The organism is Micromonospora sp. BQ32 (genome assembly GCF_059358895.1).
In genome coordinates, this window is the sequence record NZ_JCADBI010000003.1 from 453,590 (window position 1) to 511,260 (window position 57,671).

The following is a 57,671-nucleotide window of genomic DNA, read 5'->3' on the forward strand; positions in this document are numbered from 1 at the left end:
CTCGCGGGAGGTGCCGACCGCCGTGCTCGTCGCGGTGACCAGCGAGGAGCAGCGGACGGCCAGCAACCGGGTGGCCGAGGCGCTGCGGCGGCGCGGGGTGCCGACCGAGGTGTCGCCGAGCGCGGCGAAGTTCGGCAAGCAGATCCGCTACGCGGAGCGGCGCGGTATCCCGTACGTCTGGTTCCCCGGTGCCGAGGGAGCGCCGGACGAGGTGAAGGACATCCGCTCCGGCGAACAGGTCACGGCCGCTGCCCAGGAGTGGATGCCGCCCCTGGCGGACCTGAAGCCCACGGTCGGTTGAGTGTCTCCACTGGCGCTGACGGCCGCGGGGACCTACGGTAGCGTAAGTTACGCCACCGTAGGGAGTTTCTCGTGACCGTCAGCACCACACTGAGTCAGACCGCGCTGCTCGTCGAGTTGGAGCCGGTTGTCGCACGCAACCTGGACCGCCACCTCTCGCTCGCCAAGGAGTGGTTCCCGCACGAGTACGTGCCGTGGAGCGAGGGGCGGACCTTCGACGGGCCGCTCGGCGGCGAGGCGTGGTCACCGACCGACTCCACGATCCCGGACGTGGCCCGCACCGCGCTGATCGTGAACCTGCTGACCGAGGACAACCTGCCCTCGTACCACCACGAGATCGCCACCCTGTTCGGCCGCGACGGCGCGTGGGGCACCTGGGTGCACCGGTGGACCGCCGAGGAGGGTCGGCACGGCGTCGCGATCCGCGACTACCTGACCGTCAGCCGGGCGGTGGACCCGGTGGCGTTGGAGCGGGCCCGGATGACGCACATGTCGGAGGGCTACACCAACGCCCACGGCGACGAGGTGCTGCACTCACTGGCGTACGTCTCGTTCCAGGAGCTGGCCACCCGGATCTCGCACCGCAACACCGGCAAGGCCACCGGCGACCCCACCTGCGAGGCGCTGCTGGCCCGGGTGGCCGCCGACGAGAACCTGCACATGGTCTTCTACCGCAACCTGCTCGCGGCCGCGTTCGAGCTGGCGCCGAGCCAGGCCATGCGGGCCGTCGCCGACGTGGTGGCCGACTTCCAGATGCCGGGCAGCGGCATCGACGGCTTCGCCCGCAAGTCGGTGGCGATCGCCCTGGCCGGCATCTACGACCTGCGCCAGCACCGCGACGAGGTGTTGCAGCCGGTGCTGCGCCAGTGGGACGTCTTCAACGTGACCGGCCTCAACGCCGACGGCGAAGCCGCCCGCGAGCAGCTCGCCGCCCAGCTGGAGGACCTGGACCGCGCCGCGAGCCGCTTCGAGGAGAAGCGCGACGCCCGAGCCGCCCGCCTAGCCCTCCGCTAACCCCCCACCCCACCCCCGCACCCCCACCCACCTACCCCGCACCCCCACCCACCTTGCTCGCGTTGATCAAGAGCTTTCGGTCATCGGACGCCGGTTTCCTGACGCAAATCTCTTGATCAACGCAGCGAGGGGTCGGGGTGTGGGGGTGGGGTTAGGGGAGGGGAAGGGGGAGGAGGAGGCAGGTGCTGGTGGCGTGGGCTATCAGGCGGTCGGAGGCGTCGGTGATGCGGGCCTCGGCCAGGGCCGTACGGCGGCCGCGTTGCAGCACCGTGCCCTCGCAGCGCAGGGTGCCGCTGTCGACGGTGACCGGGCGGAGGAACTTCACGTTGAGGTCCAGCGAGGTGTAGCCGACGCCGGCGGGCAGGGTGGTGTGCACGGCGCACCCCGCGGCGGTGTCCAGCAGGGTCGAGAGCACGCCACCGTGGACGCTGCCGAGCGGGTTGTAGTGGAACTCCTGCGGGGTCAGCTCGACAACGACCCGACCCTCGTCGGCCTCCATCCGGGACATGTCGAGAAGGTGCATCACCGGCGGCGCGGCCAGTTCGCCGGCGATCATCGCCCGGAGCATGTCGAGGCCGCTGCGTCGACCGACCTGGGCGGCGTTGACCGACGGGTCCGCCCAGGTGAAGGTACGGCTGCGCACTGGTTCCTGCGTCTGCGTCATGGACGCAGCCTGGCAGCCGGTTGCTGAGTCTGTCAACGAGATCTAGCCTGGTCGGATGCGACCCGCGGCTGTGGACTGGTCAGTGGAGAACTGCACCATCGCCCGCGCGATGGAGGTCCTCGGTGAGCGGTGGACGCTGGTGGTCCTCCGCGAGGTGTTCACCGGCGTACGCCGCTTCGACGACATGCGGGTACGCACCGGCATTCCGCGCCAGGTGCTGACCAACCGGCTCGCCAGCCTGGTGGAGCAGGGCGTGCTCAGCCGCGAGCCGTACCGGGAGCCCGGCAGTCGGCTGCGCCACGAGTACCGACTGACCGAGAAGGGCCTGGATCTGTGGCCAGTGCTGGTCGCCGTCCTCGGCTGGGGTGACCGGTACCTCGCCGACGCGCAGGGCCCGCCGCTCAGTGTCACCCACCGCGACTGCGGCGCCGAGGTCCGCGCCGAACTGCGCTGCGCCGACGGGCACGACGTCGGTCGGCCCCGCGACGTGGTGCCCAGTCCGGGCCCTGGCGCCCGTCGTCGTACCCCCTGAATCCGGCGCCCGTCGCGCCCTGTGACGCACGGCGCCCGTCGTGCCCTGTGCCGCACGGCGCCCGTCGCGCCCTGTGCCGCACGGCGCCCGTCGCGCCCTGTGCCGCACGGCGCCCGTCGTGCCCTGTGCCGCACGGCGCCCGTCGCGCCCTGTGCCGCACGGCGCCCGTCGTGCCCTGTGACGCACGGCGTCCGTCGCGCCCTGTGACGCACGGCGCCCGTCGTGCCCTGTGACGCACGGCGTCCGTCGCCGTGCCCTCCGGCACCCGCCGCGACCGCCGTTCAGTGCGGGGGAGACATCGATGATCGTGCGCGCCGAAACTGGTGGGGCGTCGGTTGGGTGTGACGGTGGCTGTTCACCAGCGTGTCAGGGGTGTTGCGGCCGTGTGGCCGACCAAGATCGGTGAATCCGGGCGAATCCAAGCCTTGTCAATGATCTTAAGTATGTGAATACTTCAGTCTCAGCCGGCCGGTTTCCCCAGATCGGCCGGTTGCCCTCGGGTCAGCCGGCCCCGGTTAGACCCGCTCCCCCGCCCAGGAGGTTTGTTACATGCGACCCACGAGGTCCTCATTCCGCGTTGCGGCTACAGTCGCCGTTTCCGGAAGCCTGGTCGTCGGCTCGCTCATCGGCGCGCCCGCTCAGGCCGCTCCCGCCGCGTCGCCCGATGCCGCCGCCGCGATCTCCGCGGAACTCGGCGACCGCTCCGCCGGCTCGTACATCGACGCCAGCGGCAAATCCGTCGTCACGGTGACCGACGCGACCGCCGCCAGCAAGGCGAGCAAGGCCGGCGCTGTCGTCCGCTACGTCACCCGCGGCGCCGCCGAGCTCAACCGGGCCACGGCCGAGCTGGAGCGCTCCGCCAAGATTCCGGGCACCGCCTGGTGGAGCGACCCGGTCACCAACCAGGTCGTCGTCTCCGTCGACAGCACCGTCACCGGGGCCAAACTGGAGCGGGTCAAGGCCGCCGCCGCGCGGGCCAACGGCGCGGTCCGGATCGAGGCCGAGGCCGGCGTGCTGAGCACCCGGATCTCCGGTGGTCAGGCCATCTACGCCGGCGGGGGCGGGCGTTGCTCGCTCGGCTTCAACGTGCGCAGTGGCAGCACCTACTCCTTCCTGACGGCTGGGCACTGCACCAACATCTCGGCCAGCTGGTACTCGAACTCCGCCCAGACCGCGCTGCTCGGCAGCCGTACCGGCAGCAGCTTCCCGGGCAACGACTACGGCATCGTGCGGCACAACAACTCGGCCAACGCCGCCGGCAACGTCTACCTCTACAACGGCAGCTACCGCGACATCACCGGCGCCGGCAACGCCTCCGTCGGCCAGGCGGTGCAGCGCTCCGGCAGCACCACCGGTCTGCGCAGCGGCTCGGTGACCGCGACCAACGCCACGGTGAACTACGCCGAGGGCTCGGTCTCCGGTCTGATCCGTACCAACGTCTGCGCCGAGCCGGGCGACAGTGGCGGCTCGCTCTTCGCTGGCGGCACCGCCCTGGGTCTGACCTCCGGTGGTAGCGGCAACTGCCGCACCGGTGGCACGACCTTCTTCCAGCCGGTCACCGAGGCGCTCAGCCGCTACGGCGTCAGCGTCTTCTGATCCCCGCACCGCTCGCGGGCCGCCGGAACACTCCGGCGGCCCGCGTCGCGTTGGCGGCGGCACCAGGTCAGGCGGGGCGACGACTCACGGCAGCCGGTCGGGTCGCCCGGGAGCGGGCCCGCTCGGTGGTCCGAGCGGATCCGGGGGTACGACGCCGATGGTGGGCAGGTCCGGGCCGACGCGTACGGTGCCGCCGGCCGACCAGGCGAGGTGCGCCCGTCGGGCGGAGAGGACCGCCAGCAGCGGCCAGAGGGAGACCGCCACCGCCGTCACCCGCTCGGCCAGCCCCGTTCGGGACCCGCTGGTCACCTCGAACGCGCACCAGCCGAAGAGCGCGAGCAGCACGAGCGTGGCGCTCAACCCCACCGCCCGGCGGAACGCCCAGGGCGGCTCCGGTCGGGCGGGGTGCTCGGTGTCGTGCCCGCGCGGCAGCCGCAGTGCCGAGCCGGCCGGCCAGAGCACCAGGGCGAGGACGGCCACCGTCGCCGCGATGCCGTGGCTGAGCGAGCCGCCGACCGGCGGTCGGGGAAAGGCGACCAGCGCGATGGTGGCCACGCCACCGATCGCGAGCAGGAAGCGGCTGGGCAGCCCGGCCGCGTGCAGGACGGCGGCGACCGACAGGTAACAGCAGCCGAGCAACACCAGGGCCACCACCATGATCCAGGCGTCGGTGGCGTCCTGACCCGCCAGCTCGCTGATGGTGTCCCGGACCGGGTCGTACCCGACGGGCTGTCGCGCCTCCGCCACCGTCCAACCGGCCACCAGCAGCACGGGTGCCGCCGCCGCCGTGGCGACGGCCCAGTTCGGTACGGCGCGCATTTCGTCACGTTAACCGGCATGGCCGCCGGGGGAGCCGGGTTCGCCGGTCCACCCCACCAGCGAATCGTGCCGGCCTGCCGGGTGCCCGGAGGCGGGGCGGCCACCCCTGACAGAATGCCGGTGAGGACTGTTCCACGATGAGGAGTTGCCAGCCGTGATCCGTACCCACAATGCCGGAAGCCTGCGCGCCGCGGACGCCGGCTCGACGGTGACGCTCGCCGGCTGGGTGGCCCGCCGCCGCGACCACGGCGGGGTCATCTTCGTCGACCTGCGCGACGGTTCCGGTGTTGTCCAGGTGGTGTTCCGCGAGGAGGACGCGCACGCGCTGCGCAACGAGTTCTGCGTGAAGGTCGTCGGCGAGGTGACCCGCCGGCCGGCCGGCAACGAGAACCCGGAACTGCCCACCGGTGAGGTCGAGGTGACCGCCGTCGAGCTGGAGGTGCTCTCCGAGGCGGCGCCGCTGCCGCTGCCGGTGGACGACCAGATCGAGGCCGGCGACGACATCCGACTCCGGTACCGCTACCTGGACCTGCGCCGCAGGGGCCCGGCGAACGCGCTGCGGCTGCGCTCGCGCGCCAGCCAGCTCGCCCGGGGTGTGCTGCACGAGCGGGACTTCCTGGAGATCGAGACGCCGACGCTGACCCGCTCGACGCCGGAGGGCGCCCGCGACTTCCTGGTGCCGGTGCGCTTGCAGCCCGGCAGCTGGTACGCGCTGCCGCAGTCGCCGCAGCTGTTCAAGCAGCTGCTGATGGTCGGCGGCATGGAGCGGTATTACCAGATCGCCCGTTGCTACCGCGACGAGGACTTCCGCGCCGACCGGCAGCCGGAGTTCACCCAGCTCGACATCGAGATGTCGTTCGTCACCGAGGACGACGTGATCGACCTCGGCGAGGCGATCGTCTCGGCGCTGTGGAAGGACCTGGCCGGGCACGAGATCACCCGACCGATCCCGCGGATCACCTGGCACGACGCGATGGCCCGGTACGGCTCGGACAAGCCGGACCTGCGCTACGGCGTCGAGCTGACCGAGCTGACCGAGTACCTACGCGGCACCGAGTTCCGGGTCTTCGCCGGGGCGATCGACGCGGGCGGCTACGTCGGCGCGGTGGTGATGCCGGGCGGCGCGGCGCAGAGCCGCAAGGAGCTGGACGGCTGGCAGGACTGGGCGAAGGCGCGTGGCGCCCGTGGCCTGGCGTACGTGGTGCTGGACGCCGAGACCGGCGAGGCGCGCGGCCCGGTGGCGAAGAACCTCTCCGCCGAGCACCTCGGTGGGCTCGCCGACGCGGTCGGCGCCAAGCCGGGCGACGCGGTCTTCTTCGCCGCTAGCGCCCACGCCCGGGAGGCACAGGAGCTGCTCGGGGCGGCCCGGGTCGAGATCGCCAAGCGGTCCGGCCTGATCGACGAGAGCGCCTGGGCGTTCTGCTGGGTGGTCGACGCGCCGATGTTCGAGCCGGCCTCCGACCAGGAGAACGGCAGGGCAGGCGGTTGGACGGCCGTGCACCACCCGTTCACCTCGCCGAACGCGGAGTGGGTCGACCGGTTCGAGGAGGCTCCGGACCGCGCCCTGGCGTACGCGTACGACATCGTCTGCAACGGCAACGAGATCGGCGGCGGGTCGATCCGTATCCACCGGGGTGACGTGCAGAAGCGGGTCTTCGACCTGCTCGGCATCACCCCCGAGGAGGCGCAGGACAAATTCGGCTTCCTGCTGGAGGCGTTCAAGTACGGCGCCCCGCCGCACGGCGGCATCGCCTTCGGCTGGGACCGGGTCTGCATGCTGCTCGCCGGCGCCGACTCCATCCGTGAGGTCATTGCCTTCCCGAAGACCCGGGGTGGCTTCGACCCGCTGACCAGCGCCCCCACCCCGATCACCGCCCAGCAGCGCACCGAGGCCGGCATCGACGCCAAGCCCAAGCCCGCCGCAACGGCCCACACCGGAACGGCCGGCCCGGCAGCCCCGGTAGCAGACCCGGTCTGACCCCCACCCCACCCCGCTCCTGCTTGGTTGATCAAGAGGTTTGCGTCATCATCGCCCGGCGAGATGACGCAAACCTCTTGATCGTCAGTGGGGGAGTGGGCTGGGATGCGGGTGCTTGTTGTCGGGGGTAGCGGGTTTCTGGGGCGGGAGGTCTCTCGGCGGGGCGTCAGTGCCGGGTGGTCGATGGTTGAAAGGCGGCGGCCGAGACCGCCGTGCGGGCGATCGACCCGGGCGCGGCCCTGGTCCGGACCTCCCTGATCGTGGGGGAGGGCAGTAAGCAGTTCCAGCTCTGCCGGGACGCGCTCGCCGGCCGGGCCGCCCTGTTCAGCGACGAGCTGCGCTGCCCGATCAACGTCACCGACCTGGCCGACGCCGTGCTGGAGCTGGTCGCCTCGGCGTACGCCGGTCTGCTGAACGTGGCCGGCCCGGACGCGGTCAGCCGGGCGGAGCTGGGCCTGCTGGTCGCCGAGCGGTACGGCCTGGACGCGGCGGGGCTGAAGACCAGCACCAGCGCGGCCACCGGCCTGGTCCGCCCCCTGGACGTCCGCCTCGACTCCGCGCGCGCCGTGGGCCTGCTGCGCACCCGGCTGCGCGGAGTACGCGAAGTCCTCGCGTCCTGAACGGCGCGTCCACACTTCCTATGCAGAACTCTTGTGCAGAGGAAGTGTGCAGAGATAGTGTGCAGCCATGGAGAACCCCCCACCCGACGGCCGCACCGAGCCACGGCGCGTCGATCTGGACGGCCGGCAGGTTCGCGTGCTGGCCCACCCACTGCGGATGCGGCTGCTCGGCTCGTTGCGCATCGACGGCCCGGCGACCGCGACGGCTCTCGCCGAGAAGTTGGGCACCAACACCGGCGCGACCAGCTACCACCTGCGGCAACTCGCCGAGGTGGGGCTCGTGGCCGAGGATCCCGACCGGGGCACCGGTCGGCAGCGTTGGTGGCAGGCCGCGCACGACATGAGTCACTTCGACCCCACCGACTTCGACGAAGACCCGGATACCCGCGCCGCCGTCCAGTGGATCCAGGCGGACCAGGTGCGGCTGATGGGTGAGCTGGCCGAGCGTTGGATGGCCGTCGAACATCACCAGTCTCCGGCCTGGCGCGACGCCGCCGGGATGAGTGACCTGGTGCTACCGCTCGACCCGGACCGACTGCGTGCTCTCAGCGACGACCTCTGGACGGTGCTGATGCGCTACCGCGACGAAGCCGCGGCCGATGCTCCGGACGTCAAACCCGTGCACGTGTTCCTGGCCGGCTTCCCGCGTCTGGACGAGCGCTGGTGAGCGCGAGGAGTGAGCCGGGTTTGCGAGCCCCGCAGTCGCGAACGGCAGGTGGCCCAGTGAGCGCGAGGAGTGAGCCGGGTCTGCGAGCCCCGCAGTCGCGAACGGAGGTGTCGTCGTGAGCGCGCTGACCGTACGCCAGGTCCGGGGTCGTTACCTCACGCTGTACGGCCTGCGCTGGCTGCCCACCGGTCTGATGATCCCGGTGATGATCCTGCTGATGCAGGAGCGCGGCCTGTCGTTGCCGCAGATCGGCCTGGTCGGCACCGCGCAGGGGCTGCTGGTGCTGGCGTTGGAGCTGCCCACCGGTGGGCTCGCTGACGCCCTCGGCCGCCGACCCGTGCTGCTCGCCGCCGGAGTGCTCAACCTTGCCTCGCTGGCGCTGTTCGCGGTGGCCGACTCGTTCGCGCTGTTCTTCGTGGTCTGGGCCCTGCAGGGCATCTACCGGGCGTTGGACAGCGGCCCGTTGGAGTCCTGGTACGTCGACGCCACCCTGGCCGCCGACCCGGAGGCCGAGTACGAGCGTGGCCTCGGCTACGCCGGCACCGTCGTCGGTGCGGCCATCGGCGCTGGCGCGCTGCTCAGCGGCGGTCTCATCGCGCTCGGCCCGATCGGGCCGGTCACCGCGCTCACGGTGCCCGTGCTGGCCGCCATCGTCGCGCAGGCGGCGGCGCTCGTCGCGCTGGTCGTGCTGCTGGTCGAAGAGCGGCCGGCCACCGGTGTCGCGGCGCTGCGGGCCTCGGTGGTCCAGGCCCCCCGGATGATCGGCCAGGCCGTCGGGTTGCTGCGTCGCTCCCGGGTGCTGCTGGCCCTGGTCGCGGTGGAGCTGTTCTGGGGCTTCGGCATGGTCACCTTCGAGTCGCTGCTACCGGTCCGGCTCGCCGAGGTGATCGGCAACCCGGAACGCGCCGCGGCGCTGCTCGGGCCGGCCAACTCGGCCGCCTGGCTCGCCTCGGCCGCGGGCGCGGCACTGACCCCACTGCTGCTGCGCTGGTTCGGCGCCGCGCCCGGTGCGGCCCTGCTGCGCATCCTGCAGGGCGTGACGGTGGTCGGGATGGGATTGTTCGCCGGGCCGGTCGGGGTGCTGGTGGCCTACCTGGCCTGCTACGCGGTGCACGGCGCGTCCAACCCGTTGCACAGTGGGCTGCTGCACCGCCAGGTTGACGGCCCGTACCGGACCAGTGTGCTCTCGCTGAACTCGATGATGGGGCAGCCGGCCGGCGCGCTCGGCGGGGTGGTGCTCACCGCGCTCGCCGCCGCCACCAGCGTCAGCACCGCGATGGTGGTCGGCGCGGTGGTGTTGGCCGTCGCCGCGCCGCTCTACCTGCCCGCCTGGCTGGCCGGGCGTCGGGCCGCACCCGCCGTCGAGCCGACCGCCGTCCCGGTGCCCGCCGCCGACCGTTGAGGACGGGGCCCCTTGTCCGCAAGGGGCCCCTTCTGCCGGTCAGGCGAGGCGGATCGAGCTGAGCGGGAGAGTGGTGGTGAAGCCGAGCCGACGGTAGAGCCGCGCCGCACCGACATTGTGCGTGTAGACGCCGAGCCCCACGACGTCGTGGCGCGTCAGCAGCGCCCGGGTCATGCCCGCGGTTAGGGACGCGCCCAGCCCTCGACCCCGTTGGTCGGGGGCGACGGTCAGGCCGGCGAGGAAACCGATGTCACCCTGGCTGCGGTCCGCGCCGCACGCCACCAACCGGTCGCCGGCCCGGATGCCGTACCAGTTCACCACCCGTGGGTCGCCCGGGCGGGAGGTGCTGCTGGGGAACGACTCCTCGACCAGCGCCGCCAGCGCCGGCTGGTCGGCGGCGGCGAGGCGTACCACCGGCTGCTCGTCCGGCTGCGCCGGTGGCGACGTGTCGGTCCAGTGGAAGTCCCAGTCGTTGTGCTCGGCCACCGCCAGCCGGTCGACCAACAGACCGTGATCGTGTCGCGGCAGGTGCAGCCGCTGTCCGGGTTGGAGCATCCCGTCGGCGGCGAGCGCGACACAGATCTCCAGCGCCGCCTCGGCCGGTCCGATCGCGCAGCCGGCCGGTCCGTGCTCGGGCGGGACCAGCCACAGCACGGCGTCGTCGCGCCGGTACGCGCGCGCCGGCACAGCCCGCCCGAGCGCGTGCCGGGCGAACGGGTGATGGCCGACGGCGGCCAGGATGGCGCTGCGGTCCTGGAGCACCCGGTCGTCGATGATCATGCTTTCCAGCCTAGGAGTCGGGGGTGGAACGCCCGCGCCGGGCCGTCGCGGCGTGACCCACATCCACCGTGGAGATTGGCGAGTCGACCGATTGGGTACATCACGCGCCGACCTACTGGGAACCCCCACCGGAGGACCGACATGCTCGCCATCCTGGCCGCGATTGTCTTCGGCTTCGCCCTGCTCATCGATTTGCTCGACACCAACTTCGGCGCACCCGACCTGTTCAACTGGAACACCCTCGTGCTCATCGGGCTGCTCCTGCTCTCGCTCTACCTGGCCGGCGTGGGCAGCGGCCCGCGCGGCGGTGGCGGCGGTGGCGGCGGCCGCTGGTACCGGGGCCGGCGCCCCGGCCGTGGCTGACCGGAACCGATCACCGGTGGCGGGCCCGCGGCGCGATTCCGGCGTCGTGGGCCCGGCCCGGTACTGTCTTCGTGATGGAGTCCGACGCCCTCTTCTCCCTCGGTGAACCCGCCGGGTCGCGCAGCGCGCCCGACGGTCCCGCCGGTGTCGACGGCTTCACCGCGGTGGCCGACGATTCGCCCCTGCCCGTCCGGATGCGCCCGGTGACCCTCGACGAGCTGGTCGGGCAGGAGCACCTGCTCGCTCCCGGCGCACCGCTGCGGCAACTGGTCTCCGGCGGGGCTCCGATGTCGGTGATCCTCTGGGGCCCGCCGGGCAGCGGCAAGACCACCATCGCGCACCTGGTGGCCGGGGCGACCGACCGCCGCTTCGTCGCCATGTCGGCGCTCTCCGCCGGTGTGAAGGACGTCCGTGCGGTGATCGAGGCGGCTCGCCGCCAGCGCCGTTCCGGCGGCCCGCAGACCGTGCTCTTCATCGACGAGGTGCACCGGTTCAGCAAGACCCAACAGGATTCGCTGCTCGCCGCCGTCGAGGACCGCACGGTCACCCTGCTGGCGGCGACCACCGAAAACCCGTACTTCTCGATCATCTCACCGCTGCTGTCGCGGTGCGTGCTGCTCACCCTGCAACCATTGGACGACGAGGCGGTGCGGGGCCTGCTGCGCCGCGCGGTCACCGACAAGCGAGGCCTGGACGGCGCACTCGCCCTGACCACCGAGGCCGAGGACCACCTGGTCCGGTTGGCCGCCGGTGACGTCCGTAAGGCCCTCACCGCCCTGGAGGCGGCGGCAGCCTCCGCCACGGCCCTCGGCGGCGGGCGAATCGACCTGGCCACCGCCGAGCAGGCGGTCGACGTGGCGGCGGTGCGCTACGACCGCGACGGCGACGCCCACTACGACGTGGTCAGCGCCTTCATCAAGAGCATGCGCGGCTCGGACGTGGACGCGGCGGTGCACTGGCTGGCCCGCATGCTGGTCGCCGGCGAGGACGCCCGGTTCATCGCCCGTCGCCTGGTCATCTTCGCCAGCGAGGACGTGGGCATGGCGGACCCCGGGGCGCTGAACGTCGCGACCGCCGCCGCGCACGCGGTCGAGTACGTCGGCCTGCCCGAAGCGCAGCTCAACCTCGCCCAGGCGGTGATCCACCTGGCCACCGCGCCCAAGTCGAACTCGGCCACCACCGCCATCGGCGCCGCGATCGCCGACGTCCGGGCCGGTCGCGGCGGCCCGGTGCCGCGAGGGCTGCGCGACGCGCACTACGCCGGCGCCCGAGGGCTGGGCCACGGGACCGGCTACCGCTACCCGCACGACGACCAGCGCGGCGTAGTCACCCAGCAGTACGTCCCGGACGACCTGGTGGGCACCGACTACTACCAGCCCAGCCCGCACGGCGCGGAGCGTTCGGTGGCCAACCGGCTGCCGGTGCTGCGCCGGATCGTGCGTGGTCTGTCGGCCCCGGCCGCCCGCCCGGAGGCGCCGCCATCCGAGCCGTCCGTAACGGCGCAGACCGCGCCAGCGCTATCCCCGGGGGCCGGCCGTCCGACGACGGGCCCGGGTGCCCCCGGCACGATGCAGGACAGCGGCACCGACGCCGCAGGAGAGGGTCAACAGTGAGATCGCGTGGTGGGGACCGCCCGGACGAGGGCCCGGACGAGCGGCGCGATCCCCGCGCCAAGACCCGCCGTTGGGGTCGCGGCCGGGCGGCTGAGCCCGAGCCGGAGGCGCCGGTCGCCGGCGAGGAGTTCGGCTGGATCGACGACCTGCGCTCGGCCAAGCAGCAACGCACCGAGCTGGGCCCGGACGGTGCGCCGGCGGAGCCGAACCGACCCCGCGGGGGCATGCCCCCGGCAGACCCGACCGGGCCGCCGGCACAACCCACCCCGCGTACGCCGGCAGAGCCGGCCGGTGCGCGCGGCGGTGGGCCGGAGTCCGCGCCGCCGGCCTCGCGCCCGGGTGAACCGGGTGGTGCCGCCGCCCGTCGACCGGTCGACGGCCCCTGGCCGGGGGAGACACCGCCAGCGGGCCGTCGCCCGGATGACCGGCCGGCCGCCGCGGGCCCCGGTGCCCCCGGGCAGCCGCCGCGCCGCGGCGTGCAGCCGGCGCCCAGCGCCCGCGCTGCCGTACCACCGTCGGCGCCCACCACTCGGCCGGGCGGGGGTGAGCCGGCCGGCCCGCAGGGGCCTCGCCCGGCACCCGACGCCCCCGGCGGCCCGGCCCGTTCTCGCGGTGCCGCGGCCCCTCCCGGCCCACCCATGGGCCCGCCGACCGCAGGCCCTCCGGCCGGTCGTCGCCCGGACGCCGCCGCCTCGCCGGGCCGTCGCCCGGATGCCGCTGTGCCGCCGGGCCGTCATCAGGACCCCGCCGCACCGGGCGGAAATCCCGACGCCATGCCGCCGCTGCGCCGTCCGGACGCCGGCCCGCCGGGCCGCCGACCCGGCCCGGAGCAGCCGATCGAGCCCGGCCGTGCCGCGCCACCCGCCGACCGACCGCCCGCCGGTCGACGCGCCACCGGCCCGACCCCCGACCCGGCGAGGGCGCCCGGATCCCCCGCACCCGGGCCGGCCCGCTTCGACGGCGCGCCGGCCGGCGTGGTGCCGCCGACCGCGGACGGCCTGCGGCCCGCCCCCGCCGTCGATCGTGACCCGCGCACCGCCCGGCGTCGCCCGGGCCCGGCCGACCCCGGCGCTCCCGAGCCCACCGGGCGGCGCCCCACCGAGCGTCCCCGTCCGGCAGCCGGCGGGCGTCGCCGCGCCGCGGAACCCGACGAGCCGGTGGTGCCCCGTTCGGGCAATGCGCCATCCGTGCCCCGTTCGGGCAACGCGCCACCCGTACCCCGTTCGGGCAACGCGTCGTCGGTGCCCGAGGCGACCGGCGCGCACAGCGGCGCCCTGCCCACCACCGGCCCCGCCGACGGCACCGGCCGCCGCCGGGTCGTCTCCGATGAACCAGAACGCCGAACGCCACCCGGTGGCGAACCCCGGCTGGACCGGCCGGAGCGGCCCGCGGACTGGCTCCGCCAGGCCGGCCGCCTGCCCCACACCGATCCTGGCCTGCCGGTGGTCAACCGCCGAGACGTCAGCCCGCCGGCCGGGGGTCGCCACCCGGCGGCACCCGCCGGGCCGGGGGACCTCGCCGACCAGGCGTCAGGTCGGCTCGCCGTGCCGGACCCGGCCGCGGAGCGCTCCGCCGCCCGCCAGCCCGCCGGCCCGCCGGTTGACCCGGGCGCGGACGCACCGACCGGTCGTCGCGCCGTCCGGACCGACCCGTCGGGATCCACGGGCGAGCAGGCTCAGCCCTATCCGCCGCCCGGTGAACGACCCGCCCCCCGTGGGCGGGGCGCGGCGGCGGTACCCACTCCCGACCCCACCGGCCGGCGCGGCCGCGCCGTGGTGGGGCCCGGCCCGGACGCACCGCCCACCTCGGATCCGACCGGCCGACGACGTCGTCCGCCAGTCGAGTCCGGCCCCGACGGTCCGGCCGGCCCCGGTCGACCCGGGCCCGCCGGTGACCACGGCGACGACCCCTACGTCGGTGGGCGACCCGCCCCCGGCGCCGGTCCCACGGCTCGGGGCGCTGCCCGCTCCGCTCCACCCGGCCGGGCCCGGCCCATCCCCGGTGACGCGCCGGCACCCGACGCCGGACGCCGCGGCGCTGACGGTCCACTGCGCCCTGGTCCGGGCGCCGAGACGGCACCCCGGGAGGCGACCCGTCCGGACGGGCCGGCTCGTGCGGCGGTGCCGCCGGCTGTGGATGGTCCGCCGCGTTCGCGGCCGGACGGGCCGGCTCGCGCCGCCGTCCGCCCACCCGGCGGGCAGCCGCCCATTGACGAACGGACGACCGGCGAGCCGGGACCGGCCGGGCCGGCCCGGGGTGGTGCGCCGGTCGGCCGACCCGCGCCGGCCGACCGTGCCGCCGGACGCGCCCTGCCTCCGCATCGGGAGCCCGGTCGCGCCGAGCCGAGCGGCGTCGCGCCCGTGCCGCCTCCCGGACGCGGCGGCGAGCCGGTCGGCGTGGCCCGCGCCGCCGCCGTGGTGCCCTCCGCGTCCGGTCCGGTGGACCGGCCGGCACCGGAGCCCTCCGACGGGCCGGCGTTGCGTTCGGCTGGTCAGGACGCGCCGGACGACGACGCCGCAGCGGGCGCCCGTTCCGAAGAACGCCGGCAGACCCGCGAACGACGCCGCCTACGCGCGGCGGTGTTGGTGCTGGTCAGCGTCGTGCTACTCGGCGCGGTGCCGCTCTTCTTCGGCATCCGGACGCTGAGCCGTGACCCGGTCTTCGACAACCTGGACCAGCTCAGCGTGCCCGGCTGGGCGGCCGCGAAGACGGTCGACGACGTCAGCGGCAGCCGGTGGTGCCTGCTCGACTGCCGGCTGCGGGAGCGGACCGTGACCTCGGAGAAGGCACCCAAGGAGACGGCGCAGGTCTACGAGGACGCGCTGCGCCAGGACGGCTGGCGGCCGTGGAAGGTGAGCCGCTGCCCGGAGCAGCAGACGAAGGGCAGCTACACCTGCTGGCGTCGCGACGAGTTGACCCTCGACCTGTGGGTACGCGAGCCGACCTGTGTGCCGCCGCCGGTGGACGGCGAGCCGGCGGTCGTGCCGTCCGGCGACCCGTCGGCCGCTGCGACCGAGTGCACCGGCTCGTTGGTGTCGGTGAAGGTGCGCAATGCGATCGACGACGAGCGGACCAGGCCGCAGCCGACCACCGACCCGTCACTGACCGGTGAGGATCCGTTCCCCACGGTCAGCGCGGATCCGTTGGGCGAGCTGACACCCTCACCGTCCTGAGCCGGTCTCCATCACGGACGGTAGGGTCTGGGGCTGGCGGGCACGCCCGCTACCGGTGACCGCTGACGGCTCGGCGGCCGGTACGGGTGCCATGGTTGTGTGTTCCGGGGACGTCGGGTCCTGCGGACTCTGCTTGAGGAGGACAGGCGTGGGCGACATTGGAGCGATCGCGGCGCTGATCGCGGCAAGCGCGTTCGCGGTGCTGGTGCTCATCCTGACGCTGCCCATCCTGCGGCTGCGGCACACGGTTGACGCCACCACCCGCATGATCAACGACCTCAACGATCGGACCGCGCCGCTGCTCGGTGACGTGAACACCACGGTGAAGAACGTCAACACCGCGCTGGAGCAGGTGCAGACCTCGCTCGACGGTGTGAACCTCCAGCTGGCGAAGGTCGACACCATGACCAGCCACGCACAGAACGTCACCGCCAACGTCGCCAACCTGGCCACCGTCGTCTCCGCCGCGGCCGCCAACCCGCTGGTCAAGGTGGCCGCGTTCGGTTACGGCGTGCGTAAGGCCGCCGCCGGCCGCCGGCACGCCGAGACCGAGCGCGAGGTACGCGACACCATCAAGCAGCAGCGACGGGCCGCGCGACGCGGCAACAGCTGACCGGCCGGCGTACCAGGAGGTAGCGGGACATGAGGCGCTTGTTCTGGCTCGGCATCGGGGTGGCCGTCGGTGTGATCGTGGTCCGCAAGGCGACCCGGACCGCACAGGCGTACACGCCGGCGGGCATCGCCAGCTCACTGACGGAATCCGCTGGCGGGCTCGTCGAGTCGCTGCGTAGTTTCGTGGAGGACGTCCGGGTCGGGATGGCCGAACGCGAGCAGGAGATCCACCACGCGTTCGCCCAGGGCGAGGCGTTCGACGATCAGTTCGCCGAGCTGCGGGAAGACCCGCGCATCGGCGATCGAGAAATCTTTCCGGAGGAACACCAGCGATGAAGACGGCGGAGATCAAGCGGCGGTACCTCGCGCACTTCGAGGCGAATGGCCACACCGTGGTGCCGTCCGCTCCGCTGCCCGCCATCAGCGACCCGAACCTGCTGTTCGTCAACGCCGGCATGGTGCAGTTCGTCCCGTACTTCCTGGGTCAGCAGACTCCCGCGTACCAGCGGGCGGTCAGCGTGCAGAAGTGCCTGCGCACCCCGGACATCGACGAGGTCGGCAAGACCAGCCGGCACGGCACGTTCTTCCAGATGAACGGCAACTTCTCCTTCGGTGACTACTTCAAGGCCGGCGCGATCCCCCTCGCCTGGGACCTGGTCACCAAGTCGCAGGCCGACGGCGGGTTCGGGCTGGACGCGGAGCGGGTCTGGCCGACGGTGTACCTCGACGACGACGAGGCGTACGAGATCTGGCGGTCGGTGGGGGTGCCCGCCGAGCGGATCGTCCGCCGGGGCAAGGCGGACAACTTCTGGTCGATGGGCATTCCCGGGCCGTGCGGTCCGTGCTCCGAGCTGTTCTACGACCGGGGCCCGGAGTACGGCCGCGAGGGCGGCCCGGCGGTCGACGAGGACCGCTACATGGAGTTCTGGAACCTCGTCTTCATGCAGTTCGAGCGGGGTCCGGGCACGACCAAGGACGACTACCCGATCCTGGGTGACCTGCCGGCGAAGAACATCGACACCGGCATGGGCCTGGAGCGGATGGCCTCGATCCTGCAGGGTGTCGACAACCTGTACGAGATCGACGAGGTCCGGCCGATCCTGGCCCGGGCGGCGGAGCTGACCGGTAAGCGGTACGGCGCGCACTCCGGGCACGTGGCCAGCGAGTCGCACCCGGACGACGTCCGGCTGCGGGTGATCGCGGATCACGTGCGCACGGCGCTGATGCTGATCGGCGACGGGGTGACCCCGTCCAACGAGGGTCGCGGGTACGTGCTGCGCCGGATCATGCGCCGGGCGATCCGGTCGATCCGGCTGCTGGGCTGGCAGGACCGGGCGCTGCCCGAGCTGCTGCCGGTGGCCCGGGACTGCATGGCGCCGTCGTACCCGGAGCTGGCGACCGACTTCGACCGGATCGCGGATTACGCGTACGCGGAGGAGGAGGCGTTCCTGTCCACCCTGCGGGCCGGCACCACGATCCTGGACACCGCGATCGCGGAGACCCGCACGGCGGGTGGCTCGGCGCTGTCCGGGGCGAAGGCGTTCCAGCTGCACGACACGTACGGCTTCCCGATCGATCTGACCCTGGAGATCGCCGCGGAGCAGGGGCTCACGGTCGACGACGAGGGGTTCCGGCGGCTGATGGCCGACCAGCGGACCCGGGCGAAGGCGGACGCGCAGGCCCGCAAGACGGGGCACGTCGACCTGTCGGCGTACCGGTCGGTGCTCGACGCGGGTGGCCCGGTGACGTTCACCGGGTACAGCGAGGTGTCCCGCGAGTCGACGGTGCGGGCGCTGCTCGGCGCCGAGGGCCCGCGTCAGGCGGCGACCGAGGGCGACACCATCGAGCTGGTGCTGGACACCACCCCGTTCTACGCCGAGGGCGGTGGGCAGCAGCCCGACCAGGGCATGATCACGGTTGGTGGCGGGCAGGTCGAGGTGCTCGACGTGCAGCAGCCGGTGCCCGGCCTGATCGTGCACCGCGCCCGGGTGATCCGGGGCGAGGTACGCGCCGGTGAGGCCGGCTTCGCCGAGATCGACACGACCCGGCGTCGGGCCATCTCCCGGTCGCACACCGCGACGCACCTGGTGCACCAGACCATGCGCAACTTCCTGGGGGAGTCGGCCACGCAGGCCGGGTCGCTGAACGCCCCGGGTCGGCTCCGGTTCGACTTCAACACCCCGACCGGGGTGTCGCCGAGCGTCCTGCGTGACGTGGAGCAGCAGGTCAACGAGGTGCTCCTGGCCGACCTGGAGGTGCACGCCTTCATCACCTCGTTGGACGAGGCGCGGCGGATCGGCGCGATGGCGCTCTTCGGCGAGAAGTACGGCGAGGAGGTGCGGGTCGTCGAGGTGGGTGACTACGCCCGGGAGCTGTGCGGCGGCACGCACGTGGCCCGCTCGGCCCAGCTCGGCCTCGTGAAGATCCTCTCCGAGTCGTCGATCGGCTCCGGTGTCCGTCGGGTCGAGGCGCTGGTCGGCATGGACGCCTTCGGCTTCCTGGCCAAGGAGCACCTGCTGGTCTCTCGGCTGGCCGAGCTGTACCGGGTGCCCAACGACCAGGTCGCCGACCGGGTGGAGCAGACCGTCACCCAGCTTCGGGACGCCGAGAAGGAGCTGGAGAAGCTGCGTGCCCAGCTGGTGCTGGGTGGTGCGGGGGCGCTCGCGGCGCAGGCCAAGGACGTGCGCGGGGTCGCGTACGTGGGCACCGAGGCGCCGGAGGGCGCGGCCGGCAACGACGTGCGCACCCTGGCCCAGGAGATCCGCGGCAAGATCGACCCGGCGCGGCCGGCGGTCGTCGCGGTGGCGGCGCGGTCGAACGGCAAGGCATCCCTGGTGGTGGCGGTCAACGCGGCGGCGCGGAGCCGGGGCCTGGCCGCATCGGATCTGGTGAAGGCGGCGTTCTCCGGGCGCGGCGGCGGCAGCCCCGATCTGGCCCAGGGCGGCGGCCTGCCGGCGACCGAGGCGCCGAACCTGCTGCTCACCGTCGAGAAGGCGATCACTGAGGCGTGATAGATCATCACTGTGAGTCAGGGCGGGCCATTTGGTCCGCCCTGGTTCGTACCCGGCCGGTGGTGACCGTCGGTGGCTGAGTTGACGCGCGGTGTGCGGATCGGCGTGGATGTCGGTCAGGTGCGGGTGGGTGTCTCCCGCTCGGATCCGGACGGGATCTTGGCAACGCCGCTGGTCACCCTGGCCCGCGATCTCACGGCGGCGCCGGATGCGGTGCCCAGCGACCTCGCCGAACTGGCCGCCCTGGTGGCCGAGCACGAGGCCGTCGGGGTTGTCGTCGGTCTTCCGGTCAATCTCGCCGGTAAGCATGGCCCTGCGGCCGTCCATGTGAAGGCGTACGCTGACCGACTGGTCGATGTGATAGCGCCTGTCCCGGTAACGCTCACTGACGAGAGGATGTCGACCGTGGTCGCTTCTCGTAGGCTTGCCGAGCGTGGCGTCCGAGGTAAACGTCAACGTGCGGTTGTCGATCAGGCGGCCGCGGTGGAGATCCTGCAGAGCTGGCTGGACGCGCAGCGGAGGCGGACGTAATGATCGACGATCTGGACCTTGGGTTCGACGAGCCGGAGCGGGGGGAGAAGGGTCGGCACCGGCGCGGCTTCCGCAAGCGCAAGGGCGGGTCCGGCGGCGGCCGGGGCAAGACATTCCTGGCCCTGCTGATGGCCCTGCTCCTGTTGGGTGGCATCGGCGGCGGCGCGTTCTACGGCTTCGACCGTATCCAGAGCTACTTCGTCACCCCCGACTACGACGGCAGCGGGACCGGTGAGATCACCGTCGAGATCAAGAACGGCGCGCTGCTCGCCGACATGGCCGACGCCCTCGTCGCGGCCGACGTGGTGAAGAGCCAGAAGGCTTTCATCGAGGCGGCCGAGGCCGAATCACGCAGCAAGAACATCCAGCCGGGCACGTACAAGCTGCGCAAGCAGATGAGCGGCGCGAGCGCCGTGACCGCGATGCTCGACCCGAAGAACAGAATCGTCAACGGCGTGACCATCCCCGAGGGCCGCACGAGCTTCAACATCTACAAGCTGCTCTCCGAGAAGACCAAGATCCCGGTCAAGGACTTCCAGGCCGCCGCGAAGGACCCGGAGGCTCTCGGTATCCCGGATTGGTGGTTCAAGCGCGGCGACGGCAAGAAGAGCGTCAAGTCCGTCGAGGGCTTCCTCTTCCCGGACACCTACGAGATCCCGCCGAAGTCCACGGCCGAGAGCATCCTCAAGCTGATGGTGAACCGCTTCCTCTCGGTGACCGGGGAGATGAAGTTCGCCGACCGGGTGCAGGAGGAGCGCAAGGTCAGCCCGTACGAGGCGCTGATCGTGGCCTCGCTGGCCCAGGCCGAGGCGGGCAACAAGGACGACCTCGGCAAGGTCGCCAGGGTGGCCTACAACCGCGCGTACGGCGAGTTCGACTGCAACTGTCTGGAGATGGACGTCACTGTCAATTACTACCTGGAGTCGATCGGCAAGCCGACCAAGTCGTCCAAGCAGATGACGGCGGCCGAGCTGGACGACCAGAAGAACCCGTACAACCGCAAGCTGCGGGGCATGATCCCCACCCCGATCAACAATCCTGGCAAGCAGGCCCTGGAAGGGGCGATGGACACGCCGCCGGGCAAGTGGCTCTACTTCGTGGCGATCGACGACAAGGGCCACTCCGCGTTCGCCGAGACGTACGAGCAGCACCAGCGCAACGAGGCCAAGGCTCGGGAGGCCGGCATCATCTGACACCGGTCCGGGTTGCGACGAAAGCCCGCGGCAAAGACGAAGGAGTTGCGTGCAGGACGCAAACACATCCTGTACGCAACTCCATCAATTACGCCAGATCAACGATCAATGTCAGCAGTACTGTGACTTTGAACCGTAGTAGGCGACGGACCAGATGTCGTTTCCGTTGTAGAAGAGAATTTGGTAGCGACCGTCGATGCGCTTGAGCGCCAACCTGCTGTTAGAGCCGTTGTAGTAGATGTATGAGCCAGACTGGGTCAGGCGGCTGTCAGCCTTCCCGAAAGTAGCCGGACCGACCTTTCCATCGGCGGTCAATCCGTTGCGACTCTGCCAGGTCTTGGTCGCGGCCTCCGTGGTCGGCCCGAACTCGCAGTCGACCTGCTGCAGGGTGAGTAGACCATCCGCTACCAGCACCCGCTGCCACAGCCCCGTGGCGCTGCTGTTCGCGTAGCTGGTGCGGCTAAGTGTCCCCTCGTCGCCCCAGTCGTCGGTGATGGTGCTGGCTCCGCCGATGTAGCCCTGGGACGCCGAGGCGCTGGCGGGCGAGGGGGCGACGAATGCGCCGACCACCAGGGCCGCCGATGCTACACCGGCAACCACCTTTGTCATTCTTCGCTGACTTTTAGCCATCGATGGCTGACGTCCTAGCGATGAGTTCATCATTCTGCTCCCCGTGGTTGGTGAAGTGGTTCAGCGACAATCTTTTCGGTCGCTTAACCGGCCGCACGCATTGCCGTTGCGGTGCGCTTAGTATTGCCGCGCTTGCCAGGTCACGCAAGTATCTAAACTGGACAATGTTGCCGTCCGCTGTCCTGATGATTACTGGTTCTGTATGCACCTCATCGGCTCGCGGGGTGCCGATACCTGACCGTCAGCGTGGCCTGGCGGCGTTGGTTACCCTTCAGCTCGGGTGGGACGCTCTGGCGGGGGGAGTGACATGACAGCGCATAGGGCCGCGGTGCTGGGCAAGCCGATCGCGCACTCCCTCTCCCCGGTGATCCACACCGCGGGGTACGTCGCCGCCGGGCTGAGCGGGTGGTCGTACACCCGGATCGAGTGCGCGGCGGCGGAGCTGCCGGATCTGGTCGCCGGCCTGGGCCCGGAGTGGGCCGGGTTGTCGGTGACCATGCCGGGCAAGGAGGCGGCGCTCGCCGTGGCCGACGCCGCGTCGCCGGTCGCCGCCGCCGTCGGCGCGGCCAACACGTTGGTACGCCGCCCGGACGGCTCCTGGTACGCGGACAACACCGACGTCGCCGGCATGGTGCGGGTGCTCACCGACGCCGGCGTGACCGCCGGTGCCGCCGTGACGGTGCTCGGCGCCGGCGGGACGGCCCGCGCCGCGCTCGCCGCCGCCGCGCAACTGGCCTGCTCGTCGGTGACGGTGGTGGCCCGCCGACCCGAGGCGGTCGGCGACCTGCGCCCGGTGGCCGACGCCCTGGGTGTCGCGCTGACGCCCGCGCGATGGGGTGACGCGCCCCGGCGGCTCTCCACTGCCGACGTGGTCGTCTCCACGGTGCCGAAGGGGGTCGCCGACCCGCTGGCCGGCGCGGTGGCCTGGCGGCCGGGCGCGGTGTTCTTCGACGCGCTCTACGACCCGTGGCCGACACCGCTGGCGACGGCCGCCGATGCGGCCGGTTGCCGGATCGTCTCCGGTCTGGATCTGCTGCTGGCCCAGGCGGTCGGCCAGTTCGAGCAGTTCACCGGGGTGACCGCGCCGAGGGCGGCGATGGCCGCCGCGTTGACTGCCGCTCGCGCCGCCTGACGGACCGAACAGGTTGCCCGGAACACACGGACCGACACGGTCGCCGGTAGGCGATGCCTCCCGGAAGCAGGCTTCCAACGCGTTCCGTTGACTCCGCGCGTGCTGCGCGGGCAAGGTGTGTGGCGGGCTTCGGTGCACCTGCGGGCAGAGCCCCCTGATTTCCCTGAGGCGGTTTCTTAGCTGACGGTTAAGACGCGCTTACGGAAAACTGTCCTACCTGCCACATGTCCTGGTCATCGATACGCTGCTCACCGTTACGGACGCAGACACAGGGAGTTTCCTTGACCAGGCACGGACTGCACCGCATCACCCGGTTCCGCTCCGGACCCCGGCGTAAGGCGATTGCCATCGGCGTGGTCGGCGGCTCGGTGGTGGCCGGCATCGTGGCGACCATGATGCCGCTGCTGGCCAGCGACGACCTGTCGATTCGGGCGGCGGCGGACACCACCGCCACCGCGGTGTCGCAGGACGGTGACAACGCGGCCAAGTCGACGCTGGCAACCTGCGCGACGCGCTGCGACGGCAACCCGCGCGGTGGCCGTGAGGCGGTCATCGAGTTCGCGGTGACCACGGTGCCGGCCACCGCGGTCAACATCCGGGCGACGCTGCGGGTGCACGCCTGGCAGCAGTTCGCCGCCACGGTGACGGCGCACGCCTCGCCGCTGAGCGCCCGCGAGTCGCGGCCTCCGCTGACGTCGGCTGGTGCCGTACTGGACAGCGTGACCAGTGTGTCCAAGGGCGTCAACGATTGGGACGTCTCCAAACTGGTCACCGGCAACGGCACCTGGACGGTCTCGTTGGCGCAGAGCGGCCTGGAGAGCCGGATCTACTGGGCGTCGGTCGAGAACCGCAATCCGGACCTGCGGCCCAGCCTGCTGATCAGCTACGACCTCGGGACCCGGCCGTCGCCGGTGACGACCACCCGGCCGGCACCGCCGCCGTCGCCGAGCGCGTCACCGACCACCGCCGCGCCGAGGCCGTCACCGACCATCACCCCGACCCGGACGGCGACCCCGAGCGCCAGTGGCACCCTTCCGGCCGGCAAGTGCGGGTCCGTCTCGGACAAGCTCGTCCCGTCCTGTGGCGCATGGTGGGGCATGTACTCGCCCGCCGGCGCGGCCGGCGGCTGGGACCACGGCAAGGCCGTCGCCGACGTGGAGACGCAGGTCGGGCGGAAGTTCGACATCGTGCACCGCTACCACGACTTCTCCAACGCCGGCAGTAACGGCGCGTTCCCCGACGTGTACGAGTTGCAGCAGATGCGCGAAGGCCGGTTGATGTTCTTCGCCTGGGAGTCCCGTGACTTCTCCGCCGGCACCACCCTCAAGTGGTCGGATGTCTACGGCGGCAAGCAGGACGAGACCATCGACGCGGTCGCCGGTCGGATCCGCGCCGCCGGCGTGCCGGTCTTCATCGGCTTCGACCATGAGCCGGAGGACGAGCCGGCCAAGGGCAGCGACGCGGACTTCGTCCGGGCCTGGCGCTACGTCCACGAGCGGTTCGCCAGCGCCGGCGCGACCAACGCGGTCTGGGTCTGGACGATGATGGGCTGGTCCGGGCACTACTCCCGGTACGCCGGCCTGTACCCCGGTGACCGGTACGTCGACTGGGTCGCCTACGACCCGTACAACTTCCACGTCTGCAACGGCAGCACGGTGTGGAAGAGCCCGAGCACGACGGTCGGTGGCTTCTACCGGTGGCTGGACGACAACGGCATCGGCGCCGGCAAGCCCCGGATGCTCGCCGAGTTCGGGACCAACTTCAACTCCGCCGACCTGGGCGCCAAGCAGCGCTGGTTCCAGGAGTTCCCGGCGGCGCTGAAGGCACACCCGAAAATCAAGGCGGCCATCTACTTCAACTCGGCCGGCATGACCAGCCGCACGTCGACCTGCGACATGACGATGAATCACGACGCCTCGGCGGTGGCCGGCTTCGCCCGGGCTGGACAGGACCCCTACCTGCGGCAACCCACCGGAGGTAGCCGCTGACGTTCGAAACGGGCTGACAACACGGCGTTCGCCGGAGGTCGGACATCCGATCCTCCGGCGTTCTGTCGGCTTGCGGATTCATGCACCGCCCAATCGGCGGATTTTGTTAACCAGGCTGGACGAGGCACGCTACCTCGGGTTCTCATCCAATCTGGAGGCGCAGCGTGCCCAAACTCTCGCACTTGTGGCGTTTTGCAGGACGACGTCGTACGCGGGCGGGGATGGTCGCGTTGGCGATCATCGCCGCAGGTCTGGGCGTGCCCACGACCGCGTCGGCCGCGGTGGTACCGGTCCCGGTGACGGCGACCCTGGTGTCGGCGAACCCCGCCGACGCGACCCCGCACGCACGAGACGGTGAGACCCGTGCCTTCGCACAGGTGGGCAACACGGTCTTCGTCGGCGGCAGCTTCACCCAGCTCCGGCAGACCGCCAGTTCCGCGTGGATCACGCAGCGCTACCTCTTCGGGTACGACCGGACCACCGGCACCATGTCGACCACCTTCCTGCCGGTGCTCGACGGCGCGGTCAACACCCTGCTCGCCGGCCCCGGCGGCACGCTGATCGTCGGCGGCACCTTCAAGAACGTCAACGGCGTCTCCCGGAAGAACCTGGTGGCGCTCAACCCGTCCACCGGCGCGATCGTCGACAGCTGGGTCGGGCGCTCCGACGGCGGCACGGTCCGTGACCTGGCGCTGCACGGCAACTGGCTGTACGTGGCCGGCGCGTTCAACTGGCTCAACGGCACCGCGCACGCCGGTCTCGGGCGGCTCAACGCGACCACCGGCGCGATCGACCCGAGCTTCAACATCAACGCCACGGTGGGACGGCACAGCACCACGTCGTACGTCTGGACCATCGACGTCGCGCCGGACGGCGACACCCTGGCCGTTGGCGGCAACTTCACGCTCGTCAACGACCTGCCGCGCAACCAGATGGCGTTGGTGGACGTCTCCGGGACCCCCACGGTGCTCGACTGGAGCACCGACAAGTTCGTCCCGCCGTGCGCGGCGCCGACGACCTTCGTGCACTACGTGCAGGACGTGAAGTTCGGTGGCGACGGCAGCTGGTTCGTGGTCGGCACCAATGGCGGCGCCGGCTGGCCGGCCGCGTACTGCGACGCCCTGGTCCGCTTCGAGACCGCCGCACGGGGCAGTGGCCTGCTCGCCACCTGGGTCGACTACACCGGCAACGACACCATCACCTCGGTCGAGGTGGCGGACAACGTCATCTACCTGGGTGGGCACTTCCGCTGGGTCAACAACCCGAACGCCAGCGACAACGCCGGCCCGGGTGCGGTCGACCGGCTCGGCATCGCCGCCGTCACCCCGGCCACCGGCATGCCGGTGAACTGGAACCCGCGCCGTAGCGGCAGCGCCTCGATGCCGGCGGGGACCAGCAACTGGGGTTCGTCGGTGCCGGTGCTCTGGCGCGGCTCGGACGGCCTCTACTTCGGGCACAACTCCGATGGCATGGGCGAGGAGTACCACGGCCGGCTCGGCATGTTCCCGCTCGCCGGCGGGCGTACCTTCACCCCGAAGAACCCGCCGTCGGCCACCACCGGCAACCTCTACCTGGGCACCGCCTCGGGCACCGTGGCGAAGGTGCCGTTCAACGGCACCGCGCTGGGCACCGCGACCAGCGTCAGCCAGCCCGCGTACACGGCGGCCGGCGCGACCTGGCGAGTGGACGACCGGATCTACTGGTCGCACACGGTGGCCGGCACCCCCACCGGCAGTCGGATCGACATCTCGCTCTTCAACGGCGGCGCGATCGGCTCGCCGTGGGAGGCGTCCGGCTACAACGACTGGTACAACCCGGCGTTGCTGACCGGCGCCTTCTTCCTCGACGGCCGGCTCTACTACACCCGTACCGGGGCCAACAACCTCTACTACCGCTACTTCGAGATCGACGGCAACTACCTGGGCGCCACCGAGTTCGCGCTGCCGACCACGGGTGTGACCTGGTCCGCGGTGCGGGGCATGGCCTGGGTGGGCGGCCGGATCGTCTACGGCTCCACCGATGGCGCTCTGCGGAGCGTGCCGTTCGACCCGACGGCCGCGCCGAGCGCGGTGGTCGACGGTGCCACGGCGACCGTCGTCAGCAGCGCGACGCCCGAGTTGTCCTGGTCTACCCCATCGACATTCTTCTCCGTACAGTAAGGGTCAACCGTTCGTGACGGAGCATCGGTAGATTGTTCATGTTGGGCCGGTGGCGGGCACCACCGCCGCCGGCCCGCGACGGTGGGGGAGGGTCGTTGCTCGGCGCCGCTGGCATCCGAACGAGACGCGTGGTGCGTCTGGTCTTCGCGGTCAAACGCGGCTGGTATCAGCTCCGTTACCGACGGTTGACGCTCGGTCAGGACGTGGAGATCCGTGGCCGGATCCGGTTGCGGCGCGGCGTGCGGGTGACCATCGGTGACCGCACCCGCCTGAACAAGCTCGTCCGCTTCGCCGGCCCCGGCGAGGTACGCGTCGGCGCGGACTGCCTGCTCAATGCCACCTGGATCGGCACCTGGACGTCGGTGACGGTGGGGGACCGCTGCCTCCTGTCGGACTGTGAACTGCTCGACAACGACTTCCACAACCTGCCGCCCGAGCAGCGGCACGCACCGCCCGGCCCGCTCACCCGTGCCCCGATCGTCCTCGAGGACAACGTCTGGGTCGGTGCGCACGCCCTGGTCCTGAAGGGCGTACGGGTCGGCCGGGACAGCGTCGTCGGCGCGGCGACGGTGGTCCGCTCGGACGTACCACCCGGCGTCGTGGTCGTCGGTAATCCTCAACAGACGGTGAAGAAGTTCCATGACTGATGCAGCGCCCGCCCCGTGGCCCACGGACGGCCCGTCCTCCGGCACCTCGCGTGCCGTGACACTGACCGACCTGCTGCGGGTGCCGCTGCACCGGTTGCGGTTGGTGGCGGCGGTCGCCATGGTCGGTCTGCTCGTCGCGCTCGGCTACGTGCTGCTGGTGCCGGCGGCGCAGTCCGCGAGCGCCGTGGTCGCGGTCCGGCCGGTGGTGACCGACGCCTTCACCCCCAGCGGCGCGGGCGCCGACCGGGCGGTCAACATGAACGTGGAGAGCGGCATCGCCACCGGCACCGAGGTGGTGCAGCGGCTCGCCGAGTCGGCCGGCGGCGACCCGCGTGACATCCGCGACGCGCTCGAGGTCGAGGTGCCCACCGGCGGGCAGATCCTGCGCTTCACCTACCAGGCGCGCGAGGCGCATCAGGCCGTGCAGAGCGCCAACATGGCCGCCGAGGCATACCTGAGCGTGCGCCGGGCCATGTACGAGCAGCAGCGCGCCGAGATGCTGCGCTCCTACGACGCCAGCATCACCAAGGTTGCCGCTCAGCAGACCGCGTTGCAGAAGCGGGCGAACACCGCCAAGGACACCGCCGCCGGTGACGCGCTGGTGGCCGAGCTGGCCGGGATCAACAACCAGCTCACCCAGCTCAACGCCGCCCGTACCGAGATCGCGGCGGTCGACGTCAATCCCGGCTGGGTCACCCAGACCGCCGAGAAGGCGCTGGTCACCTCCGCCGGGCACCGGCCGCTCTACCTGGTCGCGGGCCTGCTCGGTGGCGCGCTGGTCGGCATCGTGCTGGCGTACCTCTGGGAGTCGACCGACCGGCGGGTCCGCTCGGTCGCCGACGGCCGGGAGGCCTCCGGCCTTCCGCTGCTCGGCACGGTGCGCCGACCGGCGTTCCGGGGTAGCCCCCGGGCCGTCGACGCCGACGTCCGGTACGTGGCGATGGCGGTCGCCGAGCGGGTCCGGCAACCCGCCCGGGTGGCGCTGGTCACCGCCCGGGAGGACGCCACCGCGCTCACCGCCGGGCTCGCGGTGGCGCTCGCCGTGGACGGCCGGGAGGTTTTCGTCGCCGACGACAGCGGACGGATCGAGCGGCTACGGGCCAGCGTGCTCGCCGACCGGGGGCGGCTGCCGATCGACCCGTCCCGGCCGCTGGTGCCCAAGCCCCGGCCGGCCGGCAGCACACCGGCCGCCGGTGCCGCCACGGACAGCACGCCGGCCCGCCGACCCTCCCCGCACCCGCCCGGTGCCCGCCCGTCCACCGACCCGGACGCCACGCTCACGCTGCCGCGGGTGTCGTCCGCCCGCCCGGAGAACGCCCGGGTCGTCGCCCCGGACGAGGTTGCCGTCGGAGTGGGCAGCGTCCGGTTCGGCACCTGGCGGCAGGGCGCTGATCACGGCCTGGTCCTGTTCAACGCCCCGCCCGCGGAGTCCGACGAGCGTGGCGTGGCGGTGGCCCGGCAGGGCAGCGCGGTGGTGGTCGTCGAGCGGGACCGCACCCGACAGAGCGACCTGCGCCGCCTGGTGGAGCGGCTGCGCGCCGCCGGGGTCACCCCGCTGGGCTTCGTGCTGACCAGAAACGGCCGGGCCTGAGCGTGTCGGTGACCCGCGCCCCGGCGACCGAACCACCACCCGGAGGCGCTCCGCAGGAGGCCGCGCCGGTGCCGCCGCCCGCGCCGCCGCTCCTGCCGCTCTGGCCGCTGTCGATGATGTTCGGCCTGGTGCCGCTCTGGTGGCTGCTCGGCGCGTTCTACCTCGGCTGGCCGCTGCTGGGTGCGCTGCTGTTCGCGTTGCTGCTCACCCGGGGGCGTGTGCCGTTGCCGCCGGCCGCCGGCATCTGGCTGCTCTTCCTCGCCATCGTGGTGGTCAGCGCCACCCAGTTGTCGTCACCCGCCTCGCTGCTCACGTTCACCCTGCGGCTGGCCTTCTACCTGACCGCCCTGGTGGTCGGCGTCTACGTCTACGCCGCCGCCCGGGAACGCGCCAGCCTGGTGGCGGTGCTCACCCCGCTCTGCGCGTTCTGGTTCGGGCTGGTGGCGCTGGGCTGGCTCGGGGTGCTGATGCCCCGGCTGGCCATGACGACCCCGATGGAGGTGCTGCTGCCCGGCGGCGTGGCCAGCACCCCGTTCATCCAGGACATGGTGCACCTCACCACCGCTGAGTACAGCGCCCGTTCGCTCAACCCGATCTACCGGCCGGCCGCGCCGTTCGCGTACACCAACAACTACGGCAGCGCGTACGCCATGACCCTGCCCTGCGTGGTGGCCTTCGCGATGCTGCGCCGCCAAGGGCTGCTGCGCTGGGCGCTGCTGGCGTCGCTGCCGCTGTCGCTGGCACCGGCGTTCCTCACCCTCAACCGGGCGATGTTCCTCAGCCTCGGCGCTGGGCTGGCGGTGCTCGGGGTGCGGGCCAGCCTGCGCGGCAACGTCCGGGTGGCGGCGTCCATCGTCGGGGTGGTGGTGATCGGCGCGTTGGCCACGCTGTTCATTCCGATCACCGAACTGATCAGCAAACGGGTCGATTCCAGCGACACCAACACCGACCGGCTCTCGCTCTACACCGAGGTGATCCGCCGGGTGCAGGAGTCGCCGTGGTTGGGCTACGGCGCTCCGGTGAACGTCGACACCGTGTCGGCGGCCGCGCCGATCGGCACCCAGGGGCAACTGTGGATGGTGCTGTTCAGCCACGGCGTACCCGCGCTCATCTGCTTCCTGGCGTGGTTCGTGGCCGCCGCGGTGATCTGCGCGCGGGCGACCTCGGCGGCCGGGCAGTGGCTGGCGGTGGTGCCGGTGGTCTGCCTTGTGCAGGTCCCGTTCTACGGCATGGCGAACCAGAACCTGGCGGTGGCGTTCTTCGCGGTCGCCTTCGCGATGGCGCTGACCGAGCGCGAACGGGCGACCCGGTTGGCCGGTTCGTCGCCGACGGCCGCGCGGGTCGCGCCGGTGCCCGCGTGACCGCCGCGACCCGACCGCCGGCCGGCGCCGACGAGGGCCGGCCGACGCCCGCCCCCGTCGAGGGCCAGGCCACGCCGTCGCCCGCCGGGGACGGCGGCTCGGCCGAGACCCGGCGCAGCGCGCGCAGCGGCGTGGCCGGGCTGCTCGGCGCGGCCACCAGCGGCTTGTTCGGGTTCGTGCTGGCCGTCGTGATCACCCGGGGGTACGGCACGGCCGGCGCTGGCGCGTTCTTCGCCGCGATCGGGGTCGTCACCGTGGCCACCGCGATCTGCACGCTCGGCGCGGAGACCGGTCTGATGTGGGCGTTGCCCCGCCGCACCGCCGGCGTGCGCGGTGACGCGGCCCGGGTGCTCCCGGTGGCGCTGATCCCACCGCTGCTGACCGGGCTGCTGGTCGCCGGCGCGGGCGTGCTGGCCGCCGACGCGCTCGCGCCCCGACTGCTGCGCGGCTCCGGCGCGAGCGGCGACGCGCTGCTCACCGTCACGTTCGCCGCGGTGCCGGTGGTGGTCGCGATGACCCTGCTACTGGCGGCGCTGCGCTGCGTGCGGCCCATCCGGGCGTACGTCGGGGTGCAGTTCCTGCTGCTGCCGGTGGCCCGCCCGGTGCTGGTCGGCGCCGCCGCGCTGGCGGGTGGTGGTCTGCTCGCCGGCATGACCGGCTGGTTGGTGCCGGCCGCGTTGGCGCTGCTGGCCTGCCTCACCCTCGTCGCCGGCCCGCTCGGGCTGGGCCGGGGGGCGACGCTGCGTCCGCGCCGCGGCGACTGGTCGACGTTTTGGCGCTTCGCGCTGCCCCGGGCCGCCTCGGCGGCCATCGACGCCGGCAGCATGTGGGTGGGGGTGCTGCTCACCTCGGTGCTGGCCGGGCCGGCGGACGCCGGTGTGTTCGGTGCCGTCGGCCGGTACGTGCTGGCCGGTCAGTTGGCCATGCAGGGGCTGCGGGTGGCGGTGTCTCCGCAGTTGTCCCGGCTGCTCGGGCGGGGCGAGCGGGCCGCGGCGGCGGCCGTGCACCGGCAGTTGACCGCCTGGGGGCTGGTGCTGTCCTGGCCGGTCTACCTGCTGCTGGCGGTCTTCGCGCTGGCCTTCCTGCAACTGTTCGGGCCCGAGTTCACCGCCGGCGTGCCGGCGATGACGGTGCTCGCGCTGGCGATGTTGGTCAACACCGGGGTCGGCAACGTGCAGAGTCTGCTCCTGATGGGTGGGCGCAGCGGGCTGCACCTCGTCGCCACCGTGGCCGGGTTGACGGTGACCGTCTCGCTGGGTCTCTGGCTGATCCCCCGCCACGGCGCGACGGGCGCGGCGGTGGCCTGGGCGGCCGGTATCGCCACCGAGAACCTCATTGCCGCCGCGTTCGCCCGGTCGGTGGTTCGGGAACCGCTGTTCGACGCAGCGATGGTGCGCGCCGCGGTGGCCACTGTCGCCGGTGTGGGCCTGGCCGCCGGCGTCGGCGTGCTGGTCGGCGGTCGTGGCCTGCCCGGCCTCGCGCTGGCGCTCGCGGTGCTGCTGGCCGGCTGCGTCGGCATGTTGACGTTGCCCCGGGTGCGCGCCGGCATCCGGGGGAACATGAGGCAGATCCGTGGAGGGGACAACGCGGCCGCGGCCGCCGAGCCCGCCTCGGCATCGACGAGAGGCAGGTGAGGTTCGTCGTGGTGTCCATCCGTGACCGGGTCAAGCAGTTGGTTCCGACCCAGGTGACCACCCGGGTGAAGGAATCGCTGGTCGACTACGGCGTTCGCACCAGCGATCGCCGGCCGCTGCCGGACTTCCTGATCATCGGTACCAAACGGGGTGGCACCACCTCCCTGTGGAACTACCTCATCCAGCACCCGTTGGTGCCCCGGCTCTTCCCCGCGTGGAACACCAAGTCGGCGCACTACTTCGAGGAGCACTGGGGTCGCGGCGAATCCTGGTACCGCTCGCATTTCCCGACCGAGCGGCAGCGCGAGGCGCTGGCCAAACGGCACGGCGGACCGGTCCGGGTCGGTGAGGCCGCCCCGCTGTACATGTTCCACCCGCTGGCCGCGCAGCGGGTCGCCGCGCTGATGCCGACGGTGAAGCTCATCGTGCTTCTGCGGGACCCGGTGGAGCGCGCGTACTCGCACTGGAAGGAACGCCGCACCCACGGCATCGAACCACTGGACTTCGCCGCCGCGCTGGCGGCCGAGCCGGAGCGCACGGCGGGGGAGCGAGAGCGGTTGATCGCCGAGCCGGAGTCGTTCAGCGAGCCGTACGACTGGTACACGTACCGGGCCCGGGGGCGCTATCTGGAGCACCTGGAGCCGTGGCTGGAGCGCTTCGACCGCCAGCAGATCCTCTTCCTGCCGAGCGAGGATTTGTACCGCGACTCGCGCGCGACCTACCGGCGCACCCTGGACTTCCTCGGTCTGCCGGCGTACGACCTGCCCAACTTCAAGGTCTACAACGATCGGCGCTCGGCACCGCTGGAGCCGTCCGTGCGCGCCGAGCTGACCGACTACTACCGGCCGTACAACGACGCGTTGCGCCAGCGGCTCGGGCTGGACCTCGACTGGGCGGACCGGGCGGCGTGACGACCCGGGTGGGCCCGGCCACCGACCCACGGTCGCGGCTGGACGGTCTGGGTTGGGTGAGCCGCGCGGTCTTCCCCGACGACCGGGTGGGTCTGACCGTGGCTGGCGCCCCGCCGGCCGGGCACCAGACGGTGGCCCGGTACGCGGTGGTGCCGTCGGTGGCCCGGGCCCGGTTCCTGGTGCCGTTGGGCGCGCCCCGGGCCGGGGCGGCGTCCCTGTTGGCGTACAACGCCCTGCGGCCACCGAAGGTGCGCGCGCTGCGGGCGGTGCTCGGCGGGCTGGCCCGGTTCGGTCGGGTGGGGCTCGCGCCCTTTCCGACGTTGACCGTCTCGGTGCCGGCCGGGGTGCCGGCCGCGGAGCTGTTGCTGAGCGAACGGCTCTCCGCCGACCTGGGTGACCCGCCGCTGCTGGCCGCGTTCGGGGTTCGCCCACCCGATCCGAACGGCAAGCCCACCCTGCAACTCTTCAGCGCCGACGGGCGTCCCCGTGGCTACGCGAAGATCGGCTGGAACGACGCCACCCGCGCGTTGGTCAGCGCGGAGGCGGCGGCGCTGCGGGCGTTGCGCGCGATGGGCGGTGTCGCCGACCACCCGACGCCGCCGCGGCTGCTCACCGAGGTGTCGTGGGCGGGCCAGGTGGTCGCGGTGATCGAGCCGTTGCCCCCGGCGGTACGCGGTGTGCCGGTGGACGACCCGCCACGGATCGCCGCCCTGCTCGCGGTCGCCCGGCGTGGCGGCCCGGCGGGCGCAGCTCGACCGCTGGTCGACTCGACCTTCCTGCGCCGGCTGGCCGACCAGGCTGGCCGGGCCGCCGCGAGCGAGCCGGCCGGGGCGCGGGCGGTCGCCGCGGTCTCCGCGCTGGCCCGCCGGCATGGCGACACCAGCGTCGAGTTCGGTCACTGGCATGGTGACTGGGTGCCGTGGAACCTGGGCTGGCACGCCGGCCGGTTGGTCGCCTGGGACTGGGAGCACAGCGGGCCGGACGTGCCGGTCGGCTTCGACCTGGCGCACGACGCGTTCCAGCGGGCACTCGTGTTGCGGGGGGAGCCGGCCGACGCCGCCGCCTCGGCGGTCGACGGGCAGCTGAGCCGGCACGGCGAGCGGCTCGGCCTCGACGCGGCGCAGCGCCGGCTCGTCGCCGACGCGTACCTGGTGGAGATGTGGTTGCGGACCTGGCGGCTGGCCGACGCGGGCGCGGGCTGGAACGCCGCGCTGCATCCCGCACTCTTGGACGTCATCGAGAAAAGACATAGCGGCTGATCTGGAGGAATCGCGGCGGCGAAGGCGCGCCGCAGAGTGACGACAAAATCGCAGGTGGTGATGACCTTCGATGGAACTCGGGCGTTCGGCGCACCGAACCGCCGACCGTCGAGATCGTCATCTCGGCCGGTCGCGCTATTCAACGACCGGGGATCGTGTGATCTGCTTCTGCGTGGCGTGAACTGAAATTCCAAGCGAACTTGTGGGGAGTCGCGTGGACACGAACAACGACGACAATGGGGCGCCGGTGCTGCTGCTGGTCGGCTCCAGCGGCGGCCATCTGGCCCAACTACTGGCCCTGCGGCCCTGGTACGAACAGTGGCGGCGCTGCTGGGTCACCTTCGACACCCCGGAGGCGGTGTCGCTGCTGGCCGGCGAGGACCTGGTGCCGGCGCACCACCCGACCACCCGCAACGTGCCGAACCTGCTGCGCAACGCGCTGCTGGCCTGGCGGGTGCTGCGGGCACGGCGGGTCGCCGCCGTGGTCACCACCGGCGCCGGGGTGGCGGTGCCGTTCGTGGTGCTGGCCCGGCTGCGGCGCATCCCGACCGTCTACATCGAGGTGTACGACCGGATCGACACCCCGACGTTGACCGCTCGGCTCTGCCGGCCGTTCCTGTCCGCGATGCTCGTGCAGTGGGACGAGCAGCGCCGGCAGTACCCCGAGGCGACCGTCGTCGGGACGCTGCTGTGACCGGGGAGACGGGCACCGCCTGGCGTCCGCAAGCCCGGCCGACCGCGGAGGCGGCCCGGCTGCCGCGCCAGCGCGACGGCTCGGCGATCGCCCAGCTCCGCCTGCTGGTCGCGGTGGGCACCGACAAGCACCCCTTCGACCGGCTCGTCGACTGGTTGGCGCAGTGGCACGCGCAGGTCGCCGGCCCGGTCGGGCTGACCGTGCAGCACGGGCACACGAGCGCGCCCCAACTGCCCGGCGCGGTGCCGTTCCTCGGCCACGACGCGTTGCAACAGGCGATGATCGACGCGGACCTGGTGGTCTGCCACGGTGGTCCGGCGACCATCCTGGAGGCCCGCCGGCACGGCCACCTGCCCATCGTGGTGCCCCGCGATCCGGCTCGCGGTGAGCACGTCGACAACCACCAGCTTCTCTTCGCCCGCCGGCTCGGCGCCGCCGGGCTGGTGGCGCTCTGCGAGACCCGGGAGGCCCTGCACGACGCGTTGGCCGCCGGAGTGGCCGACCCATCCCGGTACGCGGTGGCCGCCGACCCGGAGGCACACCAGGCACAGCGGGCGGCGGTGGCCCGGGTCGGGCAGATCATCGACGACCTGGTGGCCCGTTCGACCCCGCGTCCACCCCGGTGGCGGGTCTGGTCCCGGCCGCGCCCGGGTACGAAGGAGATTCGATGACCCAGCAGCCGAGCGTCAGCGTCGTGGTGCCCACCCGGGACCGCCCCGAGCTGCTGCGGGCCGCGGTGCGCGCGATCCTGGCACAGGACTACCCGGGCCTGATCGAGGTCGTCGTGGTGTTCGACCAGTCCGCGCCGGACGAGTCGTTGACCGAGCTGGGCAGCGGCCCGGCCCGCGCGGTACGGGTGATCCGCAACGCCCGTACCCCCGGGTTGGCCGGTGCGCGCAACAGCGGCACCGTGGCGGCCGAGGGTGAGCTGGTGGCGTTCTGCGACGACGACGACGAGTGGCTGCCCGGCAAGCTGGCCGCCCAGGTCGACGCGCTGGCCGGCGATCCGACGGCCGAGTTCGTCTGCTGCGGCATCCGCGTCAGCTACGACGGGCACACCGTCGACCGGGTGCTCGACAAGGACCGGATCACCCTGGACGACCTGCTGCGGGACCGGATGACGGAGCTGCACCCGTCGACCTTCCTGATCCGCGCCAGCGCGCTGCGCGACGGGTTCGGGCTGGTCGACGAGGAGATCCCGGGCAGCTACGCGGAGGACTACGAGTTCCTGCTCCGGGCCGCGCGCAGCGCGCCGCTGATCAACCTGCGGACGCCGTCGGTGCTGGTCCGCTGGCACAAGCGCTCGTACTTCGCGCAGCGCTGGGACACCATCTCCGAGGCGCTGCAGTGGTTGCTGCGGCGCTACCCGGAGTTCGCCAGTCAGCCGGCCGGCGAGGCCCGGGTGGCCGGGCAGATCGCGTTCGCCCAGGCCGCGTCCGGCGACCGTCGGGGCGCGCTGCGCTGGGCCCGGCGCACCCTGCGGAGCAACCCCCGGGAGCCGCGCGCCTACCTGGCCCTCGCCGTCGCCGGTCGGGTGGTCCGGGCCGACGCGGTGCTGCGCACCCTGCACAAGCGCGGTCGAGGGATCTGAGCTGTCCGCCCGCGCGAGCGGGCGGCGGCGTCCGCTGGGCGGGACGCCCCGGGGAGCGCGCCGCCTCGGTGGCCCGCCGTGACAGACTGACCGCTGTGTTGCGCTGGCTGACTGCAGGTGAATCGCACGGTCCCGCCCTCGTCGCGATGTTGGAGGGGGTGCCGGCCGGCATCGAGGTGACCACCACCGAGATCGCCGACGAGCTGGCCCGCCGACGGCTGGGCTACGGCCGGGGTGCCCGGATGTCGTTCGAGCGGGACGAGGTCGAGCTGCTCGGCGGCCTGCGGCACGGCGTGACCCTGGGCAGCCCGGTGGCGATCCGGGTCGGCAACTCCGAGTGGCCGAAGTGGCAGACCGTGATGGCCGCCGACCCGGTCGACCCCGACGAGCTGGCCCGGCAGGCGCGCAACGCCCCGCTGACCCGCCCCCGGCCGGGCCACGCGGATCTGGCCGGCATGCAGAAGTACGGCCACACCGACGCCCGGCCGATCCTGGAACGCGCCAGCGCCCGGGAGACCGCCGCCCGGGTGGCCGTCGGCACGGTCGCCAAGGCGCTGATCCGTCAGGCGCTCGGCATCGAGATCGTCTCGCACGTCGTCGAGCTGGGCCCGGTGGCCGCGAAGCCCGGGCTGCGCCCCACGCCGTCCGACGCCGCCCGGATCGACGCCGACCCGCTGCGCTGCCTCGACCCGGAGGCCAGTGCCCTGATGGTCGCCGAGGTCGACGCCGCGAAGAAGGCCGCCGACACCCTCGGCGGCGTGGTCGAGGTGCTGGCGTACGGGGTGCCACCGGGGTTGGGCAGTCACGTGCAGTGGGACCGCAAGCTCGACGCCCGGCTGGCCACCGCGCTGATGTCCATTCAGGCGATCAAGGGTGTGGAGATCGGCGACGGCTGGCAGCAGGCCCGGTCCCGCGGCTCGGAGGCGCACGACGAGATCATCCCGTCGGCCACCGGTGTCCGCCGGGTCACCGACCGGGCCGGCGGGCTGGAGGGTGGCATCACCACCGGTGAGCCGTTGCGGGTCCGTGCCGCGATGAAGCCGATCTCCTCGTTGAACCGGGCGCTGGCCACCGTGGACGTCACCACCGGCGAGCCGGCCACCGCGATCAACCAGCGCTCCGACGTCTGCGCGGTGCCCGCCGCGGCGGTGGTCGCCGAGGCGATGGTGGCGCTGGTGCTGGCCGAGGCGGCCACCGAGAAGTTCGGCGGAGACTCGATCGCCGAGATCCGCCGCAACCTGGCCGGCTACCTCGACGCCCTGGTCATCCGCTGATGGCGCCGGTCGTCGTGCTGGTCGGCGCGCCCGGCTGCGGCAAGACCACCGTCGGGCGGGCGCTCGCCGCCACCCTCGGCGTGGAGTTCCGCGACACCGACACCGACATCGAGCAGATGGCCGGGAAGCCGATCCCGGAGATCTTCATCGACGAGGGTGAGGCGCACTTCCGTACCTTGGAACGGGCCGCCGTGGCCGCGGCGCTGGCCGGCGGCACGGGCGTGCTCGCCCTCGGCGGCGGCGCGGTGCTGGCCGAGGAGACCAGAGCGGCCCTGATCGGGCACCGGGTGGTGCACCTCTCGGTCGAGCTGCCCGACGCGGTGCGGCGGGTCGGGCTCGGTGCCGGCCGGCCGCTGCTGGCGATCAACCCACGGGCCACCCTCAAGCACCTGATGGACCAGCGCCGGCCGCTCTACGCGGAGGTGGCCACCGAGACGGTGGTCACCGACGGCCGCACACCGGCGCAGGTCGTCGCGGAGATCGCCGCCCTGCTCCCGCGCTGACGCGGACCTGTCCCGCCGATCTTGCAGGTGCTGCACCGACGTCAGGGCATTCCCCGTATCTCGGCAACGGGAACTGCACGATCGGCGCAGTGGGGTGTCGGTCAGCTGCGGGCGATCAGGTCGAGGACGTCGGCCAGCGCCTTCGGCTCGCTGAGCATCGGCCAGTGCCCGGTGGGCAGCTCATGCAGCTGGCCGTCGGCCAGGCCGGTGAAGAACGGGTGTCCCTCACCGATCATCTGCTTCACCACCTCCAGTGGGAAGGTGCTGGCTACCAGCGCGGTCGGCACCTTACGCCCGCCGGTGCGTCGGACCGGGTCGGTGGCGGCCCGCAGTGGTTGCGGCGTGGCCCGGGCGCGGAGCAGGGCCAGCGTCGGCTCGTCCAGGCCGGCCAGGTTGGCCGGGTCGGCGGCCGGGTCCCAGGCCGGCGGCGGCAGCAGGTGCCCGGTGCCGATCGTGGCCCGCAGGTGCTGCTGCTGCTCCGGTGGCACGGTGTCGAACTGCGCCGTGCCGTCGGGCAGTGGACCGCTCTCCACGTAGACCACTCGGGCGATCCGGTCCGGGATGCGGTCCGCCGCCTGGGCGACCGGCATGCCGCCGCCGGAGTGCCCGACCAGCAGCACGTCGCGCAGGTCCTCGACCTCGATCAGCCGGACGATGTCGAGCGTGTGCGTCTCCAGGCTCACCTCCGGGCCGGCCAGGTGGTCGCGCTCGGCCAGCCCGGTCAGCGTCATCGGGTAGACGTCGTGACCCTGCGCGCGCAGGGTCACGGTCACGTCCCGCCACGCCCAGGCGCCCAACCAGAACCCCGGTACCAGCACGAACGTCGCCATCTGTTGCTCCTTCTCTCGGTTACCGACAGACCGTACGATCGAATCCGGACAGAATCCGCCCGGATTGAAGGAGTGGCCTGTGTCACATCCCGCCGGTCGGGTGCTGGCCCTGCTGGAGTTGCTCCAGGCCCGGCACCGCGCGACCGCCGCCGAGTTGGCGCAACGGCTCGGCGTCGACGAGCGGACCGTGCGGCGGTACGCGGCCACCCTGATCGAGCTGGGCATTCCGGTCACCGCCGACCGGGGCCGCTACGGCGGCTACCGGCTGCACCCCGGCTACAAGCTGCCGCCGCTGATGCTCACCGACGACGAGGCGGTGGCCGTGCTGCTCGGCCTCGTCGTCGCCGAACGGGTCGGGCTGGCCACCGAGCAGCCCGCCACCGCCACCGCGCTGGCGAAGATCCGCCGGGTGCTGCCGGCGGCGCTCGCCGACCGGCTCGCCGCCGTCCAGGAGCACCTGGGCTTCACCCTGCGTCGCCCGGAGCCGGAGCGCGGACCGGCGTCGGGCACCCTGCTCGCGCTGGCCGCGGCCACCCGGCACCGGCAGCGGGTGGCACTGGACTACCGCTCCTGGCGGGGCGAGCAGTCGCACCGCGAGCTCGACCCGTACGGGCTGGTCTTCCACGCCGGCCGTTGGTACGTCACTGGCCACGACCACCGGCGTGGGGAGGTCCGCACCTTCCGACTGGACCGGATCGGTGCGGTGACGCCCGGCGTGGCGACGTTCACCGTGCCGGACGACTTCGAGGCGGTGGCCTGGGTGACCCGGTCGCTGGCCGGTGTTCCCTACCCGCACGAGGTGCAGGTCGTGCTGGAGACCGACCTGGTCGCCGCCCGGCGCCGCATCCCGCCCAGCGTGGCCGAGTTGACCGCCACCACCGACGGGGTGCTGCTGCGGGCCCGGGCGGAGAGCCTGCCCGGGATGGCGGCGCTGCTCGCCGGGCTGGGCTGTCCGTTCACCGTGCGACATCCGGACGCGCTGCGCGCCGAGGTGGCCGAACACGCCCGCCGGTTGGCGGACTGGGCCGCCCGGCCAGCAGGTGGACAGCCGCCGTCGCCGCGCCGCCCGCTGGACTAGGCTGCCGGCGATGGACGAGGTGACCCGGATTCCGGTCGGCGGCGAGCGGCCGTACGACGTCTTGGTGGGACGTGACCTGTTGGGCGCGCTGCCTGGCCTGCTGCCCGGCGCGACCCGCGCGGCGGTGCTGCACGCGCCTCCGCTCAAGGCCCTCGCCGACGCGCTCGGCGAGCGCCTGCGCGCCGCCGGCGTCGAGCCACTGCCGATCGAGGTGCCCGACGCCGAGTCGGGCAAGCACATCGACGTGGCCTCCGCCTGCTGGGACCGGCTCGGAGCGGCGGGCTTCACCCGTACCGACGCGGTGGTCGGGGTGGGCGGCGGCGCGGTGACCGACCTGGCCGGCTTCGTCGCGGCCTGCTGGTTGCGGGGGGTGCGCTGGGTGCCGGTGGCGACCTCGCTGCTGGGCATGGTCGACGCCGCGGTGGGCGGCAAGACCGGCATCAACACGGCCGCCGGCAAGAACCTGGTGGGAGCGTTCCACCCGCCGGTCGGGGTGTTGGCCGACCTGGCCACGCTGGACAGCCTGCCCGCGGTCGACCTGGCGGCCGGCCTGGCCGAGGTCGTCAAGTGCGGTTTCATCGCCGACCCGGCGATCCTGGATCTGATCGAGAGTGACCCGGAGGCCGCCACCGACCCGCGGGGGCCGGTGAGCCGGGAGCTGATCGAGCGGGCGATCCGGGTCAAGGCCGAGGTGGTCGCCGGCGACCTGCGTGAGTCGGGCCTGCGGGAGGTGCTCAACTACGGTCACACCCTGGCCCACGCCATCGAGCAGAACGAGGGCTACCGCTGGCGGCACGGCCACGCCGTCGCCGTCGGTCTGGTGTACGCGGCCACACTGGCCCGGCTCGCCGGGCGGCTGGACGCGGCGACCGCCGACCGGCACCGGGTCACGTTGAGCGCGCTGGGCCTGCCGGTGAGCTACCCGGCCGACGCCTGGCCGCAGCTGCTGGCCGCCATGCGGGTGGACAAGAAGACCCGGGGCAGTCTGCTGCGCTTCGTGGTGCTCGACGGGCTGGCCCGTCCGGCGATGTTGGAAGGGCCGGACGACGCGTTGCTGGAGGCCGCCTACCGGGAGGTCGGCTCGTGAAGGTCTACGTCCTGAACGGGCCCAACCTGGGGCGGCTGGGCACCCGCGAGCCCGACGTGTACGGCGCGACCAGCTACGCCGACCTGGTGGCGCTCTGTGAGAGCACCGGTCGGGAGCTGGGGCTGACGGTGACGGTGCGGCAGACCGACGCGGAGCACGAGCTGCTCGGCTGGCTGCACACGGCGGCCGACGAGGGCGCCGCGGTGGTGCTCAACCCGGCCGCCTGGTCGCACTACTCGTACGCGGTGCGCGACGCCTGCGCCATGCTGCGGGGGCCACTGGTGGAGGTGCACATCTCCAACATCCACACCCGGGAGGAGTTCCGGCACCACTCGGTGGTGTCGGCGGTGGCAACCGGCGTGATCTGCGGTTTGGGCATCGACGGTTATCGTCTCGCTCTGCACCATCTGGCCACCCGCGCAGCGGCCGCCCCGAGCGGGGACGGGGCGATTCGACGCAGCTAGTAGACTCGTAGGGTCTGTCCGCCAATTGATGATCAAGGCAGGAAATGGCCTCCACCAACGACCTCAAAAACGGCCTGGTACTCAACCTGGACGGCGAGCTCTGGGCCGTCGTCGAGTTCCAGCACGTCAAGCCCGGTAAGGGTGGTGCCTTCGTGCGCACCACGCTGAAGAACGTGCTGTCCGGGAAGGTGGTCGACAAGACCTTCAACGCGGGCACCAAGGTCGAAACCGCGACCGTTGACAAGCGCACGATGCAGTACCTGTACGCCGACGGCGAGGACTTCGTCTTCATGGATCTGGAGACCTTCGACCAGATCACCGTGCCCGGTGGCACCGTCGGTGAGGCAGCCAACTACCTGCTGCCCGAGGCGGAGGCGACCGTCGCCCAGCACGAGGGTGTGCCGCTCTACATCGAGCTGCCCACCAGCGTCGTACTGGAGGTCACCTACACCGAGCCGGGCCTGCAGGGCGACCGTTCGACCGGCGGCACCAAGCCGGCGACCGTGGAGACCGGCGCCACCGTGCCGGTCCCGCTGTTCATCACCACCGGCGAGAAGATCAAGGTCGACACCCGCGACGGCCGTTACCTCGGCCGCGCCTGATGGCTGAGGGTTCCAAGCAGCAGATGCCGGCGCGCCGCAAGGCGCGCAAGCGGGCGCTGGATGTCCTCTACGAGGCCGACCTACGGGACAAGCCTCCGGTGGAGGTGCTCGCCGGCTACGTGCAGCGGATCGAGCAGCCCCGACCGGAGCATCTCGGTTACGCGGTGGGCCTCGTCGAGGGTGTTGCCGAGCACCTCAACCGGATCGACGAGCTGATCGCCAGCTACGCCGAGGGTTGGACGCTGGAGCGGATGCCGGTCGTCGACCGTAACCTGGCCCGGATCGCCGTCTACGAGTTGCTCTACGTCGACGAGATCGACGACGCGGTGGCCATCAGTGAGGCCGTGGAGCTGGCCCGGCAGATGTCGACCGACGATTCGCCGCGCTTCCTCAACGGGGTGCTCGGCCGGATCGCCGAGTACGCCACCCGCTGAGCGTCCCCACCGAACGCCGCAACCCGAAAGGGCCCGTGCCAGTTGGCACGGGCCCTTTCGGTGAAGCGGCAGATCAGGTGGAGCGGCAGATCAGGAGGCGAAGAACGCCCGGGGGTCGGCCACCAGCACGCCGTGCTCGGTGAGCCGCTCGATCAGGCCCGACGGTGAGGCGTCGTAGACGATCGCGAGCGCCCGCAGGTCGTCGGCGCGGATGGAGAGCACCCGGCCGTTGTAGTCGCCGCGCTGCTGCTGGATGGCGCGGGCGTAGCGGGCGACGTAGGCCAGGTCCTCGGAGGCCTCGTCGTAGAGCCGCTCCAGGTCCAGGACAATCTTGCTGGTGGGCTCGTGACGGACGCCACTGCCGTCAGGCAGCAGCTCCGAGACGGGTACGCGGTAGAACTCGGCCAACTCGGCCAGACGGGACACCGTCACGGCCCGGTCGCCACGCTCGTACGAGCCGACCACCACGGCCTTCCACCGCCCATTCGACTTCTCCTCCACACCCTGCAGGGAGAGACCCTGCTGCTGGCGGATGGAGCGCAGGCGGGCGCCCAGAGACTTGGCGTATTCAGAGGGCATTCGGACACTCCCAGTGCTGCTCGGGGTTCTCCCGTCGATCGCTACGGAGCGTGACGGTACGGGGAATGCGACACGTGGTCAAGTGGTCGTGACCCTACCGTTGGGGAGCGTCCGGGAAGTTATCCCCTTTTCCGGCGCCTGATCCGGTGGTCAGCGGCCGCCGTCCATCACCCCGGTGACCACTGGTAACGTGGCGGAAGCCCCGGCCCAGGTCTGCTCAGCGGTCCGGCCGGAGGTGCCCGACATCCTTTAACGACCCGTCCCGTGAGGCGGGGAAGGAGGTCCGCCGTGGCATACCCACCGGCTGCCCGCTCGTCACCACCGCGACAACCCTCGGTGAAGGTGATCCTCGCCAGCGCCGACGTGCAACGCGTGGTCGACCGCATCGCCCACCAGATCCTGGAGAAGACCCAGGGCGCCGCGAACACGGTGCTGCTGGGGATTCCCACCCGGGGAACCCCCCTCGCCCGGCGACTCGCCGACCGGATCAGCACCTTCGAGGACGTCGCCGTACCGGTGGGTGTGCTCGACATCACGCTGTACCGCGACGACCTTCGTCGGCACGCCACCCGCGCGGTGGGCCCGACCGAGCTGCCGTCCGGCGGCATCGACGGCAAACGGGTCATCCTGGTCGACGACGTGCTCTTCTCCGGCCGCACCGTCCGGGCCGCGCTCGACGCGCTCAACGACGTGGGCCGCCCGGCGTCGGTGCAACTCGCCGTCCTGGTCGACCGGGGCCACCGGGAGCTGCCGATCCGCGCCGACTACGTCGGCAAGAACATCCCGACCTCGCTCGCCGAGAGCGTCAAGGTGACGCTCGCCGAGATCGACGGGACGGACGAGGTCAAGCTCTACGGGGGAACCGCCCAGTGAGCGCGAGGAGTGCAGCGCAGCGGAGCCCCGCAGCCGCGAACGAAAGGCCAGCAGAGTGATCAAGCATCTGCTCTCCGGCGCGGACCTGGACGCCGACACCGCCACCGAGATCCTGGACACCGCCGCCGAAATGGCCACCGTCGCCGGCCGGGAGATCAAGAAGCTTCCCGCGCTGCGGGGACGGACCGTGGTGAACCTCTTCTACGAGGACTCCACGCGTACCCGGATCTCCTTCGAGGCGGCGGCGAAGCGGCTCAGCGCCGACGTGATCAACTTTTCCGCCAAGGGGTCCAGCGTCACCAAGGGTGAGAGCCTGAAGGACACCGCGTTGACCCTGCAGGCCATGGGCGCGGACGCCGTGGTCGTCCGACACCCCGCCTCCGGCGCGCCGCACCGGCTGGCCAACTGGGTGGACGGTTCGGTGGTCAACGCCGGCGACGGCACCCACGAGCACCCCACCCAGGCGCTGCTGGACGCGTACACCATGCGGGCCCGGCTGGGCCGGCTCGCCGGTCTGTCGGTCGCGGTGGTCGGGGACGTGCTGCACTCCCGGGTCGCCCGTTCCAACGTGCTGCTGCTCTCCACCCTCGGCGCCAAGGTCACCCTGGTCGGCCCGCCGACCCTGATCCCGGTCGACATCGCGGGCGCCCTCGCGCCCGGCACCGACGTCTCCTACGACCTCGACTCCGTGCTGCCGAACGTGGACGTGGTGATGATGCTGCGCGTGCAGCGGGAGCGGATGAACGACTCCTACTTCCCCTCCGCGCGCGAGTACGCCCGCCGCTACGGCCTGGACGGGCCGCGGATGCGCCGGCTGCCCGAGCACGCGATCGTCATGCACCCCGGCCCGATGAACCGGGGGATGGAGATCACCCCCGAGGTCGCCGACTCACCCCGCTCCACCATCGTCGAACAGGTCACCAACGGGGTCTCCGTGCGGATGGCTGTCCTTTACCTGCTGCTCGGAGGGAACAACCGGTGACCGCGTACCTGATCACCAGCGTGAGTGTCGTCGGCGCCGCGCCGACCGACCTGCTGATCCGCGACGGCGTGATCGCCGAGGTCGGCCCCGGCCTGACCGCACCGGACGCCACCGTCGTCGACGGCACCGGCCTGGTCGCCCTGCCCGGCCTCGTCGACCTGCACACCCACCTGCGCGAGCCCGGTCGGGAGGACGCCGAGACCGTCGAGTCCGGTTCCCGGGCGGCGGCGCTCGGCGGCTACACGGCGGTCTGCGCGATGGCCAACACCTCCCCGGTGGCGGACACCGCCGGCGTGGTCGAGCAGGTCTGGCGGCTCGGCCGGGAGGCCAGCCTGGTCGACGTGCAGCCGATCGGCGCGGTCACCGTCGGGCTGGCCGGCGAGCGGCTGGCCGAGCTGGGCGCGATGGCCGACTCGGCGGCCCGGGTGCGGATCTTCTCCGACGACGGGCACTGCGTCGCCGACCCGAAGTTGATGCGCCGGGCCCTGGAGTACGTCAAGGCGTTCGACGGGATCATCGCCCAGCACGCCGAGGAGCCCCGGCTCACCGAGGGCGCCCAGATGCACGAGGGTGAGGTCTCCACCCGGCTCGGCCTGATCGGCTGGCCGGCGGTCGCCGAGGAGGCGATCATCGCCCGGGACGTGCTGCTCGCCGAGCACGTGGGCAGCCGACTGCACGTCTGCCACGTCTCCACCGCCGGCAGCGTCGAGGTGCTGCGCCAGGCAAAGGCACGCGGGGTACGGGTGACCGCCGAGGTGACCCCGCACCACCTGCTGCTCACCGACGAAGTCGTGAGCGGGAGGAGTGAGCTTGCGAGCCCCGCACTGGCGAACAACTGGAGCCCAGCCGGAGTTTACGACCCGGTCTTCAAGGTGAACCCGCCGCTGCGCACCGCCGCGGACGTCGCCGCGCTGCGCGCCGCCCTCGCCGACGGGGTGATCGACGTGATCGCCACCGACCACGCCCCGCACGCCGTGGAGGACAAGGAGTGCGAGTGGGCGTACGCCCGGCCGGGGATGCTCGGTCTGGAGACGGCCCTCTCCATCGCCCTGGAGGTGCTCGGCCCCGAGTGGGATCTGATCGCCGAGCGGATGTCGCGCACCCCCGCCCGGATCGCCGGCCTCACCGGGCACGGCGTCGACCCCGCGCCGGGTGTCCCGGCCAACCTGACCCTGATCGACCCGGCCGCCCACCGCACCATCGAGCCGACGGAGCTGGCCAGTCGCAGTCGCAACACCCCGTACGCCCGCATGACGCTGCCAGGTCGCATCGTGGCGACCTTCCTGCGCGGCGAGCCGACGGTCCTGGACGGAAAGGCTGTCAAGTAATGCTCAAGCGCAGACCCGCAATCCTGGTGCTCGAGGACGGGCGCACGTTCCCCGGCGAGGCGTACGGCAGCGTCGGGGAGACCTTCGGCGAGGCGGTCTTCAACACCGGCATGACCGGTTACCAGGAGACCCTGACCGACCCGTCGTACCACCGTCAGGTGGTGGTGCAGACCGCGCCGCACATCGGCAACACCGGCGTCAACGGCGAGGACGACGAGTCCGGCCGGATCTGGGTGGCCGGCTACGTGGTGCGCGACCCGGCCCGGATCGGCTCGAACTGGCGGGCCACCGGTGGCCTCGAGGACCGCCTCGCCACCGAGGGCGTGGTGGGCATCAGCGGGGTGGACACCCGGGCGCTGACCCGGCACCTGCGTGAGCGGGGCGCCATGCGGGTCGGCATCTCCAGCGTCGACAACGACCCGCAGAGCCTGCTGACCCGGGTCCGCCAGGCGCCGCAGATGGTCGGCGCGGACCTGTCCGCCGAGGTGAGCACCGCCGAGCCGTACGTCGTCGAGGCCCTGGGCGAGCACCGGTTCACCGTGGCCGCCCTGGACCTGGGCATCAAGCGCAACGTGCCGCGTCGGCTGGCCACCCGTGGGGTGACCACCCACGTGCTGCCGGCGTCGTCGAGCATCGACCAGATGCTCGCCACCGGCGCCGACGCGATCTTCCTGTCGCCGGGCCCGGGCGACCCGGCCACCGCCGACGCCCCGGTGGAGCTGGCCCGGGAGGCGCTGCGGCGGGAGGTGCCGCTGTTCGGCATCTGCTTCGGCAGCCAGATCCTGGGTCGGGCGCTCGGCTTCGGCACCTACAAGCTGGGCTACGGCCACCGGGGGATCAACCAGCCGGTGCTCGACCGGGTCACCGGCAAGGTCGAGGTGACCAGCCACAACCACGGCTTCGCGGTCGACGTGTCGGGCCGCGAACAGCGGCTCGGCGCGGTGCAGGTCCCCGGCTCTGGCAACGGCGCGGTCGTCCCCGACCAGGTGATCGACACCGACTTCGGTGGGGTACGGGTGTCGCACGTCTGCCTCAATGACAACGTGGTCGAGGGGTTGCGGGCCGTGGACCTGCCCGCGTTCACCGTCCAGTACCACCCGGAGGCGGCGGCCGGCCCGCACGACGCGGACTACCTCTTCGACCGATTCGCCGAACTCATCGAGGGCCGGACCCACAGCAAGGGGCGCAGCAATGCCTAAGCGGACCGATCTCAAGCACATCCTCGTGATCGGCTCCGGGCCGATCGTCATCGGGCAGGCCTGCGAGTTCGACTACTCCGGCACCCAGGCCTGCCGGGTGCTGCGTAGCGAGGGGATCCGGGTCAGCCTGGTCAACTCCAACCCGGCGACGATCATGACGGACCCGGAGTTCGCCGACGCGACCTACGTCGAGCCGATCACCCCGGAGTTCGTGGAGCTGGTCATCGCCAAGGAGCGCCCGGACGCGATCCTCGCGACCCTCGGCGGGCAGACCGCGCTGAACACGGCCGTCGCCCTGCACGAGGCCGGCGTCCTGGAGAAGTACGGCGTGGAGCTGATCGGCGCGAACATCGACGCCATCAACCGGGGCGAGGACCGGCAGCTGTTCAAGGAGATCGTGGCGAAGGCCGGCGTACGGCTGGGCGTCGACGACCCGACCGGACTGGTGCCCCGCTCGCGGGTCTGCCACTCGATGGAAGAGGTCGAGGCCACCGTCGCCGAGCTGGGCCTGCCGGTGGTGATCCGGCCGTCGTTCACCATGGGTGGCCTGGGCTCCGGCATGGCGCACACCCCGGAGGACCTGGCCCGCATCGCCGGCGACGGCCTGTCCGCCAGCCCGGTGCACGAGGTGCTCATCGAGGAGAGCGTGCTCGGCTGGAAGGAGTACGAGCTTGAGCTGATGCGTGACCGGCACGACAACGTGGTGGTGGTCTGCTCGATCGAGAACATCGACCCGATGGGTGTGCACACCGGCGACAGCGTCACCGTGGCCCCGGCCATGACGCTCACCGACCGGGAGTACCAGCGCCTGCGTGACCTGGGCATCGCCGTGCTGCGCGAGGTCGGGGTGGACACCGGCGGCTGCAACATCCAGTTCGCGGTCAACCCGGTCGACGGCCGGATCGTCGTGATCGAGATGAACCCCCGGGTGTCGCGGTCCTCGGCGCTGGCCTCCAAGGCGACCGGCTTCCCGATCGCGAAGATCGCCGCCAAGCTGGCCATCGGCTACACCCTCGACGAGATCCCCAACGACATCACCCTGAAGACCCCGGCGGCGTTCGAGCCGTCCCTCGACTACGTGGTGGTGAAGATTCCCCGGTTCGCGTTCGAGAAGTTCCCCGGCGCGGACCCGGAGCTGACCACCACGATGAAGTCGGTGGGCGAGGCGATGAGCCTCGGGCGCAACTTCACCGAGGCGCTCAACAAGGCGATGCGCTCGATGGAGACCAAGTCGGCCGGTTTCTGGAGCGTGCCGGACCCGGCGGGCGTCACCCTGGCGGACACCCTCGCCGCGCTGCGGATCCCGCACGACGGCCGGCTGTACACCGTCGAGCGGGCGCTGCGCCTCGGCGCGTCGATCGCCGAGGTGGCCGAGGCGTCCGGCGGGATCGACCCGTGGTTCCTGGACCAGATCGCCGCGCTGATCGAGCTGCGCGCCGAGATCGTCGACGCGCCGGTGCTCGACGCCGACCTGCTGCGTCGCGCCAAGCGGGCCGGTCTGTCCGACCGGCAGCTCGCCGCGCTACGCCCGGAGCTGGCCGCCGAGGACGGCGTACGGACGCTGCGGCACCGCCTCGACGTGCGCCCGGTCTACAAGACCGTGGACACCTGCGCGGCCGAGTTCGAGGCGACCACGCCGTACCACTACTCGACGTACGACCTGGAGACCGAGGTCGTGCCGTCGGACCGGCCGAAGGTGCTGATCCTGGGCTCCGGCCCGAACCGGATCGGGCAGGGCATCGAGTTCGACTACTCCTGCGTGCACGCGGTGCAGGCGTTGCGAACGGCCGGTTACGAGACCGTCATGGTCAACTGCAACCCGGAGACGGTCTCCACCGACTACGACACCGCCGACCGGCTCTACTTCGAGCCGCTGACCTTCGAGGACGTCCTGGAGGTCTGGCACGCCGAGGACTCGTCCGGTCGGGCGGCCGGCGGGCCGGGCGTGGTCGGGGTGGTCGTGCAGCTCGGCGGGCAGACCCCGCTGGGGCTGGCGCAGCGGCTCAAGAACGCCGGTGTGCCGATCGTCGGCACCTCCCCGGAGTCGATCCACCTGGCCGAGGAGCGGGGCGCGTTCGGCGCGGTGCTGGCCCGCGCCGGCCTGCGCGCGCCGGCGCACGGCATGGCCACCTCGTACGACGAGGCCAAGACGATCGCCGACGAGATCGGCTACCCGGTGCTGGTCCGGCCGTCGTACGTGCTGGGCGGACGGGGCATGGAAATCGTCTACGACGACCCGACGCTGCGTGACTACATCGGCCGGGCCACCGACATCTCCCCGGACCACCCGGTGCTGGTGGACCGGTTCCTCGACGACGCCATCGAGATCGACGTGGACGCGCTCTGCGACGCCGACGGCGAGGTCTACGTCGGCGGCGTGATGGAGCACATCGAGGAGGCGGGCATCCACTCCGGCGACTCGTCCTGCGCGCTCCCGCCGATCACCCTGGCGGGTTCACACCTGGTCGAGGTCCGCCGCTACACCGAGGCCATCGCTCGTGGCGTCGGCGTCCGCGGCCTGCTCAACGTGCAGTACGCCCTCAAGGACGACGTGCTCTACGTGCTGGAGGCGAACCCGCGCGCGTCGCGGACCGTCCCGTTCGTCTCCAAGGCCACGGCGGTGCCGCTGGCCAAGGCGGCGGCCCGGATCGCGCTCGGGGCGAGCATTGCCGAGCTGCGCGCCGAGGGCCTGTTGCCGGCGACGGGGGACGGGGGCACGATGCCCGCCGACGCGCCGGTCGCGGTCAAGGAGGCGGTGCTGCCGTTCAAGCGCTTCCGGACCCGCGCGGGCAAGGGGATCGACTCGTTGCTCGGGCCGGAGATGAAGTCGACCGGCGAGGTGATGGGCATCGACACCAACTTCGGGCACGCCTTCGCCAAGAGCCAGTCGGCCGCGTACGGGTCGCTGCCGACCGCCGGGAAGATCTTCGTCTCGGTGGCCAACCGGGACAAGCGCGGCATGATCTTCCCGATCAAGCGACTGGCCGATCTGGGCTTCGAGATCGTCGCCACCGCCGGCACGGCCGAGGTGCTGCGCCGGCACGGCATTGCCTGCGAGCAGATCCGTAAGCACTACCAGGCCGGTGCGGGCGATGACGCGGTGTCGCTGATCGGTGGCGGCCACGTGGCGCTGGTGATCAACACGCCGCAGGGCTCGGGTGCCAGCGCCCGTTCCGACGGCTACGAGATCCGCAGCGCGGCCGTCACCGCGGACATCCCCTGCATCACCACGGTCCCCGGCGCGGCGGCGGCGGTGATGGGCATCGAGGCCCGCATTCGCGGCGACATGCAGGTGCGCCCCCTACAGGACCTGCACGCCATCCTGCGGGCGGCCCAGTGACCCTGTTCGAGCAGGCGGTACGGCCGTGGTTGTTCCGGCTCGGGGGTGGGGACGCCGAGGCGGCGCACGAGTGGACGCTGCGGCGGCTGGCGGCCCTGTCGCGGCGGCCGGCCGCGCTCGCCGCGCTGCGGGCCCGGTACGCGGTCGACGCGCCGTGCACGGTGTTCGGGGTGCGGTTCCCCAACCCGGTCGGGTTGGCCGCCGGCATGGACAAGGACGGCGCGGCGCTGCCGGCGTGGCCGGCGCTCGGCTTCGGTTTCGTGGAGGTCGGCACGGTCACCGCGCACGCCCAGCCGGGCAACCCCCGGCCGCGGCTGTTCCGGCTGCCGGCCAGCGAGGCGGTGGTCAACCGGATGGGCTTCAACAACGCCGGGGCCGCCGCGTTGGCCGCCCGGCTGGCGGCGCTGCCGCGCCCGCTCGGGGTGCCGCTGGGCATCTCGCTCGGCAAGTCCAAGGTGACCCCGCTGGACGAGGCGGTGGAGGACTACCTCGCCTCGTACCGGGCGCTGCGGGGGCACGGCGACTACTTCGCGGTGAACGTGTCCTCCCCGAACACTCCGGGTCTGCGGTCGTTGCAGGATCGCGCCCATCTGGACGCGCTGCTCGGCGCGCTGGTGGGGGAGAAGCCGGTGCTGGTCAAGATCGCACCGGACCTGACCGAGGCGGCGATCGCCGAGCTGCTGGAGGTCTGCCTGGCCCGGGGCGCCGCCGGGGTGATCGCCACCAACACCACCCTGTCCCGGGACGGGCTCGCCGGCGTTGACGTCGAGCGTGGCGCGCAGGCCGGCGGCCTCTCCGGTCGCCCGCTCACCGGGCGGGCCCGCGACGTGGTCGCCTTCGTGCACCGGGAAACGGCTGGCCGGCTGCCGATCATCGGCGTCGGCGGGGTACTGGACCCGGACGACGCGGCGCGGATGTTCGATGCCGGCGCCGCCCTGGTGCAGCTCTACACCGGCTTCATCTACCGAGGACCGGCCCTGGTCCGCGCCGCCGCCCGCGCGGCGGCCGCAACGGCGGCACCGGACGCGGTCGCCGGCCGGTGACCGTGTCCGGCCCGGTGCTGGCCCGGCGCAGCCGGGTGCCGAGCCCGCTCCGCGCCGAGGAGCCCACGCCCGCTGTTGTCCCTTTGCTCTGCACCCGTGGGTGCACCACCCGGAGCGCGACACCGGGCCACCGGGTGTCGCGTCCGCGGGTGCAGAGCAAAGGCAGCGGAAATGGAAGCGGCGGTGAGGTTCGACCCGGCCGCAGGACGTCCGCCGTCCGGACCGCTTGAGGCGCAGAGGAGTACGCGTGACACCCGAGGAGATCCTGGCCGCTGACCGGGCGCACGTCTGGCACCCGTACGCCGCGCTGCCGCCGGCCAACCCGCCGTACGTGGTGCGCGGCGCCGAGGGGGTACGGCTGACCCTGGCCGACGGGCGGGAGCTGGTGGACGGGATGTCGTCCTGGTGGGCGGCGATCCACGGCTACCGGCACCCGGTGCTGGACGCGGCGGTGACCGACCAGCTCGGCCGGATGAGCCACGTGATGTTCGGCGGGCTCACCCACGAGCCAGCGGTGCGGCTCGCCCGGACGCTGGTCGAGCTGACCCCGGACGGCTTGGAGCACGTGTTCCTGGCCGACTCCGGCTCGGTCAGCGTCGAGGTGGCGGTGAAGATGTGCCTGCAGTACCAGCGGGCCATCGGGCGGCCCCAGCGGCGCCGGCTGGCGACCTGGCGGGGTGGCTACCACGGCGACACGTTCCATCCGATGAGCGTCTGCGACCCGGAGGGCGGGATGCATCACCTGTGGGGCGACGTGCTGCCTCGGCAGGTGTTCGCTCCCGTCCCGCCGGGCGGCTTCACCGATCCGCCCGACGACGCATACCTGGCGGCGCTGGTGGAGACGGTCGAGCGGTACGCCGACGAACTGGCCGCCGTGATCGTCGAGCCCGTCGTCCAGGGCGCCGGCGGGATGCGCTTCCACCACCCGGGTTACCTGCGGGTGCTGCGAGAGGTGACCCGCGCGCACGGGATTCTGCTGATCTTCGACGAGATCGCCACCGGGTTCGGCCGTACCGGCGAGATGTTCGCCGCGGAGCACGCCGGGGTGACGCCGGACGTGCTGTGCGTGGGCAAGGCGCTGACCGGTGGGTACCTGACCCTCGCGGCGACCCTGTGCACCCCGCAGGTCGCCCGGGGCATCTCGGCCACCGGTGTGCTGGCGCACGGGCCCACGTTCATGGGCAACCCGCTGGCCTGCGCGGTGGCGAACGCCTCCCTCGGGCTGCTGCGGGCCGGGGACTGGGCCGGCCAGGTCGCCAGGGTCGGCGCCGGCCTGCGCGCCGGTCTGGAGCCCCTGCGCGGCACGCCGGGCGTGGCCGACGTACGGGTGCTCGGCGCGATCGGCGTGGTCCAGCTCGATCACGAGGTCGACCTGGGCGCGGCGACCGCGGCCGCGGTCGCCCAGGGGGTGTGGCTGCGTCCGTTCCGCGACCTGGTCTACACGATGCCGCCGTACGTCACCGACGACGCCGACCTGGCCCGGATCGCGGCCGGGGTGGCGGCGGCGGTGGCGGCTGGCTGAGTCGGCCCGGTCACCGGGTCGACGGGTTACCCGGGCGGGGCAGCCGCCCGGACGAGAAGAGGGGAACACTCCGATGGAGAGCTTCGGTACCCGGCTGCACCGGGCGATCACCGAGCGGGGCCCACTCTGTGTGGGCATCGACCCGCATCCCGGTCTGCTGGCCCAGTGGGGCCTCCCGGACGACGTCGCGGGGCTCGACCGGTTCAGCCGGACCGTGGTGGAAGCCCTCGGTGACCGGGTTGCGGTAGTCAAGCCTCAGTCGGCCTTTTTTGAGCGATTCGGCTCCCGAGGTGTGGCCATTCTTGAGTCAACTATCCGACAGTTACGGGATGCCGGCTCGCTCGTTCTGCTCGACGTCAAGCGCGGCGACATCGGCTCGACGGTGAGCGCGTACGCCGCCGCGTACCTTGATCCATCCAGCCCCGTGTATGTCGACGCGGTCACCGCGAGCCCCTACCTCGGCGTCGGTTCGCTGGCGCCGATGTTCGAGCTGGCCGCCGAGCACGGCGGCGGAGTGTTCGTGCTGGCCCTCACCTCCAACCCCGAGGGCGCGGCCGTGCAGCGGGCCGTCACGGCCGACGGCCGCACTGTCGCGCAGACCGTGATCGACGAGATTTCCCAGCTCAACAGGGGTGCGTCCCCGCTCGGGAGCTTCGGTCTGGTGGTCGGCGCGACCATCGGTGACACCGGTCACGACCTCTCCGGTGTGGGGGGCCCACTGCTCGCGCCGGGGCTCGGCGCACAGGGTGCCGGCGCAGCCGATCTGCGTACCGTCTTCGGTTCGAGCCTCGCCTCGGTGCTCCCGTCGTACTCCCGGGAAGTGCTCTCGGCCGGCCCCGATGTGGCCGCGCTGCGGGCCGCCGCGGACCGGGTGTTGGTCGACTGCCGGGCCGTCCTGCCTGCCCGGTGACTGACTGACGGGTCGGTCACTCTACGGTGATCATGCGGCCCCCACGTTGCCGAAAGCTCCGTTGGCCGCTAGTTTTCCCCGCGCTGGGAACCATGGACCCCTTGGTTCACAGCGACACCACGTTTCACAGATGCGGCGGTGCGCCCCGCACGCCGCGATAGGGACCTGAGGAGAACTGGTGCCGCTCCCGTCACTGACCCCCGAACAACGCGCTGCCGCGCTCGAGAAGGCCGCGGAGATCCGCAAGGCCCGTGCTCAGCTGAAGGAGCAGCTCAAGCAGGGCAAGACCACCCTCGGTGCCGTCCTCGAGCGGGCCGAGAGCGACGACGTCGTAGGCAAGCTCAAGGTGTCGGCCGTCCTGCAGGCCATGCCGGGCATCGGCAAGATCCGGGCTACCCAGATCATGGAGAAGCTCAAGATCGCCGACAGCCGTCGCCTGCGTGGCCTCGGCGAGCAGCAGCGCAAGGCACTGCTTGGAGAGTTCGCCGCCAACTGAACCTGGCAGCGTGTAGAAACAAGCAGTGAGCACGGATGACGAGGCGCGCCCGGCGGCTCGGCTCACTGTCCTGGCTGGACCTTCGGGTTCCGGCAGGGAGAGTGTCGTCGAGCTCGTCCGGGCGCGTTCTCCGTCCGTGTGGATCCCGGTTGCGGCGACCACCAGGCCGCGCCGGGAGTCGGAGATCGACGGGGTGGACCGCGTCTTCCTCGCCCCCGCCGAGTTCGATCGACGGATCGTCGCCGGCGAGCTGCTGGAGTGGTCCCGGATCGGTTCGCACCGCCGGGGCACCCCGTACCCGCCGCTGCGCGCCCGGCTCGACGCCGGGCAGCCGGTGCTGCTCTCGCTCGACCTGCGCGGGGCTCCCCTGGTCCGGGCGCGCCTGCCGGACGTCCGGCTGGTGCTGTTGAGCCCACCCGGGTACGCGCCCGACGCGACCGTGGCCGCCACCGTCGAGCACACCCTGACCCACGACCACACCGAACGGGTGGTCGACGAGCTGGTAGGCTTACTCGGTTCTTCTTATCCGGATCCGGCCTGGTCGCGCGTGCGTGGCTGACGGTCGGCCGCCGTTGAGACTCAGCACCGCGTCCGCGCGGCTCGAAAGACGCAGAGGTTAATTCGTGGGATCCATCGCCAACCCCGAAGGCATCACCAACCCGCCGATCGACGAGCTCCTCGAGAAGACGACGTCGAAGTACGCGCTGGTCATCTTCGCCGCCAAGCGCGCGCGCCAGGTCAACGCCTACTACAGCCAGCTCGGTGAGGGTCTGCTGGAGTACGTCGGCCCGCTCGTCGAGACCACCCCGCAGGAGAAGCCCCTCTCGATCGCCATGCGCGAGATCAACTCGGGCCTGCTCACCGCCGAGCCGACCGACCAGCCGTAAGCACCCGCTGGCCGATGTCCGCCTCGATCGTCCTCGGGGTCGGTGGCGGCATCGCCGCCTACAAGGCGTGCGAGCTGCTGCGACTCTTCACCGAATCGGGTCACCGGGTTCGGGTCGTGCCAACCGCGTCGGCGCTCCGCTTCGTTGGAGCGCCGACCTGGGCCGCGCTCTCCGGTCAACCCGTCGCTGACGACGTCTGGACCGACGTCCACGAGGTGCCGCACGTCCGGCTCGGTAAGCAGGCAGACCTGGTGGTGGTCGCGCCGACCACCACCGACCTGCTCGCCAAGGCCGCCCACGGCCTCGCCGACGACCTGCTGACCAACACCCTGCTGACCGCCCGCTGCCCGGTCCTGCTGGCCCCGGCCATGCACACCGAGATGTGGGAGCATCCCGCCACCGTGGCCAACGTCGCCACGCTGCGCTCCCGGGGTGTGCGGGTCATCGAGCCCGCCGTCGGCCGGCTCACCGGGGCCGACACCGGCAAGGGCCGGCTGCCCGACCCGGCGGAGATCTTCGCCGTCGCCGGTCGGTTGCTGGCCCGTGGCGAGTCCGCCCCCGCCGACCTGGCCGGCCGCCGGGTGGTCGTCACCGCCGGTGGCACCCGCGAGCCCCTGGACCCGGTCCGCTTCCTGGGTAACCGCTCGTCGGGCAAGCAGGGGTACGCGTTCGCCCGCGCGGCGGTCGCCCGGGGCGCCCGGGTCACCCTGATCGCGGCCAACGTCGGCCTCGCCGACCCGGCCGGCGTCGACCTGGTCCGGGTGGGCACCACCGCCGAGCTGCGGGAGGCGACCGTCAAGGCCGCCGTCGAGGCCGACGCGGTGGTGATGGCGGCGGCTCCGGCCGATTTCCGGCCCGCGACGTACGCGCCTGGCAAAATCAAGAAGTCGGACGACGGTGTCGCGCCCACCATCGAGCTCGTCACGAACCCGGACATCGCGGCGGAGCTGGGCCAGCGCAAACGACCAGGGCAGGTGCTGGTGGTGTTCGCCGCCGAGACCGGCGATGCCGAGGCCAACGGCCGGGCGAAACTCGCCCGGAAGCGGGCCGACCTGATCGTGGTCAACGAGGTCGGTCCGGACCTGGTCTTCGGCGCCGACACCAACACGGTGACGGTCATCGGCGCGGACGGTTCGGTCAGCCGGCTGCCCGAGCAGGCCAAGGAAGCCGTGGCCGACGCCGTCTGGGATCTCGTCGTGGCGCGGCTGCCCGGCCGCTCCTGACGGGTGGAACAGGGCGCGACCGATCCCGACACCGGCCGCAGTGGTGATTAGACTGCCGCGGAACGACCTCACACGCTTAGGAGTGCCGTGACACGCCGTCTCTTCACGTCCGAATCGGTCACGGAAGGCCACCCGGACAAGATCGCTGACCAGATCAGCGATGGCATCCTCGACGCGCTGTTGGCCGAGGACCCCCACAGCCGCGTGGCGGTGGAGACCATGATCACCACCGGTCAGGTGCACATCGCCGGCGAGGTGACCACGAAGGCGTACGCCGACATCCCGACGATCGTCCGCCGGACCATCCTCGACATCGGCTACGACTCGTCGAAGAAGGGCTTCGACGGCGCCTCCTGTGGGGTCAGCGTCTCCATCGGCGCGCAGTCCGAGGACATCGCGCAGGGCGTGGACAACGCGTTCGAGCTGCGGACCGGGGCGTCGGAGAGCGCGCTGGACGCGCAGGGCGCCGGCGACCAGGGCATGATGTTCGGCTTCGCCTGCTCGGAGACGCCCGAGCTGATGCCGCTGCCGATCGCGCTCGCCCACCGGCTG

The 57,671-nt window shown here is 72.3% G+C and carries 52 protein-coding genes and 2 pseudogenes (2 of these 54 running past the window's edge); 48 read left to right on the forward strand and 6 right to left on the reverse strand.

The genetic code is table 11. The features are described 5' to 3' along the window. Both hisS and AC5L30_RS09055 read left to right on the forward strand, forming a co-directional pair. Positions 1–301: the end of a histidine--tRNA ligase gene (gene hisS / locus AC5L30_RS09050; protein WP_494866443.1), read on the forward strand. Its footprint begins 1,028 nt before the window's first position; the window shows 301 of its 1,329 coding nt (coding positions 1,029–1,329); its start codon lies beyond the left edge, outside the window; its stop codon occupies positions 299–301. Positions 302–372: 71 nt separating this feature from the next. After that, positions 373–1,314: an acyl-ACP desaturase gene (locus tag AC5L30_RS09055; RefSeq protein WP_494866444.1), complete on the forward strand. Its 942-nt coding sequence runs from the start codon at positions 373–375 to the stop codon at positions 1,312–1,314. A gap of 151 nt (positions 1,315–1,465) precedes the next feature. On the opposite strand, the gene AC5L30_RS09060 is transcribed toward AC5L30_RS09055, so the two are convergent. After that, positions 1,466–1,978, reverse strand: a complete 513-nt coding sequence (locus AC5L30_RS09060; protein ID WP_494866445.1) for a PaaI family thioesterase — start codon at positions 1,976–1,978, stop codon at positions 1,466–1,468. 55 nt (positions 1,979–2,033) lie between these two features. Between AC5L30_RS09060 and AC5L30_RS09065 the strand changes: the two genes are divergently transcribed. After that, complete coding sequence (locus AC5L30_RS09065) at positions 2,034–2,510, forward strand: winged helix-turn-helix transcriptional regulator (protein ID WP_494866446.1); 477 nt, start codon at positions 2,034–2,036, stop codon at positions 2,508–2,510. A gap of 549 nt (positions 2,511–3,059) precedes the next feature. Next, the gene (locus AC5L30_RS09070; protein WP_494866447.1) at positions 3,060–4,106 is read left to right on the forward strand and encodes a S1 family peptidase; all 1,047 of its coding nucleotides are present in this window, start codon (positions 3,060–3,062) and stop codon (positions 4,104–4,106) included. An 84-nt stretch (positions 4,107–4,190) separates the two neighbouring features. Here AC5L30_RS09070 and AC5L30_RS09075 read toward each other — a convergent pair whose 3' ends face one another. After that, positions 4,191–4,925, reverse strand: coding sequence for a DUF998 domain-containing protein (locus AC5L30_RS09075; RefSeq protein ID WP_494866448.1), 735 nt, complete (start codon positions 4,923–4,925; stop codon positions 4,191–4,193). 154 nt (positions 4,926–5,079) lie between these two features. Here AC5L30_RS09075 and aspS point away from each other — a divergent pair, with 154 nt between their 5' ends. The 4 genes and pseudogenes from aspS (at position 5,080) to AC5L30_RS09095 (ending at position 9,689) form a co-directional block, all read left to right on the forward strand. Further along, positions 5,080–6,903 (forward strand): aspartate--tRNA ligase, encoded by a 1,824-nt coding sequence (gene aspS, locus AC5L30_RS09080; RefSeq protein ID WP_494866449.1) that lies wholly within the window; start codon positions 5,080–5,082, stop codon positions 6,901–6,903. Between the two features lie 203 nt (positions 6,904–7,106). Next, positions 7,107–7,523, forward strand: a pseudogene (locus AC5L30_RS09085) (sugar nucleotide-binding protein); the annotation flags it as partial. Positions 7,524–7,590: 67 nt separating this feature from the next. Next, entirely contained in the window at positions 7,591–8,190 is a 600-nt protein-coding gene (locus tag AC5L30_RS09090) for an ArsR/SmtB family transcription factor (protein ID WP_494866450.1), read from the forward strand. Positions 8,191–8,305: 115 nt separating this feature from the next. Further along, a pseudogene (locus AC5L30_RS09095) lies at positions 8,306–9,689 on the forward strand (MFS transporter). On the opposite strand, the gene AC5L30_RS09100 reads toward AC5L30_RS09095, so the two are convergent. Continuing rightward, on the reverse strand, positions 9,632–10,372 hold the full coding sequence (locus AC5L30_RS09100) for a GNAT family N-acetyltransferase (protein ID WP_494866451.1): 741 nt from the start codon (positions 10,370–10,372) through the stop codon (positions 9,632–9,634). The pseudogene AC5L30_RS09095 and the gene AC5L30_RS09100 overlap by 58 nt on opposite strands. 141 nt (positions 10,373–10,513) lie before the next feature. On the opposite strand from AC5L30_RS09100, the gene AC5L30_RS09105 reads away from it, so the two are divergent. From AC5L30_RS09105 to mltG, 8 genes are all read left to right on the forward strand, one after another. Further along, the gene (locus tag AC5L30_RS09105) at positions 10,514–10,735 is read left to right on the forward strand and encodes a hypothetical protein (RefSeq protein ID WP_112584563.1); all 222 of its coding nucleotides are present in this window, start codon (positions 10,514–10,516) and stop codon (positions 10,733–10,735) included. A gap of 74 nt (positions 10,736–10,809) precedes the next feature. Next, a complete protein-coding gene (locus AC5L30_RS09110) occupies positions 10,810–12,348 on the forward strand; it encodes a replication-associated recombination protein A (protein ID WP_494866452.1) in 1,539 nt (512 codons plus the stop codon). Positions 12,349–14,825: 2,477 nt separating this feature from the next. Beyond that, the gene (locus AC5L30_RS09115; protein ID WP_387176500.1) at positions 14,826–15,521 is read left to right on the forward strand and encodes a hypothetical protein; all 696 of its coding nucleotides are present in this window, start codon (positions 14,826–14,828) and stop codon (positions 15,519–15,521) included. A gap of 148 nt (positions 15,522–15,669) precedes the next feature. Further along, a complete protein-coding gene (locus AC5L30_RS09120; RefSeq protein WP_112677951.1) occupies positions 15,670–16,134 on the forward strand; it encodes a DUF948 domain-containing protein in 465 nt (154 codons plus the stop codon). 29 nt (positions 16,135–16,163) lie between these two features. After that, positions 16,164–16,469: a hypothetical protein gene (locus AC5L30_RS09125; protein ID WP_494866453.1), complete on the forward strand. Its 306-nt coding sequence runs from the start codon at positions 16,164–16,166 to the stop codon at positions 16,467–16,469. Continuing rightward, positions 16,466–19,144 carry an alanine--tRNA ligase gene (gene alaS, locus AC5L30_RS09130; RefSeq protein WP_494866454.1) on the forward strand — a complete coding sequence of 893 codons (2,679 nt, stop codon included), beginning with the start codon at positions 16,466–16,468 and terminating at the stop codon, positions 19,142–19,144. The genes AC5L30_RS09125 and alaS overlap by 4 nt, the downstream gene beginning before the upstream one ends. Before the next feature lie 72 nt (positions 19,145–19,216). Further along, complete coding sequence (gene ruvX, locus AC5L30_RS09135; RefSeq protein ID WP_112677948.1) at positions 19,217–19,675, forward strand: Holliday junction resolvase RuvX; 459 nt, start codon at positions 19,217–19,219, stop codon at positions 19,673–19,675. Continuing rightward, positions 19,675–20,868, forward strand: a complete 1,194-nt coding sequence (gene mltG, locus AC5L30_RS09140) for an endolytic transglycosylase MltG (RefSeq protein WP_494866455.1) — start codon at positions 19,675–19,677, stop codon at positions 20,866–20,868. Before ruvX ends, mltG begins: the two co-directional genes overlap by 1 nt. 111 nt (positions 20,869–20,979) lie before the next feature. Here the strand turns inward: mltG and AC5L30_RS09145 are convergent, their stop codons facing one another. Then, positions 20,980–21,477, reverse strand: coding sequence for a peptidoglycan-binding domain-containing protein (locus AC5L30_RS09145; RefSeq protein ID WP_494866456.1), 498 nt, complete (start codon positions 21,475–21,477; stop codon positions 20,980–20,982). A gap of 328 nt (positions 21,478–21,805) precedes the next feature. Here AC5L30_RS09145 and AC5L30_RS09150 point away from each other — a divergent pair, with 328 nt between their 5' ends. The 14 genes from AC5L30_RS09150 to AC5L30_RS09215 all read left to right on the forward strand — a co-directional run bounded on the left by AC5L30_RS09150 (position 21,806) and on the right by AC5L30_RS09215 (position 38,242). Continuing rightward, a complete protein-coding gene (locus AC5L30_RS09150) occupies positions 21,806–22,630 on the forward strand; it encodes a shikimate dehydrogenase (RefSeq protein ID WP_494866457.1) in 825 nt (274 codons plus the stop codon). 281 nt (positions 22,631–22,911) lie between these two features. Then, complete coding sequence (locus AC5L30_RS09155; protein ID WP_494866458.1) at positions 22,912–24,618, forward strand: glycoside hydrolase; 1,707 nt, start codon at positions 22,912–22,914, stop codon at positions 24,616–24,618. A 221-nt stretch (positions 24,619–24,839) separates the two neighbouring features. Further along, entirely contained in the window at positions 24,840–26,777 is a 1,938-nt protein-coding gene (locus AC5L30_RS09160; protein WP_494866459.1) for a hypothetical protein, read from the forward strand. A 128-nt stretch (positions 26,778–26,905) separates the two neighbouring features. Then, positions 26,906–27,424 (forward strand): acyltransferase, encoded by a 519-nt coding sequence (locus tag AC5L30_RS09165; RefSeq protein WP_494866460.1) that lies wholly within the window; start codon positions 26,906–26,908, stop codon positions 27,422–27,424. Next, on the forward strand, positions 27,417–29,015 hold the full coding sequence (locus AC5L30_RS09170; RefSeq protein ID WP_494866461.1) for a GumC domain-containing protein: 1,599 nt from the start codon (positions 27,417–27,419) through the stop codon (positions 29,013–29,015). Before AC5L30_RS09165 ends, AC5L30_RS09170 begins: the two co-directional genes overlap by 8 nt. A 68-nt stretch (positions 29,016–29,083) precedes the next feature. Next, positions 29,084–30,376 (forward strand): O-antigen ligase family protein, encoded by a 1,293-nt coding sequence (locus AC5L30_RS09175; RefSeq protein WP_494866573.1) that lies wholly within the window; start codon positions 29,084–29,086, stop codon positions 30,374–30,376. Beyond that, the gene (locus AC5L30_RS09180) at positions 30,373–32,010 is read left to right on the forward strand and encodes a lipopolysaccharide biosynthesis protein (RefSeq protein ID WP_494866462.1); all 1,638 of its coding nucleotides are present in this window, start codon (positions 30,373–30,375) and stop codon (positions 32,008–32,010) included. The genes AC5L30_RS09175 and AC5L30_RS09180 overlap by 4 nt, the downstream gene beginning before the upstream one ends. Positions 32,011–32,018: 8 nt before the next feature. After that, positions 32,019–32,921: a sulfotransferase domain-containing protein gene (locus AC5L30_RS09185; protein WP_494866574.1), complete on the forward strand. Its 903-nt coding sequence runs from the start codon at positions 32,019–32,021 to the stop codon at positions 32,919–32,921. Further along, positions 32,918–34,180, forward strand: coding sequence for a hypothetical protein (locus AC5L30_RS09190; RefSeq protein ID WP_494866463.1), 1,263 nt, complete (start codon positions 32,918–32,920; stop codon positions 34,178–34,180). The genes AC5L30_RS09185 and AC5L30_RS09190 overlap by 4 nt, the downstream gene beginning before the upstream one ends. Before the next feature lie 214 nt (positions 34,181–34,394). Beyond that, complete coding sequence (locus AC5L30_RS09195) at positions 34,395–34,874, forward strand: UDP-N-acetylglucosamine--LPS N-acetylglucosamine transferase (RefSeq protein WP_494866464.1); 480 nt, start codon at positions 34,395–34,397, stop codon at positions 34,872–34,874. Then, entirely contained in the window at positions 34,871–35,545 is a 675-nt protein-coding gene (locus AC5L30_RS09200) for a glycosyltransferase (protein ID WP_494866465.1), read from the forward strand. Before AC5L30_RS09195 ends, AC5L30_RS09200 begins: the two co-directional genes overlap by 4 nt. Continuing rightward, positions 35,542–36,465 (forward strand): glycosyltransferase family 2 protein, encoded by a 924-nt coding sequence (locus tag AC5L30_RS09205; protein WP_494866466.1) that lies wholly within the window; start codon positions 35,542–35,544, stop codon positions 36,463–36,465. Before AC5L30_RS09200 ends, AC5L30_RS09205 begins: the two co-directional genes overlap by 4 nt. 95 nt (positions 36,466–36,560) lie before the next feature. Next, positions 36,561–37,739: a chorismate synthase gene (gene aroC / locus AC5L30_RS09210; protein WP_366633533.1), complete on the forward strand. Its 1,179-nt coding sequence runs from the start codon at positions 36,561–36,563 to the stop codon at positions 37,737–37,739. After that, positions 37,739–38,242, forward strand: coding sequence for a shikimate kinase (locus AC5L30_RS09215; protein WP_494866467.1), 504 nt, complete (start codon positions 37,739–37,741; stop codon positions 38,240–38,242). Before aroC ends, AC5L30_RS09215 begins: the two co-directional genes overlap by 1 nt. Before the next feature lie 101 nt (positions 38,243–38,343). Here the strand turns inward: AC5L30_RS09215 and AC5L30_RS09220 are convergent, their stop codons facing one another. Next, complete coding sequence (locus AC5L30_RS09220) at positions 38,344–39,072, reverse strand: alpha/beta fold hydrolase (RefSeq protein ID WP_494866468.1); 729 nt, start codon at positions 39,070–39,072, stop codon at positions 38,344–38,346. A gap of 79 nt (positions 39,073–39,151) precedes the next feature. Between AC5L30_RS09220 and AC5L30_RS09225 the strand changes: the two genes are divergently transcribed. From AC5L30_RS09225 to nusB, 5 genes are read left to right on the forward strand one after another with little or no spacing between them, the layout of a single operon-like run. Then, the gene (locus AC5L30_RS09225) at positions 39,152–40,150 is read left to right on the forward strand and encodes a helix-turn-helix transcriptional regulator (protein WP_494866470.1); all 999 of its coding nucleotides are present in this window, start codon (positions 39,152–39,154) and stop codon (positions 40,148–40,150) included. A gap of 10 nt (positions 40,151–40,160) precedes the next feature. Further along, the gene (aroB, locus tag AC5L30_RS09230; RefSeq protein WP_494866471.1) at positions 40,161–41,237 is read left to right on the forward strand and encodes a 3-dehydroquinate synthase; all 1,077 of its coding nucleotides are present in this window, start codon (positions 40,161–40,163) and stop codon (positions 41,235–41,237) included. Then, on the forward strand, positions 41,234–41,701 hold the full coding sequence (gene aroQ / locus AC5L30_RS09235; RefSeq protein ID WP_494866472.1) for a type II 3-dehydroquinate dehydratase: 468 nt from the start codon (positions 41,234–41,236) through the stop codon (positions 41,699–41,701). The genes aroB and aroQ overlap by 4 nt, the downstream gene beginning before the upstream one ends. A 44-nt stretch (positions 41,702–41,745) precedes the next feature. Further along, the gene (gene efp, locus AC5L30_RS09240) at positions 41,746–42,303 is read left to right on the forward strand and encodes an elongation factor P (RefSeq protein WP_007458344.1); all 558 of its coding nucleotides are present in this window, start codon (positions 41,746–41,748) and stop codon (positions 42,301–42,303) included. Positions 42,304–42,326: 23 nt separating this feature from the next. Continuing rightward, a complete protein-coding gene (gene nusB / locus AC5L30_RS09245; RefSeq protein WP_184188983.1) occupies positions 42,327–42,737 on the forward strand; it encodes a transcription antitermination factor NusB in 411 nt (136 codons plus the stop codon). Between the two features lie 90 nt (positions 42,738–42,827). On the opposite strand, the gene bldD is transcribed toward nusB, so the two are convergent. Next, on the reverse strand, positions 42,828–43,316 hold the full coding sequence (gene bldD, locus AC5L30_RS09250) for a transcriptional regulator BldD (RefSeq protein ID WP_007458348.1): 489 nt from the start codon (positions 43,314–43,316) through the stop codon (positions 42,828–42,830). A gap of 288 nt (positions 43,317–43,604) precedes the next feature. Between bldD and pyrR the strand changes: the two genes are divergently transcribed. The 13 genes from pyrR to metK form a co-directional block, all read left to right on the forward strand. Next, positions 43,605–44,189, forward strand: a complete 585-nt coding sequence (pyrR, locus tag AC5L30_RS09255; protein WP_494866475.1) for a bifunctional pyr operon transcriptional regulator/uracil phosphoribosyltransferase PyrR — start codon at positions 43,605–43,607, stop codon at positions 44,187–44,189. Positions 44,190–44,244: 55 nt separating this feature from the next. Next, positions 44,245–45,171 (forward strand): aspartate carbamoyltransferase catalytic subunit, encoded by a 927-nt coding sequence (locus tag AC5L30_RS09260; RefSeq protein WP_393245633.1) that lies wholly within the window; start codon positions 44,245–44,247, stop codon positions 45,169–45,171. Continuing rightward, positions 45,168–46,499: a dihydroorotase gene (locus AC5L30_RS09265; RefSeq protein ID WP_494866477.1), complete on the forward strand. Its 1,332-nt coding sequence runs from the start codon at positions 45,168–45,170 to the stop codon at positions 46,497–46,499. Before AC5L30_RS09260 ends, AC5L30_RS09265 begins: the two co-directional genes overlap by 4 nt. Then, a complete protein-coding gene (carA, locus tag AC5L30_RS09270) occupies positions 46,499–47,698 on the forward strand; it encodes a glutamine-hydrolyzing carbamoyl-phosphate synthase small subunit (RefSeq protein ID WP_494866478.1) in 1,200 nt (399 codons plus the stop codon). Before AC5L30_RS09265 ends, carA begins: the two co-directional genes overlap by 1 nt. After that, positions 47,691–51,038, forward strand: coding sequence for a carbamoyl-phosphate synthase large subunit (gene carB / locus AC5L30_RS09275; RefSeq protein ID WP_494866479.1), 3,348 nt, complete (start codon positions 47,691–47,693; stop codon positions 51,036–51,038). Before carA ends, carB begins: the two co-directional genes overlap by 8 nt. After that, positions 51,035–52,081, forward strand: a complete 1,047-nt coding sequence (locus AC5L30_RS09280) for a quinone-dependent dihydroorotate dehydrogenase (RefSeq protein WP_494866480.1) — start codon at positions 51,035–51,037, stop codon at positions 52,079–52,081. The genes carB and AC5L30_RS09280 overlap by 4 nt, the downstream gene beginning before the upstream one ends. A gap of 247 nt (positions 52,082–52,328) precedes the next feature. Continuing rightward, positions 52,329–53,603: an adenosylmethionine--8-amino-7-oxononanoate transaminase gene (locus tag AC5L30_RS09285; RefSeq protein WP_494866482.1), complete on the forward strand. Its 1,275-nt coding sequence runs from the start codon at positions 52,329–52,331 to the stop codon at positions 53,601–53,603. A 73-nt stretch (positions 53,604–53,676) separates the two neighbouring features. Next, positions 53,677–54,513, forward strand: coding sequence for an orotidine-5'-phosphate decarboxylase (pyrF, locus tag AC5L30_RS09290; RefSeq protein WP_433318206.1), 837 nt, complete (start codon positions 53,677–53,679; stop codon positions 54,511–54,513). 178 nt (positions 54,514–54,691) lie between these two features. Further along, a complete protein-coding gene (gene mihF / locus AC5L30_RS09295; protein ID WP_030335662.1) occupies positions 54,692–55,009 on the forward strand; it encodes an integration host factor, actinobacterial type in 318 nt (105 codons plus the stop codon). Between the two features lie 25 nt (positions 55,010–55,034). Further along, the gene (locus AC5L30_RS09300) at positions 55,035–55,568 is read left to right on the forward strand and encodes a nucleoside/nucleotide kinase family protein (protein WP_494866484.1); all 534 of its coding nucleotides are present in this window, start codon (positions 55,035–55,037) and stop codon (positions 55,566–55,568) included. A gap of 64 nt (positions 55,569–55,632) precedes the next feature. After that, complete coding sequence (rpoZ, locus tag AC5L30_RS09305) at positions 55,633–55,896, forward strand: DNA-directed RNA polymerase subunit omega (protein WP_030335666.1); 264 nt, start codon at positions 55,633–55,635, stop codon at positions 55,894–55,896. 14 nt (positions 55,897–55,910) lie between these two features. Continuing rightward, the gene (gene coaBC, locus AC5L30_RS09310) at positions 55,911–57,119 is read left to right on the forward strand and encodes a bifunctional phosphopantothenoylcysteine decarboxylase/phosphopantothenate--cysteine ligase CoaBC (protein ID WP_494866485.1); all 1,209 of its coding nucleotides are present in this window, start codon (positions 55,911–55,913) and stop codon (positions 57,117–57,119) included. Between the two features lie 87 nt (positions 57,120–57,206). After that, on the forward strand, positions 57,207–57,671 hold the 5' end (the start) of the coding sequence (gene metK / locus AC5L30_RS09315; RefSeq protein WP_354945685.1) for a methionine adenosyltransferase. The gene runs 729 nt beyond the window's last position; only the first 465 of its 1,194 coding nucleotides appear in the window; the start codon lies at positions 57,207–57,209; its stop codon lies off the right edge, out of view.

Bases quoted from the DNA above. Each gene is read 5' to 3' on its own strand.
- AC5L30_RS09060 (WP_494866445.1), bottom strand. From the start codon at position 1,978: ATGACGCAGACGCAGGAACCAGTGCGCAGCCGTACCTTCACCTGGGCG.
- AC5L30_RS09065 (WP_494866446.1), top strand. From the start codon at position 2,034: ATGCGACCCGCGGCTGTGGACTGGTCAGTGGAGAACTGCACCATCGCC.
- AC5L30_RS09070 (WP_494866447.1), top strand. From the start codon at position 3,060: ATGCGACCCACGAGGTCCTCATTCCGCGTTGCGGCTACAGTCGCCGTT.
- AC5L30_RS09075 (WP_494866448.1), bottom strand. From the start codon at position 4,925: ATGCGCGCCGTACCGAACTGGGCCGTCGCCACGGCGGCGGCGGCACCC.
- AC5L30_RS09090 (WP_494866450.1), top strand. From the start codon at position 7,591: ATGGAGAACCCCCCACCCGACGGCCGCACCGAGCCACGGCGCGTCGAT.
- AC5L30_RS09100 (WP_494866451.1), bottom strand. From the start codon at position 10,372: ATGATCATCGACGACCGGGTGCTCCAGGACCGCAGCGCCATCCTGGCC.
- AC5L30_RS09105 (WP_112584563.1), top strand. From the start codon at position 10,514: ATGCTCGCCATCCTGGCCGCGATTGTCTTCGGCTTCGCCCTGCTCATC.
- AC5L30_RS09110 (WP_494866452.1), top strand. From the start codon at position 10,810: ATGGAGTCCGACGCCCTCTTCTCCCTCGGTGAACCCGCCGGGTCGCGC.
- AC5L30_RS09125 (WP_494866453.1), top strand. From the start codon at position 16,164: ATGAGGCGCTTGTTCTGGCTCGGCATCGGGGTGGCCGTCGGTGTGATC.
- alaS (WP_494866454.1), top strand. From the start codon at position 16,466: ATGAAGACGGCGGAGATCAAGCGGCGGTACCTCGCGCACTTCGAGGCG.
- mltG (WP_494866455.1), top strand. From the start codon at position 19,675: ATGATCGACGATCTGGACCTTGGGTTCGACGAGCCGGAGCGGGGGGAG.
- AC5L30_RS09145 (WP_494866456.1), bottom strand. From the start codon at position 21,477: ATGACAAAGGTGGTTGCCGGTGTAGCATCGGCGGCCCTGGTGGTCGGC.
- AC5L30_RS09150 (WP_494866457.1), top strand. From the start codon at position 21,806: ATGACAGCGCATAGGGCCGCGGTGCTGGGCAAGCCGATCGCGCACTCC.
- AC5L30_RS09160 (WP_494866459.1), top strand. From the start codon at position 24,840: ATGGTCGCGTTGGCGATCATCGCCGCAGGTCTGGGCGTGCCCACGACC.
- AC5L30_RS09170 (WP_494866461.1), top strand. From the start codon at position 27,417: ATGACTGATGCAGCGCCCGCCCCGTGGCCCACGGACGGCCCGTCCTCC.
- AC5L30_RS09205 (WP_494866466.1), top strand. From the start codon at position 35,542: ATGACCCAGCAGCCGAGCGTCAGCGTCGTGGTGCCCACCCGGGACCGC.
- AC5L30_RS09215 (WP_494866467.1), top strand. From the start codon at position 37,739: ATGGCGCCGGTCGTCGTGCTGGTCGGCGCGCCCGGCTGCGGCAAGACC.
- AC5L30_RS09220 (WP_494866468.1), bottom strand. From the start codon at position 39,072: ATGGCGACGTTCGTGCTGGTACCGGGGTTCTGGTTGGGCGCCTGGGCG.
- aroB (WP_494866471.1), top strand. From the start codon at position 40,161: ATGGACGAGGTGACCCGGATTCCGGTCGGCGGCGAGCGGCCGTACGAC.
- efp (WP_007458344.1), top strand. From the start codon at position 41,746: ATGGCCTCCACCAACGACCTCAAAAACGGCCTGGTACTCAACCTGGAC.
- nusB (WP_184188983.1), top strand. From the start codon at position 42,327: ATGCCGGCGCGCCGCAAGGCGCGCAAGCGGGCGCTGGATGTCCTCTAC.
- bldD (WP_007458348.1), bottom strand. From the start codon at position 43,316: ATGCCCTCTGAATACGCCAAGTCTCTGGGCGCCCGCCTGCGCTCCATC.
- carA (WP_494866478.1), top strand. From the start codon at position 46,499: ATGCTCAAGCGCAGACCCGCAATCCTGGTGCTCGAGGACGGGCGCACG.
- carB (WP_494866479.1), top strand. From the start codon at position 47,691: ATGCCTAAGCGGACCGATCTCAAGCACATCCTCGTGATCGGCTCCGGG.
- pyrF (WP_433318206.1), top strand. From the start codon at position 53,677: ATGGAGAGCTTCGGTACCCGGCTGCACCGGGCGATCACCGAGCGGGGC.
- coaBC (WP_494866485.1), top strand. From the start codon at position 55,911: ATGTCCGCCTCGATCGTCCTCGGGGTCGGTGGCGGCATCGCCGCCTAC.